The sequence below is a fragment of the Nocardia sp. CA-128927 genome (assembly GCF_050955855.1).
Classification (GTDB): domain Bacteria; phylum Actinomycetota; class Actinomycetes; order Mycobacteriales; family Mycobacteriaceae; genus Nocardia.
In genome coordinates this window covers 6,928,875-6,985,327 of the sequence record NZ_CP192087.1, presented here as the reverse complement: position 1 = coordinate 6,985,327, position 56,453 = coordinate 6,928,875, and the positions used below count along the sequence as shown (strand labels likewise).

At 66.9% G+C, this 56,453-nt stretch carries 53 protein-coding genes (1 of these 53 only partly in view); 31 read left to right on the top strand and 22 right to left on the bottom strand.

What is annotated here, in order from left to right:
* A protein-coding gene (locus ACQPW1_RS32015; protein WP_433655487.1) for a YeiH family protein crosses the window boundary here: on the top strand, nt 1-1,211 show its 3' portion. The gene continues 4 nt to the left of window position 1, outside the view; the window shows 1,211 of its 1,215 coding nt (coding positions 5-1,215); its start codon lies beyond the left edge, outside the window; its stop codon occupies nt 1,209-1,211.
* A 501-nt stretch (nt 1,212-1,712) separates the two neighbouring features.
* Nucleotides 1,713-1,874: a hypothetical protein gene (locus tag ACQPW1_RS32010; RefSeq protein ID WP_433655486.1), complete on the top strand. Its 162-nt coding sequence runs from the start codon at nt 1,713-1,715 to the stop codon at nt 1,872-1,874.
* 7 nt (nt 1,875-1,881) lie between these two features.
* On the opposite strand, the gene ACQPW1_RS32005 is transcribed toward ACQPW1_RS32010, so the two are convergent.
* The gene (locus tag ACQPW1_RS32005; protein ID WP_433655485.1) at nt 1,882-2,793 is read right to left on the bottom strand and encodes a RecB family exonuclease; all 912 of its coding nucleotides are present in this window, start codon (nt 2,791-2,793) and stop codon (nt 1,882-1,884) included.
* A gap of 80 nt (nt 2,794-2,873) precedes the next feature.
* On the opposite strand from ACQPW1_RS32005, the gene ACQPW1_RS32000 reads away from it, so the two are divergent.
* Nucleotides 2,874-3,707, top strand: coding sequence for a tRNA (adenine-N1)-methyltransferase (locus tag ACQPW1_RS32000; RefSeq protein ID WP_433655484.1), 834 nt, complete (start codon nt 2,874-2,876; stop codon nt 3,705-3,707).
* Nucleotides 3,708-3,766: 59 nt separating this feature from the next.
* Here the strand turns inward: ACQPW1_RS32000 and ACQPW1_RS31995 are convergent, their stop codons facing one another.
* Nucleotides 3,767-4,276 (bottom strand): hypothetical protein, encoded by a 510-nt coding sequence (locus tag ACQPW1_RS31995; RefSeq protein ID WP_433655483.1) that lies wholly within the window; start codon nt 4,274-4,276, stop codon nt 3,767-3,769.
* Between the two features lie 179 nt (nt 4,277-4,455).
* Here ACQPW1_RS31995 and arc point away from each other — a divergent pair, with 179 nt between their 5' ends.
* The 7 genes from arc (at nt 4,456) to ACQPW1_RS31960 (ending at nt 13,427) form a co-directional block, all read left to right on the top strand.
* Entirely contained in the window at nt 4,456-6,216 is a 1,761-nt protein-coding gene (gene arc / locus ACQPW1_RS31990) for a proteasome ATPase (protein WP_433655482.1), read from the top strand.
* Between the two features lie 472 nt (nt 6,217-6,688).
* Nucleotides 6,689-7,936 carry a carboxylesterase/lipase family protein gene (locus tag ACQPW1_RS31985; protein WP_433655481.1) on the top strand — a complete coding sequence of 416 codons (1,248 nt, stop codon included), beginning with the start codon at nt 6,689-6,691 and terminating at the stop codon, nt 7,934-7,936.
* An 18-nt stretch (nt 7,937-7,954) separates the two neighbouring features.
* A complete protein-coding gene (locus ACQPW1_RS31980) occupies nt 7,955-8,590 on the top strand; it encodes a TetR/AcrR family transcriptional regulator (RefSeq protein ID WP_433655480.1) in 636 nt (211 codons plus the stop codon).
* On the top strand, nt 8,583-10,100 hold the full coding sequence (locus ACQPW1_RS31975; RefSeq protein WP_433655479.1) for an ArnT family glycosyltransferase: 1,518 nt from the start codon (nt 8,583-8,585) through the stop codon (nt 10,098-10,100). The genes ACQPW1_RS31980 and ACQPW1_RS31975 overlap by 8 nt, the downstream gene beginning before the upstream one ends.
* A gap of 195 nt (nt 10,101-10,295) precedes the next feature.
* Nucleotides 10,296-11,042: a class I SAM-dependent DNA methyltransferase gene (locus ACQPW1_RS31970; RefSeq protein ID WP_433655478.1), complete on the top strand. Its 747-nt coding sequence runs from the start codon at nt 10,296-10,298 to the stop codon at nt 11,040-11,042.
* On the top strand, nt 11,039-11,338 hold the full coding sequence (locus tag ACQPW1_RS31965; RefSeq protein WP_433655477.1) for a VOC family protein: 300 nt from the start codon (nt 11,039-11,041) through the stop codon (nt 11,336-11,338). The genes ACQPW1_RS31970 and ACQPW1_RS31965 overlap by 4 nt, the downstream gene beginning before the upstream one ends.
* Nucleotides 11,339-11,492: 154 nt before the next feature.
* Entirely contained in the window at nt 11,493-13,427 is a 1,935-nt protein-coding gene (locus ACQPW1_RS31960; protein WP_433665382.1) for a CocE/NonD family hydrolase, read from the top strand.
* Nucleotides 13,428-13,480: 53 nt separating this feature from the next.
* Here ACQPW1_RS31960 and ACQPW1_RS31955 read toward each other — a convergent pair whose 3' ends face one another.
* Together ACQPW1_RS31955 and ACQPW1_RS31950 are read right to left on the bottom strand one after the other, a co-directional pair.
* Nucleotides 13,481-14,209, bottom strand: coding sequence for a peptidylprolyl isomerase (locus ACQPW1_RS31955; protein ID WP_433655476.1), 729 nt, complete (start codon nt 14,207-14,209; stop codon nt 13,481-13,483).
* Between the two features lie 248 nt (nt 14,210-14,457).
* Nucleotides 14,458-15,891, bottom strand: a complete 1,434-nt coding sequence (locus tag ACQPW1_RS31950) for a PLP-dependent aminotransferase family protein (RefSeq protein WP_433655475.1) — start codon at nt 15,889-15,891, stop codon at nt 14,458-14,460.
* A gap of 255 nt (nt 15,892-16,146) precedes the next feature.
* Between ACQPW1_RS31950 and ACQPW1_RS31945 the strand changes: the two genes are divergently transcribed.
* From ACQPW1_RS31945 to ACQPW1_RS31910, 8 genes are all read left to right on the top strand, one after another.
* A complete protein-coding gene (locus tag ACQPW1_RS31945; RefSeq protein WP_433655474.1) occupies nt 16,147-16,983 on the top strand; it encodes a nitrilase-related carbon-nitrogen hydrolase in 837 nt (278 codons plus the stop codon).
* Between the two features lie 16 nt (nt 16,984-16,999).
* Nucleotides 17,000-18,421: a dihydropyrimidinase gene (hydA, locus tag ACQPW1_RS31940; protein WP_433655473.1), complete on the top strand. Its 1,422-nt coding sequence runs from the start codon at nt 17,000-17,002 to the stop codon at nt 18,419-18,421.
* A gap of 39 nt (nt 18,422-18,460) precedes the next feature.
* Entirely contained in the window at nt 18,461-19,495 is a 1,035-nt protein-coding gene (locus ACQPW1_RS31935) for a TIGR03842 family LLM class F420-dependent oxidoreductase (RefSeq protein WP_433655472.1), read from the top strand.
* A 175-nt stretch (nt 19,496-19,670) separates the two neighbouring features.
* Nucleotides 19,671-20,552 (top strand): ABC transporter permease, encoded by an 882-nt coding sequence (locus tag ACQPW1_RS31930; RefSeq protein ID WP_433655471.1) that lies wholly within the window; start codon nt 19,671-19,673, stop codon nt 20,550-20,552.
* 243 nt (nt 20,553-20,795) lie between these two features.
* Nucleotides 20,796-21,698 carry an ABC transporter ATP-binding protein gene (locus tag ACQPW1_RS31925; RefSeq protein ID WP_433655470.1) on the top strand — a complete coding sequence of 301 codons (903 nt, stop codon included), beginning with the start codon at nt 20,796-20,798 and terminating at the stop codon, nt 21,696-21,698.
* Nucleotides 21,698-22,483 carry an ABC transporter permease gene (locus tag ACQPW1_RS31920; RefSeq protein WP_433655469.1) on the top strand — a complete coding sequence of 262 codons (786 nt, stop codon included), beginning with the start codon at nt 21,698-21,700 and terminating at the stop codon, nt 22,481-22,483. The genes ACQPW1_RS31925 and ACQPW1_RS31920 overlap by 1 nt, the downstream gene beginning before the upstream one ends.
* Nucleotides 22,480-23,622, top strand: a complete 1,143-nt coding sequence (locus tag ACQPW1_RS31915; RefSeq protein WP_433655468.1) for an ABC transporter substrate-binding protein — start codon at nt 22,480-22,482, stop codon at nt 23,620-23,622. The genes ACQPW1_RS31920 and ACQPW1_RS31915 overlap by 4 nt, the downstream gene beginning before the upstream one ends.
* 1 nt (nt 23,623) lies before the next feature.
* A complete protein-coding gene (locus ACQPW1_RS31910; protein WP_433655467.1) occupies nt 23,624-24,931 on the top strand; it encodes an aspartate aminotransferase family protein in 1,308 nt (435 codons plus the stop codon).
* A 35-nt stretch (nt 24,932-24,966) separates the two neighbouring features.
* Here ACQPW1_RS31910 and ACQPW1_RS31905 read toward each other — a convergent pair whose 3' ends face one another.
* Together ACQPW1_RS31905 and ACQPW1_RS31900 are read right to left on the bottom strand one after the other, a co-directional pair.
* Nucleotides 24,967-25,470 (bottom strand): hypothetical protein, encoded by a 504-nt coding sequence (locus ACQPW1_RS31905; protein WP_433655466.1) that lies wholly within the window; start codon nt 25,468-25,470, stop codon nt 24,967-24,969.
* 65 nt (nt 25,471-25,535) lie between these two features.
* On the bottom strand, nt 25,536-27,020 hold the full coding sequence (locus ACQPW1_RS31900) for a bifunctional phosphatase PAP2/diacylglycerol kinase family protein (RefSeq protein ID WP_433655465.1): 1,485 nt from the start codon (nt 27,018-27,020) through the stop codon (nt 25,536-25,538).
* A gap of 91 nt (nt 27,021-27,111) precedes the next feature.
* Between ACQPW1_RS31900 and ACQPW1_RS31895 the strand changes: the two genes are divergently transcribed.
* Together ACQPW1_RS31895 and ACQPW1_RS31890 are read left to right on the top strand one after the other, a co-directional pair.
* Complete coding sequence (locus ACQPW1_RS31895; RefSeq protein ID WP_433655464.1) at nt 27,112-27,480, top strand: arsenate reductase family protein; 369 nt, start codon at nt 27,112-27,114, stop codon at nt 27,478-27,480.
* Between the two features lie 62 nt (nt 27,481-27,542).
* Nucleotides 27,543-28,223, top strand: a complete 681-nt coding sequence (locus ACQPW1_RS31890) for a TIGR00266 family protein (RefSeq protein ID WP_433655463.1) — start codon at nt 27,543-27,545, stop codon at nt 28,221-28,223.
* 212 nt (nt 28,224-28,435) lie between these two features.
* On the opposite strand, the gene ACQPW1_RS31885 is transcribed toward ACQPW1_RS31890, so the two are convergent.
* A complete protein-coding gene (locus ACQPW1_RS31885; RefSeq protein ID WP_433665381.1) occupies nt 28,436-28,942 on the bottom strand; it encodes an NUDIX hydrolase in 507 nt (168 codons plus the stop codon).
* A 91-nt stretch (nt 28,943-29,033) separates the two neighbouring features.
* Between ACQPW1_RS31885 and ACQPW1_RS31880 the strand changes: the two genes are divergently transcribed.
* Nucleotides 29,034-29,432: a nitroreductase family deazaflavin-dependent oxidoreductase gene (locus tag ACQPW1_RS31880; RefSeq protein ID WP_433655462.1), complete on the top strand. Its 399-nt coding sequence runs from the start codon at nt 29,034-29,036 to the stop codon at nt 29,430-29,432.
* Nucleotides 29,433-29,470: 38 nt separating this feature from the next.
* Here the strand turns inward: ACQPW1_RS31880 and yidC are convergent, their stop codons facing one another.
* The 10 genes from yidC to ACQPW1_RS31830 form a co-directional block, all read right to left on the bottom strand.
* The gene (gene yidC / locus ACQPW1_RS31875; protein ID WP_433655461.1) at nt 29,471-30,511 is read right to left on the bottom strand and encodes a membrane protein insertase YidC; all 1,041 of its coding nucleotides are present in this window, start codon (nt 30,509-30,511) and stop codon (nt 29,471-29,473) included.
* A gap of 96 nt (nt 30,512-30,607) precedes the next feature.
* On the bottom strand, nt 30,608-30,907 hold the full coding sequence (locus ACQPW1_RS31870) for a DUF6412 domain-containing protein (protein WP_433655460.1): 300 nt from the start codon (nt 30,905-30,907) through the stop codon (nt 30,608-30,610).
* Between the two features lie 30 nt (nt 30,908-30,937).
* Nucleotides 30,938-31,726 (bottom strand): helix-turn-helix transcriptional regulator, encoded by a 789-nt coding sequence (locus ACQPW1_RS31865; RefSeq protein WP_433655459.1) that lies wholly within the window; start codon nt 31,724-31,726, stop codon nt 30,938-30,940.
* 199 nt (nt 31,727-31,925) lie between these two features.
* Entirely contained in the window at nt 31,926-33,308 is a 1,383-nt protein-coding gene (locus ACQPW1_RS31860; RefSeq protein ID WP_433655458.1) for a condensation domain-containing protein, read from the bottom strand.
* Complete coding sequence (locus ACQPW1_RS31855; protein WP_433655457.1) at nt 33,305-34,759, bottom strand: condensation domain-containing protein; 1,455 nt, start codon at nt 34,757-34,759, stop codon at nt 33,305-33,307. The genes ACQPW1_RS31860 and ACQPW1_RS31855 overlap by 4 nt, the downstream gene beginning before the upstream one ends.
* Entirely contained in the window at nt 34,753-36,057 is a 1,305-nt protein-coding gene (locus ACQPW1_RS31850; RefSeq protein ID WP_433655456.1) for a condensation domain-containing protein, read from the bottom strand. The genes ACQPW1_RS31855 and ACQPW1_RS31850 overlap by 7 nt, the downstream gene beginning before the upstream one ends.
* Nucleotides 36,058-36,640: 583 nt before the next feature.
* On the bottom strand, nt 36,641-38,689 hold the full coding sequence (locus ACQPW1_RS31845) for a CocE/NonD family hydrolase (RefSeq protein ID WP_433665380.1): 2,049 nt from the start codon (nt 38,687-38,689) through the stop codon (nt 36,641-36,643).
* Nucleotides 38,690-38,970: 281 nt separating this feature from the next.
* Complete coding sequence (locus ACQPW1_RS31840) at nt 38,971-40,143, bottom strand: PucR family transcriptional regulator (protein WP_433655455.1); 1,173 nt, start codon at nt 40,141-40,143, stop codon at nt 38,971-38,973.
* 20 nt (nt 40,144-40,163) lie between these two features.
* Nucleotides 40,164-41,969 carry an AMP-dependent synthetase/ligase gene (locus ACQPW1_RS31835; RefSeq protein WP_433655454.1) on the bottom strand — a complete coding sequence of 602 codons (1,806 nt, stop codon included), beginning with the start codon at nt 41,967-41,969 and terminating at the stop codon, nt 40,164-40,166.
* Nucleotides 41,970-42,206: 237 nt separating this feature from the next.
* Complete coding sequence (locus ACQPW1_RS31830) at nt 42,207-43,655, bottom strand: right-handed parallel beta-helix repeat-containing protein (RefSeq protein WP_433655453.1); 1,449 nt, start codon at nt 43,653-43,655, stop codon at nt 42,207-42,209.
* A 31-nt stretch (nt 43,656-43,686) separates the two neighbouring features.
* Here ACQPW1_RS31830 and ACQPW1_RS31825 point away from each other — a divergent pair, with 31 nt between their 5' ends.
* A complete protein-coding gene (locus ACQPW1_RS31825; protein WP_433655452.1) occupies nt 43,687-43,893 on the top strand; it encodes a hypothetical protein in 207 nt (68 codons plus the stop codon).
* 152 nt (nt 43,894-44,045) lie between these two features.
* Here ACQPW1_RS31825 and ACQPW1_RS31820 read toward each other — a convergent pair whose 3' ends face one another.
* Genes ACQPW1_RS31820 through ACQPW1_RS31810 form a run of 3 tightly spaced genes read right to left on the bottom strand, consistent with a single transcriptional unit; the run spans nt 44,046 to nt 47,021 of the window.
* Nucleotides 44,046-44,327, bottom strand: coding sequence for a DUF427 domain-containing protein (locus ACQPW1_RS31820; protein WP_433655451.1), 282 nt, complete (start codon nt 44,325-44,327; stop codon nt 44,046-44,048).
* Nucleotides 44,328-44,367: 40 nt separating this feature from the next.
* Nucleotides 44,368-46,125, bottom strand: a complete 1,758-nt coding sequence (locus ACQPW1_RS31815) for a DUF4873 domain-containing protein (RefSeq protein WP_433655450.1) — start codon at nt 46,123-46,125, stop codon at nt 44,368-44,370.
* A complete protein-coding gene (locus tag ACQPW1_RS31810; RefSeq protein ID WP_433655449.1) occupies nt 46,122-47,021 on the bottom strand; it encodes an AurF N-oxygenase family protein in 900 nt (299 codons plus the stop codon). The genes ACQPW1_RS31815 and ACQPW1_RS31810 overlap by 4 nt, the downstream gene beginning before the upstream one ends.
* 99 nt (nt 47,022-47,120) lie before the next feature.
* Between ACQPW1_RS31810 and ACQPW1_RS31805 the strand changes: the two genes are divergently transcribed.
* Nucleotides 47,121-47,831 carry a TetR/AcrR family transcriptional regulator gene (locus ACQPW1_RS31805; RefSeq protein ID WP_433655448.1) on the top strand — a complete coding sequence of 237 codons (711 nt, stop codon included), beginning with the start codon at nt 47,121-47,123 and terminating at the stop codon, nt 47,829-47,831.
* 5 nt (nt 47,832-47,836) lie between these two features.
* On the opposite strand, the gene ACQPW1_RS31800 is transcribed toward ACQPW1_RS31805, so the two are convergent.
* Nucleotides 47,837-48,376 carry an NUDIX hydrolase gene (locus ACQPW1_RS31800; protein WP_433655447.1) on the bottom strand — a complete coding sequence of 180 codons (540 nt, stop codon included), beginning with the start codon at nt 48,374-48,376 and terminating at the stop codon, nt 47,837-47,839.
* Between the two features lie 64 nt (nt 48,377-48,440).
* Here ACQPW1_RS31800 and ACQPW1_RS31795 point away from each other — a divergent pair, with 64 nt between their 5' ends.
* Entirely contained in the window at nt 48,441-49,196 is a 756-nt protein-coding gene (locus tag ACQPW1_RS31795; RefSeq protein WP_433655446.1) for a DUF6882 domain-containing protein, read from the top strand.
* Nucleotides 49,197-49,204: 8 nt separating this feature from the next.
* On the opposite strand, the gene ACQPW1_RS31790 is transcribed toward ACQPW1_RS31795, so the two are convergent.
* A complete protein-coding gene (locus ACQPW1_RS31790) occupies nt 49,205-50,419 on the bottom strand; it encodes a DUF418 domain-containing protein (RefSeq protein WP_433655445.1) in 1,215 nt (404 codons plus the stop codon).
* Nucleotides 50,420-50,575: 156 nt separating this feature from the next.
* Between ACQPW1_RS31790 and dop the strand changes: the two genes are divergently transcribed.
* The 7 genes from dop to ACQPW1_RS31755 all read left to right on the top strand — a co-directional run bounded on the left by dop (nt 50,576) and on the right by ACQPW1_RS31755 (nt 56,418).
* Nucleotides 50,576-52,075, top strand: a complete 1,500-nt coding sequence (gene dop, locus ACQPW1_RS31785) for a depupylase/deamidase Dop (protein ID WP_433655444.1) — start codon at nt 50,576-50,578, stop codon at nt 52,073-52,075.
* 160 nt (nt 52,076-52,235) lie between these two features.
* Nucleotides 52,236-52,430 (top strand): ubiquitin-like protein Pup, encoded by a 195-nt coding sequence (locus tag ACQPW1_RS31780; protein ID WP_150404595.1) that lies wholly within the window; start codon nt 52,236-52,238, stop codon nt 52,428-52,430.
* Nucleotides 52,427-53,287, top strand: coding sequence for a proteasome subunit beta (gene prcB / locus ACQPW1_RS31775; RefSeq protein ID WP_357389342.1), 861 nt, complete (start codon nt 52,427-52,429; stop codon nt 53,285-53,287). The genes ACQPW1_RS31780 and prcB overlap by 4 nt, the downstream gene beginning before the upstream one ends.
* 73 nt (nt 53,288-53,360) lie before the next feature.
* Nucleotides 53,361-54,134 (top strand): proteasome subunit alpha, encoded by a 774-nt coding sequence (prcA, locus tag ACQPW1_RS31770; RefSeq protein WP_433655443.1) that lies wholly within the window; start codon nt 53,361-53,363, stop codon nt 54,132-54,134.
* Nucleotides 54,135-54,344: 210 nt separating this feature from the next.
* Nucleotides 54,345-55,703 (top strand): Pup--protein ligase, encoded by a 1,359-nt coding sequence (gene pafA, locus ACQPW1_RS31765; RefSeq protein WP_186818252.1) that lies wholly within the window; start codon nt 54,345-54,347, stop codon nt 55,701-55,703.
* A 42-nt stretch (nt 55,704-55,745) separates the two neighbouring features.
* Nucleotides 55,746-55,985, top strand: a complete 240-nt coding sequence (locus tag ACQPW1_RS31760) for a FitA-like ribbon-helix-helix domain-containing protein (RefSeq protein WP_433655442.1) — start codon at nt 55,746-55,748, stop codon at nt 55,983-55,985.
* 172 nt (nt 55,986-56,157) lie between these two features.
* Entirely contained in the window at nt 56,158-56,418 is a 261-nt protein-coding gene (locus tag ACQPW1_RS31755) for a DUF4440 domain-containing protein (protein WP_433665379.1), read from the top strand.
* Nucleotides 56,419-56,453: the final 35 nt, after the last annotated feature.

The following is a 56,453-nucleotide window of genomic DNA, read 5'->3' as shown; positions in this document are numbered from 1 at the left end:
CGGGTATCGAAGGGCGCGAAGGTAATACGTCGGAAGGCTCGGCTGCCGAGGGGAGCGTCGCTACCGAAACCGGAACGGACGCGGAGTCTTCCGCGCCGGTGAAGTCGGAAACGGCGGCGCTACAGGCTGTCTCGCGGCCTACCGTGGGTGCCGTCGTCGCTGGGATCGCGGTGGTCATCGCGCTCGGAGCGCTGACTCGCTACTTCGATACGCATGTCCCGCAGTGGGCGGCGGACACGCCGTTCAAGCGGGTGGCGAAGTCGATCGAGTTCCCCGTGTACGCCATCGCGATCGGCTTGCTCGGCAACGTCATCCTGTCCAAACTCGCGCTGCGCGACCGGCTTTCGGCCGGGTTCCGCACCGAGTTCTTCATCAAGACCGGCGTGGTGCTGCTCGGCGCCTCGATCAATCTGAAGATCCTGGTGACCGCGGCCGGACCGTCGATCCTGCAGGCGCTGCTGCTGATCACCGTGGTGTTCGGGTTCACCTGGTGGCTGGGCGGGCGGCTCGGGCTCGACGACAAGCTGCGCGCGCTGCTGTCCTCGGCCGTATCCATCTGCGGCGTCAGCGCGGCCATCGCGGCGGCCGGTGCGGTGCAGGCCAAGCGCGAGCAGATCGCCTACGCGGCCTCGTTGGTGATCATCTTCGCGCTGCCGTCGATCTTCGTATTGCCCTGGCTCGCCGATGCTTTCGGACTGTCCGACGCGGTGGCCGGTGCTTGGATCGGCGGCAATATCGACACCACGGCGGCGGTCGCGGCGTCGGGTGCGATCGCGGGGGAGAAGGCGCTCCAGATCGCCACCATCGTGAAGACCACGCAGAACGCGCTGATCGGTCTCGTCGCGATCGCACTGACCGCGTACTTCACCTTGAAGGTGGAACGCACTGCCGGTGCGGTGCGCCCCTCGGCGCGGCAGTTCTGGGAGCGGCTCCCGAAGTTCGTGCTCGGGTTCATCGCCGCGTCCGTCATCGGCACGCTCTACCTGCAGTCCGCGGACAAGAAGTCCGGTGCCGCACACATCCTGATCATCAACGACCTGCGCACCTGGTTCCTGATCTTCGCGTTCGTCTCGATCGGACTGGAGTTCTCGCTACGCGGACTGCGCGAGGCCGGGTGGCGGCCGATCGTGGTCTTCGGCTCGGCGGTGGTAGTCAACCTGGCTGTCGGACTTGGTCTTTCGATCCTACTGTTCCACAACTTCACCCTCTGATCGAACGCCGCCGCGCAGATCCCATCGCCCCGCGCACGAAATCGCCCGCAGTTTCGTGCGCGGCGCGAGAATTCGTGCGCAGCCGAGCAAGCCGCCGCAGCGCATCCCGTGGGCCGAGCGCGTGCTGCCGCGCATGGAATTGCCCGCCGCGCATGGAATTGCCCGCAGTTTCGTGCGCGGCGGGCGGATTCGTGCGCGGCGGAACGGTCGCCGACCCGGAGCGTGCTGCCGCATGACGGCATCCCGTGGGCCGAATGCGTGCTGCCGCGCACGAGTTCGCTCGCTGCGTACGGAATTGCCAACTGTGCCGTGCGCAGCGCGAGGATTCGTGCGCGCGGCTGCGGTGCGGCGCAGGGCGGTTGTCGGCAGCAGCCAAATCCGCGAGTCTTCACGAAAGTTTCATGGTGTGTCCGCAACACTGTGCGGTGTGCTGGGCGATATGTACATAGAGAAGGTGGGGCGCCGCTATGGGCCCCCGCACGGACGTACGGGAGGACGTCGATGACGACCGAGGTCGAGCGAGTCGGTAAATGGCCTCGCATTCGGAACGCACTGGTCTTGGCCGGTGACGTGGTGGGGGTGATGGTGCTGATGGCCGCGGTGGCGCTCGTCGGATCCCGTGGCACGTCACTTGATCTCCTCACCTGGGCGACCGGGCGATAGCGCTCGGTCAGTCCGCGACCGCGTCCGCCAGGGTCTCGTCCGGCGACTCGCCGGTCCCGCCGACCGGCCAGCCGGGGTACGGCGGTGGCGTGCCGCCGAATTCGGGGCACAAGGGTTTGTAGTCGCAGTAGGCGCACAGCCAACTGGTGTTCGGCTGGAAGTCGCCGGTACGGCCCGCCTCCAGGATGGCCTCCCACAGCGCGGACAGCGTGCGTTCGAAGCGGAGCAGTTCCTCCTCGTCGGGGGCATAGGTGAGGATCTGCTCGTCGGCCAGGTAGATCAAGCGCAGCTGGGTGGGCACGATGCCGCGGGTGCGTAGCACGACCAGCGCGTAGAACTTCAGCTGGAACAATGCCCTGGTCTCTTTGGTGGGTCCTGGGGCGCGCCCGGTCTTGTAGTCGACCACTCGTAACTGTCCGGTCGGCGCGACATCGATCCGATCGACGAAGCCGCGCAACAGAACTCCGTCGTCGAGCTCCACCTCGACCCGCGCCTCCCGCGACTCCGGATCGAACCGCGTCGGATCCTCCAGCCGGTAGTACGCCTGCACCAGCGCGCGCACCTCGCCGAGGAAACCGTCGAGCTCGTCGTCGGTGATCAGCTCGGTCACCGCGGGCCACTCGGCCGCCACCCGCGCCCACACGGGCACGATCAGACCCTCCGCCCGCTGCGGCTGCCGCTGCGCCGCGGGCAGCCCGTACAGGTCCTCCAGCACCCCGTGCACCACCGTGCCGCGCAGCGCGTTGCGATTCGGCGTCTCGGGAATCCGATCGATCGCGCGGAACCGGTACTTCAGCGGGCACTGCTTGAAATCCATTGCCCGCGAAGGCGACAGCGCCGGGCGCGACCGACTCGCCGCCGCGCCGGGATCGGACGCTGGTGCGCCGTCGGTAGGGGGCGTGGACACGGGCGAGCTCATACCTGGCAGGCTATCCGGCGGCACCGACACGCCGGTGCCGGACTATTCGGAGCACCTGCTCTTTCAGCGAACGGAGATTCATGACGGCCAGACGGACCGGGCCATTCACCCTCGGTGACCGGGTACAGCTGACCGATGCCAAAGGCCGCCTGTACACGGTGGTCTTGGAGGAGGGCAAGGAGTTCCACACCCATCGCGGCGGGATCAAGCACGACAGCTTGATCGGTGCCGACGAGGGCACCGTAGTGAACTCCACCAACGGCACCCCGTATCTGGCCTTGCGCCCGTTGCTGATCGACTACGTGCTGTCCATGCCGCGCGGCGCGGCCGTGATCTACCCGAAAGACGCCGCGCAGATCGTGCACGAGGGCGATATGTTCCCCGGCGCGCGGGTGTTGGAGGCCGGCGCGGGCTCCGGCGCGCTGACATGTTCACTTTTGCGTGCCGTCGGGCCGCAGGGCGAGGTTGTCTCGTACGAGATTCGCCAGGATCATGCCGATCACGCGATTCGCAACGTCGAAACGTTCTATGGCGAACGTCCGGCTAACTGGTCGCTGACGGTCGGCGACGTGGCCGACTACGCGGGCGAACCGGTGGATCGCGCCGTGCTGGACATGCTCGCGCCGTGGGACGCGCTACCCGCGGTGTCCAAGGCGCTGGTTCCCGGCGGTGTGCTGATCATCTACGTGGCAACGGTGACGCAGCTGTCGAAAGTGGTGGAGGCGCTGCGCGAGCAGGAGTGCTGGACCGAACCGCGCTCCTGGGAATCGATCGTCCGCGGCTGGCACGTGGTCGGCCTCGCGGTGCGCCCCGAACACCGTATGCAGGGCCATACGGCGTTCCTGGTGAGCGCACGCAGGCTCGCCGAGGGCACGGTGACCCCCAAGCCGCAGCGCAGGCCCTCGAAGGGCTGACGCGCCGCCTGGACAACGGCCGAGGGCGTCCGCACACCGCCCTCGGCCGTCCGCACGGATCAGGCAGGAACGCAGGGCGCCTGCGCGAAGCTGAGCAGCAGGCAGCCGCTGGCGTCCGAGAGCTTCCAGGTGCCGTCGACGTTCTCCCAGCTGATGGGCATCGCGGGCGCCGCGCCGTGCGGCGAGTTGATGGTCACCTGCGCGGTTGCGGTCTTGCCCTGTGTTGTGACATCGGCCACTGCGAAGGTCAATGCGTAACCGGCCAGCCCCTTGTTCATCTGATCGATGTTCGCCGTGCGCTTTTCGCCGTCGACGATCAGCTTGGCCTTGTCCGCCGTGGGTACCGCCGGATCGGACAATTTGACCAGCACCGCCTGCAGCGTCTCCGGGCTCGGCGCGCCTGCGGCCGCGGCCGGTGCGGAGCTGGTCGAGGCCACTGCGCTGGAGGAAGAGACCTTGGCATCGGATTTGTTGTCATCAGAGCTACAGCCGACGAGCCCGGCGGTAACGGCGAGGGCGGCGGCAGCGGTAGCAAGAGAAACGCGGAGGGTTCTGGCGGGAAGGAGCATATTCAGCAACCTTTCGGCTCGGTCGGCGAGCTGGCTCACCGAGTGCGGGTTAGGGCAGGCTAACATGGTCATCCGGCGGTCGATCGCAGCCCAGATGTGATCACGACGAAACCATGTCGGAAAGCGAGAACGGTTCGCGCCCGGTAGCGTTGATAGACCGGGACTGGGAGGAGCAGCACATGAGCCCCATCGAGAATTCGGATTCGGCGGCCTGGAGAGAGCTCGAGGCGGTACGCGCCGAAGCGGCTGCACTCCGCAGGCAACTCGCCGATTCGCCGGATCGTGCACGGGAATTGGAAGCCCGCATCGATTCGCTGACGATTCGCAACACGAAGCTGATGGACACCCTCAAGGAGGCGCGCCAGCAGCTCGTCGCCTTGCGTGAGGAAGTCGATCGGCTCGGTCAGCCGCCGAGCGGATACGGAATCCTGATCGGCGTCTACGACGATCAGACGGTCGACGTGTTCACTTCGGGTCGCAAGATGAGATTGACGTGTTCACCGAACATCGAGACCTCGACCCTGGAATACGGTCAGACCGTCCGCCTCAACGAGGCGCTCACGGTCGTCGAGGCCGGAGTGTTCGACGCGATCGGCGAGATCGGCACCCTGCGGGAGATCCTCGATGACGGCCGTCGTGCCCTCGTCGTCGGTCATGCCGACGAAGAGCGCGTGGTCTGGCTGGCGGGTCCGCTGGCCAAGGTCGCCGAGTACGACGACATGGACGACCCGGACTCCCCGATTCGTAAACTGCGTCCTGGTGATTCGCTGCTGGTGGACACCAAGGCCGGGTTCGCGTTCGAGCGCATTCCCAAGGCCGAGGTCGAAGACCTTGTGCTGGAAGAGGTTCCGGACGTCGACTACACCGATATCGGTGGTCTCGGTCGGCAGATCGAGCAGATCCGCGACGCCGTGGAGCTGCCCTTCCTGCACAAGGACCTGTTCCGCGAGTACGCGCTGCGCCCGCCCAAGGGTGTGCTGCTCTACGGTCCGCCCGGTTGCGGTAAGACACTCATCGCCAAGGCGGTGGCCAACTCGCTGGCCAAGAAGATCGCCGAGGCGCGCGGTGAGGATGCCAAGGAAGCCAAGTCGTTCTTCCTGAACATCAAGGGCCCCGAGCTGCTCAACAAGTTCGTGGGTGAGACCGAGCGCCACATTCGGATCATCTTCCAGCGGGCTCGCGAGAAGGCGTCCGAAGGTACGCCGGTGATCGTGTTCTTCGACGAGATGGATTCCATCTTCCGCACCCGTGGTTCGGGCGTGTCCTCCGATGTGGAGACCACGGTCGTGCCGCAGCTGCTGTCGGAGATCGACGGCGTCGAGGGACTCGAGAACGTCATCGTGATCGGTGCCTCCAACCGCGAGGACATGATCGACCCCGCGATCCTGCGGCCCGGCCGCCTGGACGTGAAGATCAAGATCGAGCGGCCGGACGCGGAATCGGCAACGGACATCTTCTCCAAGTACCTCACGGAGACGCTGCCCCTGCATGCCGACGACGTCGCCGAGTTCGGCGGCGACAAGGCCCTGTGCGTGCACGCGATGATCGAACGGGTCGTCGACCGGATGTACGCCGAGAGCGAGGACAACCGCTTCCTGGAGGTCACCTACGCCAACGGTGACAAGGAAGTCCTGTACTTCAAGGACTTCAACTCCGGCGCCATGATCCAGAACATCGTGGACCGCTCCAAGAAGTACGCCATCAAGTCGGTCCTCGACACCGGCAACCCGGGCCTGCGCCTCCAGCATCTCTACGATTCGATCCAGGACGAGTTCTCCGAAAACGAGGACCTGCCCAACACCACGAATCCCGATGACTGGGCCCGCATCTCGGGCAAGAAGGGCGAGCGGATCGTCTACATCCGCACGCTGGTCACCGGCAAGAACGCCAGCGCGAGCAGGGCGATCGACACCGAGTCCAGCACGGGTCAGTACCTGTAGGTTTCAGTACGAAGGGCCGCGCTTCCATTGGGAGCGCGGCTTTTTCGTGTGGCGCGTCCGGGCGAGCGGATCGTCTACATCCGGCTGCGTCTAATTCACCGGCAAGAACGCCAGCGCGAGCAGGGCGATCGACACCGAGTCCAGCACGGGTCAGTACCTGTAGGTTTCAGTACGAAGGGCCGCGCTTCCATTGGGAGCGCGGCTTTTTCGTGTGGCGCGTCCGGGCGAGCGGATCGTCTACATCCGGCTGCGTCTAATTCACCGGCAAGAACGCCAGCGCGAGCAGGGCGATCGACACCGAGTCCAGCACGGGTCAGTACCTGTAGGTTTCAGTACGAAGGGCCGCGCTTCCATTGGGAGCGCGGCTTTTTCGTATCCGAATCCGGCCGGTTCGGGTCGGCGGTCGGCTGATTGCGGCGTGTGATGGCGGAATGGTGGTTCGGCGGGCGGTGGTCGCGGCAGACTCGGACGCATGACTAGTGAGATCAATCAGGCGGTAGTTGTCGAGACCGAGGCCGGTGAGGTGCGCGGGGTTGCCGATGGTGCGGTGACCGTTTTCCGGGGGATTCCGTATGCGCGGGCCGTGCGGTTCGGGGTGCCGGAGGCGGTGGCGCCGTGGCCGGGGGTTCGGGCGGCGAGTGAATTCGGGGTGGCGGCACCGCAATTGGCGTCGCGGTTGGATCGGGCGATGGGGTCGTTCGAGGTGCCGCAGGGGGAGGACTGCCTGTCGTTGAATGTGTGGGCACCGGCGGGGGAGGGACATCCGGTGCTGGTGTTTCTGCACGGCGGCGGGTTCTCCAGCGGGGCGGGCAGGCTCGGGTGGTACGACGGGGCCGAGGTGGCAGCGCTGGGTGACGTTGTCGTGGTGACGGTCAACTATCGGCTCGGGGCGCTCGGGTTTCTGCGGTTGCCGGGGGTGAGCGACGGCAATCTGGGTGTGTTCGATCAGATCGCGGCGCTCACCTGGGTGCGGGACAACATCGCGGCCTTCGGTGGAGATCCGGCGCGGGTGACTGCCGCGGGTCAGTCGGCGGGCGCGATTTCGCTGGTGGCGATGTTGTCGGGGGACCGGGCGGGTGGGTTGTTCCGGCAGGCGATTCTGCAGAGTACGCCGCTCGGGATGCTCCCCGATACGCCGGACGCGGCCGAGCGAACCGGTGCGAAGTTCTTGCAGGAGTTGGGAATTGAGGCGGGGCAGCTCGGCGACGTGCCGGTTGACGCCTTGCTGGCCGCGCAGCTGGCGGTCGCGAAAGGGGCTGCGGGGCAGGTGATACCGCCGTTCCAACTGGTCGGGGACGGGGCGTTGGTCGCCGCCGATCCGGCACGCGCGGTGAGCGAGAGCCGCATGCCGATGCTGATGGGGACGACCAAAGATGAGGCGGCCGCGTTCTTTTCCGACGATTGGGACGCGGTGGCGGCGGTCTCGGAGCAGATCTTCGGTGGGCCGACCTGGCGATTGAGCGAGTCGCTGAACGAGGGCGGCGGCGCGGCCTGGGTGTTCGAGTTCGACTGGTATCCGGCGGGCAGTCCGTTCCGGGCGTGCCACTGCCTCGAACTGCCGTTCGTGCTCGGTAGCGCGGAGGCCTGGCAGCACGCGCCGATGCTGCAAGGCGAGCGTCCGCAGCGGCTGGTCGACGAGATGCGCCGCAGCTGGATCGGGTTCGTCAAGGACGGCGATCCGGGGTGGGAGCGCGGCAGCACCCGGCACTTCACTGGCTGATCGGGCTAATATCTGGCCGTGCGGTCAGAAAATAGTCCGAGCGGCCAGCCGAGGTCGTTTATCGAGGAGGCGCGTCGGCGGCAGATCATCGCGTCGGCGGTCGAGGTGATCTCCGAGGTCGGGTACGGCAAGGCGTCGCTCGCGCGGATCGCCGAGCATGCCGGGATCTCCAAAGGGGTCATCTCGTACCACTTCGCCGGGAAAGACGATCTGATGACGCAACTGGTCGTCCAGCTCTACGTGTCGGGCGCGGAGCTCATCGGACCCGCCGTCGCGGCCGCGGTCGGGCCGCGAAACATGTTGCTGGCCTACATCGAATCGAATCTCGCCTTCATCGCCGCGAACAAGAACTACATCGCGGCGCTGATGGATGTGGTGATGAATCTGCGCGACGCGGACGGTCGGCCGAAGTTCGCCTCGGCCGACGGGGAGCGGGAGATCATCGTGCCGCTGATCGACATCATGCAGGAAGGTCAGCAGGCCGGAGACTTCGGCGAGTTCGACGCGGTGATGATGGCGAAGTCCATCCGCGACGCGATCGACGGCGCCGCCGGGCGCGCCATCCGGGAGCCGGACTTCGATATGGACGGGTTTACGGCACACACGTGCCGGTTGTTCGATTTGGCTACGCGAAAGCTGGGGGAAGATGACTGACATTGCGACAACCCAAGTGCGGCAGCTGGATACGACCGAGGAGCAGCCGCCGTTCGCGCTCGCCGGAGTGGGCGCCATCGCGATCGTGTCGGCGATCGCGCTGCTGGCTTCGGCGGGCCGCTACGGATTCTTCGGCGACGAGCTGTATTTCATCTCCGCGGGGCGCAGGCTCGCGGTCAGCTACGCCGACCAGGGTCCGCTGCTGCCCGCGATCGCCCGGTTGATGGACGTGATCGCGCCGGAATCCATGGTGGCGCAGCGCATTCCGGCCATGCTGGTGACTGTCGCCGCGGTGCTGATCAGCGCGCAGATCGCCAGGGAGTTCGGTGGATCACGCAATGCGCAGCTGCTGACCGCAACCGCCTATGCGACTTCGCCATTCCTGCTGGTGCAGGGAACTCAGTTGGCCACCAACACCGTTGACACCGCGCTGTGGGTGCTGATCAGCTGGCTGCTCGTTCGCTGGGTACGCACCCGGCACGACTCGCTGCTGCTGTGGGCGTCGCTGGCCACCGCCGTGGATATGCAGGTCAAATGGTTGATCCCGTTCTTCTGGATCGCCATCGCGATCGGCGTGGCGTGCTATGGCCCGCGCGACCTGTTCCGACGCCCCGCACTGTGGTTGGGTGCCGGGCTCGTCGTTCTCCTGACGTTGCCGAGCTTGATCTGGCAGGCCAACCACGACTGGCCGCAGCTGCGGCTCGGCGCGGTGGTCGCCGAAGAACAGGCCACCGTCGGTGGCCGCTACACCTGGCTACCGCTGGCCATCGCCTCCGCCGGACTGCTCGGCGGCCTGCTGCTGATCTACGGAATCGTGGTCCTCTTCCGCTGGGAACCGTTGCACCAGTACCGATTCCTCGCCCTACTTCCGCTCTTGCTCGCTGTCGCCTTCATCGCCACCGACGGCAGGGCGTACTACGCGGCCGGATGCTACGCCGTGATCATGGCCGCAGGCGCGGTTCGCTGGACCGAGAAAACCGGCCGCGTGCGCACCATCGTCACCATCACCATGATCGTCATATCCGTTGTGCTGGCATCATTTACGATGCCGTGGCGGCCAGAATCCAGTATCAAGCCCGCGACGAGCGAGGCCGATGCGGGCCTGTCGATCGGCGTGTACGGCAGATTCGGCTGGCCCGAACTCGCCGCGGCTACGGTCACCGCCTACCGATCGCTCCCCGAAGCCGACCGCGCCAACGTCGCCATCATCACCGACTCCTATTGGCAGGCAAGCGCACTCGACATCTACGGCGCCGACGACCTCCCCGCCATCTACAGCCCCAACCGCGGCTACGGCTACTTCGGCACCCCGCCCGACTCCGCAACCACCATCCTCTGGGTAGGCAACAACGAACCCGACGTCAGCCCGCTCTTCGCCGCCATCACCCCCATCGGCCACGCCGACACCCCACTCGGCTTCCCCGGCTCCACCCGCGACGTCACCATCTGGCGCTGCGACCAACCCCGCGCCCCCTGGTCCGAAACCTGGCCCGGCCTGCTGAAGCTGTGAGCGTGCATCAGCGAGTGGAGTGGTGAGTTCGGGCTCGTAGGGTTGGATAGTGTGGCTGTGTAACCAAACCTTAAGGGGATAACGTTCGGTAACGCTGTCACCGCCCTGGACGATTTCGCCGCTGGAATCCGCCGTGTGCGTGGCTGAGGCGGAAATCGGTGGCGGTGGGGCGTGGCTTTTTGACATCCTCCGAGGATGGTCGATAGGGCGTTCAGCGAGACACAGCTAGCGGCGGTGTATGACCGCTTCAATCCGTGGGAAACGCGTGGGGACTTCACGTTCTACCTGCCGTTGATCATGGCTGCGGAATCCGTCCTCGATGTCGGGTGCGGGACGGGTGAACTGCTGCGCAGGGCTCGGGACGAGGGGCATACCGGTCGCTTGTGCGGGCTCGATCCGGCGGTGGGGATGCTCGAAGTGGCAAGGGCGCGTGGTGATATCGAGTGGGTGCACGGCGACGCGAGTGCAGTGCGCGGCTGGGATCGGCAGTTCGACCTGGTGGTGATGACCGGTCACGCCTTCCAAGTACTCGTCACCGACGACGAACTGCGGTCCACGCTGGCGGTGATCGCCGCGACGCTGACCGACAACGGCAGCTTCGCCTTCGAAACCCGTAATCCCCTTGTGCGGGAATGGAAGACGTGGAATCAGCGATACTCCGACTTGGTCTCGGACGAGTCGGGTGCGGTGGTGTGCTGCGTATGTGAGGTCACCGAACCCGTCGAAGGCGACCTGGTGTCGTTCACCCACACCTTCACCAGCGACCAGTGGGACCAACCGGAGGTCAGCCACAGCACCCTGCGATTCCTCGACGCGACCGTCCTGGCCACCTACTTGTCCGAAGCAGGATTGGCCATCACAGAGCAGTACGGGGACTGGGACCGCACCCCGCTGACAGCAACCAGCCCAGAGATCATCACCGTCACCCGCCGAGGTGCATGAACCCCACGACCCGTCGGTGTCCGATTCATTCAAGACCAACGCCGCCGCACGGGTTGACTGAGCCCTACACAGTGGCAAGTCGATTCCAAATCGAAGGCTCCCCAATGAGCCTCGGCTTCTTCGTAGACACCCGAGAAGCCGTCGACCATATCCTCGACCAAGCCGAAACAGCTGGCGGCACCATCATCCGCCCACCCCTCGAACGCCCCTGGGGCATCTACGCCGGCTACTTCGCCGACCCCGACAACCCACCTCTGGAAGCCGTCTACTTCCTGAACGGCCAGCCCCCCAACTGATTTCGCAGAGGCGTCGGCTGTACTCATTCATAGGACGTTGCTACTAGATCTTGGTAGCATTTCCTCGACAGAGGCGTTCGCACTGCTGGGTGACACGCGTCGAGTGTCCGTTTGCGCCTCTCCTGGGAGGTGTGTCAGCTTGTCTGCTCACGGAATGGGCGTTGGTCGCCTGCTTACCGCGGTGTTGTGTGTGGGGGTGTTGGTCGGCGGGTGTACCTCGAGTTCCGATACCGATCATGCGGCGAGTACGTCGGCGGCGGTGCCGGGGGCGGCGGCAGCCTGGCCGCCGAACGAGGGGCGGGGGAAGTGTGCGGTCGATAAGCAGACCGATGTTCCTGCGGCTATGCGGGATGGGACGGTGTTGCGGGCGGATGTGTATCGGCCCAAGACCAGTGATCCGGTTCCGGTCATCCTGATGCGGACGCAGTACGGGAAAACCGCTGCGCAGATCCAACCTTCGCGTTATCAGACGCCGGACTGGTTTGCCTCGCAGTGCTATCTCGTTGTGATTCAAGACATTCGGGGGCTCGGAAAGTCGGACGGGGTGTTCACCGAGTTCGACAACGACATGCGCGACGGGTACGACAGTGTCGAGTGGGCGGCCCAATTGCCTGGCACGAACGGCAAAGTGGGCATGTACGGGTCGTCCTACATCGGTGCGACGCAGTGGCTCGCGGCGGTGGAGACCCCGCCGCATCTGGCCGCCATCGTTCCGGCCAACACCGCATCGGACTACTACGACGGTTGGACGTATGAGGGCGGGCAGTTCCGGCTCGGCTTCGTCGAACCGTGGGCGATGGGCACGATCGGGGTGGAATCGGCCGAGCAGCGGCACGACACCGCGGCGATGGGGCAGATTCAGGCGGCCATGCAGAACACCACGCAGTGGATGAATTTCCGCCCGTACAAAGACTTTCCGCCGCTGCAGCCGGGTAATCCGGCGGTCGCGCCGTGGTACTTCGACTGGATCCGCAACTCGACCTACAACGACTCCTGGAAGAACCGGAGCATCCGCGAGCGCTACCAGAACGTGAAGGTACCGGTGCTCGGCGTGGAGGGCTGGTACGACGCCTTCCTGGCCGGTGGCGTGGAGAACTTCACCGGCATGGTCGACAAGGGCGGGACGCCGGAAGCTCGGCAGAATCAGCGATTGGTCATCGGCCCGTGGGACCACCTCGGCTGGGGCAGGCCGACGTCGAACATCGCGCCCCGTCTCGACCAGCTCGGACCGGTGGGCAACAGCCCGATCAACGAGCTGATGCTGGCCTGGTACGACCACTTCCTCAAGGGCGTGGACAACGGCGTCGCGGGCACCCCGCGAGTCGACTACTACGTGATGGGCGCAAACAAGTGGAAGTCGGCTCCGAGCTGGCCGCTGCCGCAAACCCAGTGGGAGACTTACTATTTCAACGGCGGCGGCGCGATCGGTCTCGCGGGCCGCGCGGGCAAGCTGGTCGAGCAGGCGCCGACCGCCCCCGCTGATCCCGACCGCTATCTCTATGACCCGACCGATCCGGCACCGAGCATCGGCGGACACTCCTGCTGCGGCGTCGGCACGGGACCACAGGGACCGTTCGATCAGGCCGCGGTGGAGCAGCGCTCGGACGTGCTCACCTACGACACCGAACCACTCAGCGCCGACACCGAACTCACCGGTCCGATCACGGTGAAACTCTGGGCCTCTTCGACCGCACCCGATACCGACTTCGTCGCGCGCCTGGAAGTGCTTGCGCCAGAAGGGTCCTCGGTCAACCTCAACAACGGCATCATCCGCGCCGCTTTCCGCGACTCGCTCACGAACCCCACGCCGATCGTGCCCGGCCAGCCCTACCAGTTCACCATCAAGATCTGGCCGACCAGCTACCAATTCAAGGCAGGCGACCGCATCCGCATCGCCGTATCCAGCAGCGACTACCCGCAATACGCGCCGAACCCGAACACCGGCGAACCCTTCGGCGAGAGCACCCGCACCGAGCAGGCAACCCAAACCATCTACAAGGACCCCGAACACCCGTCCTCGGTGACCCTGCCCATCATCCCGTCCGGCAACAACGGCTCGACCACGTTCGACCTCACCCCGCACAAGTAGATCGATACAACAATGGCGGCGTCGAGGACGCCGCCATTGTCTCGGAGGGGGTGCTAGTTCTTGAAGGTCTCGACCTTGTTGAGCACTACGTCGTCACGCGGGGCGCCATCGGGACTACCGTCCCGGGTGCCCGCGGCGGCAACGGATTCGAGGACATCGAGGCCGCCGGTGATCCGCCCGAACGGGGTGTAGCTCGGGGGCAGCGGGCTGTCCTTGTAGACCAGGAAGAACTGGCTGCCGTTGGTGTTCGGACCGGCGTTCGCCATCGCGACGGTGCCCGCCGGGTAGGTGGCGCCTGCGAGGTTCTCGTCCGGGAACTGGTAGCCGGGGCCGCCGGTGCCGGTCGCCGTGGGATCACCGCACTGCAGGACGAAGATGCCGCTGGTGGTGATCCGGTGGCACTTGGTGTGGTTGAAGTACTGCTCGTTGGACAGGAACGCGAACGAGTTGACCGTCAGCGGCGCCTTCGGCTCGAGGGCGATGTCGATTGCGCCGCAAGTGGTGTCGAGCTTCGCGGTGTAGGTGGCACCGGGCTCGGTGGCCGGACCGGGAGCCGGGTAGTTGTTGCGGGCGGTCACCGCGCCTTCTGCGGGCGCGCCGCACTGCGCGGGCTGCTGGGTGCGCACGCTCCAGGTGTTCGCCGAGACACCGCCGGACGCGAACGCCGCGAGCGCCGCCGCGACCGCCGCGACACCGACCACGCGTAGCACCCCGCGCGGCACGCCGAACCGCCGCCCACGCTTGCTGTTGCCGAATTGCCGCCCCTGCACTTCGCTGCTCACCGCTAGGAATCTCCTTCATTCGGATTGCGCACCGGCCGATACCGTGCCGAATCATGCCATCTCGCCGCCGTCACCGTGCCGGGACGGTAGGGATCATTGCGGATTCCACATACTGGAAGGTCCGCTTAGATGCTTCGCATAACTCACGGGTTCCCCGCGCACCCGATAGATGTCTGTGGGCTATGGATTTCGACGGAACAGCGTTGCCGCCTCGAGGACAGATGTCTGTGGGCTATGCGACGGCGCATTCAGGCGCGGCGGATCCGGCGGTAGGTGGGGGCGGCGACGGTGGCGGCGGCGAGTTCGGTGGCGAGCCAATCGAGGTCGTTGTCGGCGAGGGGGGAGATGGTGATGCGGAGGTGATCGGTGGGTGGGGGGTCGCCGACGATGAAGGGGCCGCCGGGCGCGGCTTTGATGCCCGCGGCGGCGAGGGAGATCATCGCGGCGTTCTCGTCGGCGACCGGGAGCCAGAGGTTGATGCCGTCGCCGCGGGCGACGGTGACGCCGCGGCGGGTCAGCGCGCGCCGGAGTTCGGCTGAGCGCCTGCGGTATTCGGCGCGGGCGGTGGTGACGGCGTGCACGGCGGTTTCGTCGTCGAGCATGCTCAGCAGCACGCGCTGGAGGAGTCGGCTGGTCCAGCCCGCGCCGAGCATGCGGCGTTCGATGACCGGGTCGAGGAGTTCGGCGGGACCGCCCACGACGGCGAGGCGCAGGTCGGCGCCGTGCGATTTGGAGTAGGAGCGGATGTGCACGGTGCGCCGGGGGAGTCGGCTGCCGAGGGAACGCAGTGGGGCGGCGGCGATTCCGGCGGAGTGATCGTCCTCGATGACGAGAGTGCCGGTGTCCTGGAGGATTCCGGACAGTTCGCGGATGCGGCGGGCGGTGATGGAGACGCCGGTGGGGTTCTGACCGCGCGGTTGCAGGATGAGCGCGGTGGCCCCGTGTTCGGTGACGGCACGCGCGAGTTCGTCTGGCAGCAAGCCGGATTCGTCCATCCGGACGGGGATGGCGCGGGCGCCGAGACCAGCTAGCAGGTCGAGAAACGGTGGGAAACAGGGATCTTCGACCGCAACCGCGTCACCGAGCCGGACGTGCGCGGCCAGGAGTCGGTCGACGGCATCCAGTGCGCCGTCGAGGACGGCGAGCCGTTCCGCCCGAAACGGCCAGTCGGCACGGACTTTGGTGGCCAGCTCCGGCAGCACCGCCTCGCCGAGGTAGTCGGCGGCGAGGTCGCTGGCCCCGTCTCTGGTGAGATCGCGCAGCGCGGCGCCGAGATCGGGCAGCAGCTCGGGATCGGGCGTCCCACGGGAGAGATCGACCCGGAAGGCGCTGTAGGACGGCGGATGTAGCCGTTGATAGCGGCCGACAGCGGTGACGGGCCTGGTGGCGACGGGTGCGCCGACGAAGGTGCCCGCCCGTCCGCGCGCGACGATCGCTCCTGCGGCAGCGAGCGCCCGCCACGCCTGGTTCACGGTCGCGGGCGAGACCTTCAACTCGCGGGCGACTTCCCGAACAGTGGGCAGCCTGGACCCGGGCGTCAACGCCCCCGAACGAATCTGTCTACTGACCGCTGCGGCGATCCCTGCGGGTGTCCGGTCGTCGAGGTCCGCGATGAACCGACCCGATCCGTTCGCGGTGGCCGTCTCGTCCGCAGTGGTGGCGGCCGTCGGCTCAATCGTCACAGCCACACCCCCATCGCCAGCGGGAGGTCGAGAGCAGCAGGGCGGCACCCGGCAAGTCTGGGGATCGACCTCTGGCGGCGCCGCGCGCAGGCGTGATACGCATGGGCGCTGTGCCTCCGATTCGCTCGCTCACACCGTCATTCTGCGTCGGGTGTGGCGCCGGAACTACGACCAGAATCAAGGTTTACGGCTACGAAACTGTTTCCGCAATCTTGTAACACAACCGAATTGGTTCGGCGTGAAGTATAACAAAGCATGGGAATCGTTCGAGCGGCGCTCGTCCAGACGAACTGGACCGGCGACAAAGAGTCCATGATCAAAGCGCACGAGGATTACGCACGCGAGGCGGCCGCGCAGGGCGCGAAGGTGATCTGCTTCCAGGAGCTGTTCTACGGCCCGTACTTCTGCCAGTTACAGGACGCGAAGTTCTACGAGTACGCGGAGTCGGTGCCCGGCCCCACGACGGAGCGATTCGCCGCGCTGGCAAGGGAATTGGGCATGGTGATGGTCCTGCCGGTGTACGAGCAGGAGCAGCCGGGCCTGCTGTACAACACCGCGGCGGTGATCGACGCCGACGGCAGCTACCTCGGCAAGTACCGTAAGCACCACATTCCGCACGTCAACGGCTTCTGGGAGAAGTTCTACTTCCGACCGGGCAATCTCGGCTGGCCGGTGTTCGATACCGCGGTCGGCAAGGTCGGCGTCTATATCTGTTACGACCGGCATTTCCCGGAGGGCTGGCGCGCGCTGGGCCTGGCGGGCGCGGAGATCGTGTTCAACCCGTCCGCGACCTCACGTGGCCTATCCGGTTATCTGTGGAAGCTGGAGCAGCCCGCCTCGGCGGTGGCCAACGAGTACTACATCGGGGCGATCAACCGGGTCGGCATCGAAGAGTACGGCGACGACGACTTCTACGGCACCAGCTACTTCGTCGACCCTGAGGGCAAGTTCGTCGGCGAGGTCGCCTCGGACACCGACCCCGAACTGGTGATCCGCGACCTGGACCTGGACCTGATCAAGACGGTGCGCGACCGGTGGGCCTTCTATCGCGACCGCCGACCGGACGCCTATGGTCCGCTGGTGGCTCCGTAAGGCCGGCGGCGATCACATGACACTGACATTCATCCATGGCGGCACGGTGGTCTCGGCCACCGGATCGCAACTGCTCGATGTGCTGGTGGACGGCGAAACCATTGTCGCCGTACTACAACCCGGCTCGACCGCCCTCGGCGCGGACCTGGCGACCACCGCCGAGGTGGTCATCGATGCGACCGGCAAATACGTGATTCCCGGTGGCGTGGACGGACATACGCACATGCAGATGCCGTTCGGCGGCACCGAGGCGTCCGACACCTTCGAGACCGGCACCCGCGCCGCGGCGTGGGGTGGCACCACGACGATCGTCGATTTCGTGGTCCAGACACCGGGGGAGCGGCTCCAGGACACACTCGGCGCCTGGCATCAGAAGGCGGCGGGCAAGTGCGCCGTCGACTACGGCTTCCATCAGATCATCGGTGAGGTCAACGACGAATCCCTCAAGGGCATGAGCGAATTGGTGTCCGAGGGCGTCACCAGTTTCAAGCTGTTCATGGCCTACCCGGGTGTCTTCTACTCCACCGACGGTCAAATCCTGCGCGCCATGCAGTCGGCGGGCGATCTGGGCGCGTTGCTGATGATGCACGCGGAGAACGGGATCGCCATCGACGTGCTCGTCGAGCAGTCCATCGCGCGCGGCGACACCGCCCCCTACTTCCACGGCACCAGCCGCCCGTGGCAGATGGAGGAGGAGGCCACCCATCGCGCAATCATGTTGGCGCAGTTGACCGGTGCACCGCTGTATGTGGTGCACGTGTCGGCGAAGCAGGCGCTGGAACAGATTGCCACCGCACGCGGCAACGGCCAGAATGTCTTCGGCGAAACCTGCCCGCAGTACCTGTACCTCTCGCTCGAAGAACAGTTGGGCGCACCGGGTTTCGAGGGCGCCAAGTGGGTGTGCTCGACGCCGCTGCGATCGAGGGCCGAGGGACACCAGGACGAGCTGTGGCGCTACCTGCGCACCGGCGACGTGACGACGGTCAGCACCGACCACTGCCCGTTCTGCATGAAGGACCAGAAGGAAATGGGCATCGGCGATTTCAGCAAGATCCCGAACGGGATCGGCGGCGTCGAGCACCGGATGGACCTGATGTTCCAGGGCGTCAAGAGCGGTCAGATCTCGCTCGAACGCTGGGTCGAGGTCTGCTGCACCACGCCCGCCCGGATGTTCGGCATGTACCCGCGCAAGGGCGTGATCAGTCCGGGCGCGGACGGCGACATCGTGATCTACGACCCCAACGGGCACACCAGCATCGGCCTCGGCAAGACCCACCACATGAACATGGACTACTCGGCCTACGAGGGCTTCGAGATCGACGGCCACGTCGACACCGTCCTCTCGCGCGGCCGCGTGGTCATCGACAACGGCGAGTACCTCGGCAGCGCCGGGCACGGCCGGTTCGTCAAACGTGAACTGTCGCAGAACCTGATCTGACAGCCCAGCTGTCTCCGACCTCGAAACGGAGAGTGCCGCATGGACATCGGTGTGGTGCTGCAATGCACACCCCCCGCCTCCCGGGTGGTCGAACTGGCCAGACAGGCCGAGACCCACGGGTTCTCACACGTCTGGACGTTCGACTCGCACCTGCTGTGGCAGGAGCCGTACGTCATCTACAGCCAGATCCTCGCCGCCACCAGGAAGGTCGTGGTCGGCCCGATGGTGACCAACCCGGCCACCCGGGACTGGACGGTGACGGCGTCGACCTTCGCCACGCTGAACGACATGTTCGGCAACCGCACCGTGTGCGGCATCGGGCGCGGCGACTCGGCGGTCCGCACCCTCGGTGGCAAGCCGACCAATCTGGCCACCCTGCGTGAATCCATCGAGGTGATCAGGGAACTCGGCAACGGCCGCAGTGCCCGGGTCGGTGACACGATCGTGCGGTTCCCGTGGGCCGCCGCATCCCGGCTCGAGGTCTGGATGGCCGGATACGGTCCGCGCGCACTGGATCTCACCGGCGAGGTCGCCGACGGGTTCATCTTGCAACTGGCCGACCCGGACATCACCGCGTGGACCATCGCGAGGGTGCGGGCCGCGGCCGAGCGTGCGGGGCGGGATCCCGGCTCGGTGAAGATCTGTGTTGCCGCGCCGGCTTACGTGACTGACGGGTCGGATGCCGCGCTGGCCCACGCCCGCGAACAGTGCCGCTGGTTCGGTGGCATGGTCGGCAACCACGTCGCCGACATCGTGGCGAAATACGGTGCGGGCAGCGATGTTCCGGCCGCGCTCACGGAGTACATCGCGGGCAGGCAAGGTTACGACTACAACCAGCACGGTCGCGCGGGCAACACGCATGCCGACTTCGTGCCCGACACCATCGTGGACCGCTTCTGCCTGCTCGGGACGCCCGATGATCAACTGGCTCGGCTGCGTGAGCTGGAGAAGCTCGGGGTGGACCAGTTCGCGGTCTACCTGCAACACGACGCGAAGACCGCGACGCTCGAGGCGTACGGCGAGTCCGTGCTGCCCCGGCTGGCGCACCCGGTCACCGCGACGGAAGGCGCCTGATGACGGCATCCGCTGCTGCGTCCGCGCTGGTCGCGGACCGTCACCAGCACCGAGCCGACTGTCAACCGCCCACGGCGCGCATGGATTGTGCGGCTGCGCACGGAATTGCTGGCAATTTCGTGCGCAGGTGGCGAGAAGGTGCGCGGCAGATGCGCCCGGTGTACCTGGAGGGTAGGTGAGGGGGCGGGCGGCCCGCGTGGGTTATGCGGTCGCCGTTCTGGTGCTGGTGCTCGCGCTCTGGGAGTTGGTGAAACTCGTTGTCCCGGAACGTGGTGTGAGCATCGGCGACCAGCGGATCCTGCCGCGCACCGGTGACGGAGCGCTGCCGCACGTGTGGTCGGTTCTGACCGTGCTCGGCGAGCGGGACAACGCGGGCACGGTGGGTGAAACCTTGCTCAGGACAGCGGGATTCACCTTCGGTCTGGCTATGCTCGCGCTCGTCATCGGCACCGTAGTCGGGGTGGCACTGGCGATCCTCATGCAGCGCTTCGCTTGGGTCGAACGCGGGCTACTGCCCTACATCATTGTGTCGCAGACGGTTCCGCTGATCGCCTTGGCTCCGCTGGTGGCCGGGTGGGGTGGCAAGATCGTGATCGCGGGTGAGCCGTGGCGGCCGTGGATGAGCATCGCGGTGATCGCGTCGTATCTCGCATTCTTCCCGGTGGCCGTCGGCATGCTGCGCGGATTGCAGGCACCGTCGAAGGCGTCGGTCGAACTGCTGCACAGCTATTCGGCCAGCTGGTGGGAAACCCTGGTGCACTTGCGTTTCCCGTCGGCCGTCCCACACTTGCTGCCCGCTTTGCGATTGGCCGCCGCCGCCTCGGTGATCGGCGCGGTCGTCGCCGAGATCTCCACCGGCACAGCGGGCGGCATCGGCCGCCAGATCATCGTCTTCGCCCAGCAGGCCACCGGCGACGCGTCTCGGCTGTACGCGGCTGTCTTGGCCGCCGCTCTGCTGGGTGTCGCGATCACGGCGGTTGTCGGTCTCGCGGAATTCGCCTTGCGTCGCTACAGCCGCCCTGTCGGTTCTGCTCGTTCCCCGAGAGGTGACCGGTGATCGCGCGTCGGCCGGTCGCAGCTCGGGCCCACGGTGCAACTGGTGTGCTCGCCTTGTCTCGGCGCGAGACCGCCGCAGGCAGCGCCGATCCCGAACGCACGCTGCGTCGCTATCGACGACCGTCTCGCTCGGCGTGCTCATCGACAGAAGTCCGATGACCACGTGTACCGGGACCGTCGAATCCGGCCCAGCGCATCGCTATGACCGTCCACCCGGCCGGGTGGGCCTTCCAGGAGGTATCCGTTGACCGCCAAAGCACAACCGGCCGTCGCCACCACGGCGACACCAGCGCCGGACTCGGCGGGTGCCGTCGATCTCGCCGAGCAGGCCGCAGAGCGCATCGCCGCAGTCGAACTCGCGAACGTGGGCAAGATCTACTCAGCGGGTTCGGTCACCGCATTGTCGGAGGTCTCGCTGACCGTCGCCGCGGGCGAATTCGTCTCGCTGATCGGCCCTTCCGGCTGCGGCAAGTCGACGCTGCTGCGCATCATCGCCGACCTGGAGCAGCCGACCGGCGGCACCGTCACGGTGCACGGGAAGACCGCGCGGCGGGCGCGGATCGATCAGGATTACGGCATCGCCTTCCAACAGTCCGGGCTGCTGGATTGGCGCACCGTGCAGGCGAACGTTGAACTGCCGCTCGAACTGCACAAGGTCTCGAAGAGCGAACGGCGCACGCGCAGTGCGGAATTGCTCGAGATGGCCGGGCTGACCGACTTCGCCAAGCGCTACCCCGCCGAACTGTCCGGCGGCATGCAGCAGCGCGTCGCGATCGTGCGGGCGTTGGCGCCGAAACCCTCACTGTTGCTGATGGACGAACCGTTCGGCGCGCTCGACGAGATGACCCGCGAGCGGATGCAGGGTGAGCTGCTGCGGATCGCGGGGGAGACCGAGGCCGCCGTGGTCTTCGTGACGCACTCGATTCCGGAGGCGGTGTTCCTGTCCGACCGGGTGGTGGTCATGTCGCCGCGACCGGGGCGGATCACCGAGATCGTGCCGACCGGCGGCTGGGGCAGGCGCGACGCGGCCGAGGCGGGCGACGATGTGCGTTCCAGCCCAGCGTTTTTCGAGGCGGTGGCCGCCGTGCGCGAGGCACTGCGCGGTGGCCACGGCGACACCGGCGCGGTCGCCGGGCGGGAGGTCTGATGTCCTGGAAAACGGCGCTGCCGTGGCGAACGGTGTTGCCGCCGTTACTGTTCGGCATCGGCGGGCTCGCCCTGTGGCAGGTGCTGACCGTCGTCGCCGGGGTCCCATCGTTCCTGCTACCCGCGCCCACCGCGATCGCGAGCGAATTCACCGAGAACTTCGGCCGCATCGCCGACGCGGCGACCGCGACCGGGACCAATGCGTTCATCGGCCTGCTGGTCGGCGCCGTACTCGGTATCGTCGCGGCGATGCTGGCAGTCCGGTTCCATCTAGTCGAGGGACTGCTGACGCCGCTGTCCGCCGCCGCGGCCGCCGTGCCGATCGTTGCCCTTGCGCCCCTGCTGAATTCGATGTACTCGACCACCACGGACACCCCGCGCCGAATGGTTGTCACCATCGTCGTGTTCTTCCCGATGTTCGTCAGCACGGCCCGGGGGCTGCGTCAGGTCCCGCAGGTCCACACCGACCTGATGACGTCCTACGCGGCGGGCGGCTGGCAGATCACCCGCACCGTCCGGCTGCCCGCGGCGCTGCCGTACCTGTTCACCGGCCTGCGCATCGCCGCACCGGGCGCGGTGATCGCGGCCATCATCGCCGAGTACTTCGGCGGGCTGCAGAACGGCCTCGGCAGCCGCATCACCTCCGCCGCCGCCAATACCGCCTACCCCAGGGCGTGGGCCTACGTGGCGGGCGCCGTGCTCGTCGGCCTGCTCTTCCTGGCCGCCGTCCTACTCCTCGAACAACTCACCCGTAGACCCCGCACCACCCTCTGGAGATCTAGATGACGAAGTCCCACAAGCGATTCCGTACCTGTTTGGCACTCGCCGCGCTGGTCGCGGCCGCGCTGACCGGTTGTAGCACCACCGGCAGTTCCTCCGGCACCACGGCGGACGGGCTCACCAAGGTGCGGCTGCAACTGCAATGGTTCAAACAGGGACAGTTCGCGGGCTACCTGGCCGCGGTCGACCAGGGTTTCTACAAGGAGCAGGGGTTATCCGTCGAAATCCTCGACGGCGGAACGGATATCGTCCCACAGACGGTGCTCGCGCAGGGGCAGGCCGACTACGCCATCGCCTGGGTGCCGAAGGCGCTGGCCTCCCGCGAGGCGGGCGCGGGCATCACCGACGTCGCGCAGATCTTCCAGCGTTCGGGCACCAAGCAGGTGTCGTTCAAGTCGGAGAACATCGCCGGCGCGGCCGCGCTGCGCGGCAAGACGGTCGGAAACTGGGGCTACGGCAACGAATTCGAGTTGTTCGCCGGGTTGACCAAGGCGGGGATCGACCCGGCCAAAGACGTCAAACTGGTGCAGCAGCAGTTCGACATGAACGCCTTCCTGGCCAAGGACATCGCCGCCGCGCAGGCCATGTCCTACAACGAGTACGCCCAGCTGCTGGAGACGAAGAACCCGGCCACCGGAAAGCTCTACACCGCAGACGATTTCGCCACCATCGACTGGAACAGCGAGGGCGTCGCGATGTTGCAGGATGCCATCTGGGCCAACACCGAGAAGCTGAAGGACACCAAATACCAAGAGCAGACGGTGAAGTTCATCGCCGCCTCGCTGAAGGGCTGGATCTTCTGCCGCGACAACGTGGACAAGTGCCGCGACATCACCGTCGCCGCGGGCAGCACGCTCGGCGCGTCCCACCAGAAGTGGCAGATCAACGAGGTGAACAAGCTGATCTGGCCGTCGCCCGCGGGGATCGGCATCGTGGACAGCAACGCCTGGACGCGCACCGTGCAGATCGCCAAGGACACCAAGAACCAAGAGGGCGCAACGGTTCTCAAGAAGGACCCCGACGCGAGCGCCTACTCGAGCGACTACGTCATCAAGGCACTGGAACTGCTGATGTCCGGTGGTATCGACGTGACCGGTGCGGGATTCGCGCCGCAGCAGGTCACCCTGACCGAAGGGGGTAAGTGATTTGGGCGATCACGTCTTCTATCCGTGGGCCGCACAGGCCGAGCTGAACCCGGCCGCCATCGTCGGCTCGTCGGGCTCCTACTTCTGGGACGACAACGGCAACCGCTATCTGGACTTCTCCTCGCAACTGGTGAATGTCAATATCGGCCACCAACATCCGGACATGATCGCCGCGATCATCGCCCAGGCCCAGCTGCTCACCACCATCTCGCCGACCGTCGGCAACGAGGCGCGCAGCGAGCTGGCCCGGCTGATCGTCGAACGCGCCCCCGGCGACCTGAACCGGATCCTGTTCACCACCGGCGGCGCGGAAGCGGTGGAACACGCGGTGCGACTGGCCCGTAGCTTCACCGGCCGCACCAAGATGCTCGCCGCGTACCGCTCCTATCACGGCGGCACCGGCGTGGCGATCGGGCTGAGCGGGGAACCGCGCCGCTGGGGCGCCGAGCCGACCAATGTCGACGTGGTGCGGTTTTTCGGTCCGTACCCGTACCGATCGCCTTGGGGCACAAGCACTCCCGAGGAGGAGACGGCGGCCGCGCTGACCCACCTGCGGCAGGTAATCGAGCTGGAAGGCCCGCAGAACATCGCGGGTCTGATCCTGGAGACGGTCGTCGGCACCAACGGCGTGCTGATCCCGCCGCCGGGCTACCTCGCCGGCGTGCGGGCGCTCTGCGACGAATTCGGCATCGTCTACATCGCCGACGAGGTGATGGTCGGCTTCGGCCGGGTCGGCGAGTGGTTCGCCGTGCAGGCGTTCGATGTCGCGCCGGATCTCATCGCCTTCGCCAAGGGTGTGAACTCGGGGTACGTCCCGCTCGGCGGTGTGCTCATCGCCGAACGCATCGCGCAACGCTACGACCACACCGTCTATCCCGGCGGTCTCACCTACGCCGGGCACCCCCTGGCGTGTGCGGCGGGTGTCGCCTCGATCGGCATCTTCGAGCGTGACGGCATCCTCGAGCACGTGCGTTCGGTGGGCGCGGATTTACTCGGAAAAGGCTTGCACGAGTTGGCATCCCGGCATCCGAGCGTCGGCGAGGTGCGCGGGCTGGGCTTCTTCTGGGCGCTCGATCTGGTGCGTGACCCGCAGACGCGGGAGCCGTTGGTACCGTTCGCCGCGGCGGGTGCGGCGGCCGAGCCGATGGCGAAGGTGACCGCCGCCGCGAAGGCCCGTGGGCTGTGGCCGTTCAACGCGGGCAACCGTTTTCAGATCGCGCCGCCGCTCACCACGTCGGCGGACGAGCTGCGGGTCGGGCTGGAAATCGTCGACGAGGTGCTGGCGGTCGCCGACGAGTACGTGACCTGACCCGCCGAGGCCCGCGAGCGTAGATCTCGCGGGCCTCAGTGCGGCGTCAACGCGATGACGACACCACCCTGCTGCCATGTCTGATACAGGTCGGCCTTGTTCGGCGAACCGTCGGCGCCGAAACCGATCCCGTTGAACTTCGCGTTGGTCCGGTTGTCCCTGGCGATGATCTCGTACAGCCGCATGACGTCCTGCTCGCCGGTGTGCACCACCGGATCGAACGACCGCGGCTTCCCGCCCATCGACGCCTCGACCGGCCCGCCCGCCTGGAGGTTCTTGACCCACGGTCGCAGGGCCGTGCCGATCAGCAGGGTGCCGTTGTTGTCGGTGTAGGCCACCGGCACGTCGTAAACCGTGCCCGACTTGCGCCCGACGATGTGCAGCGTCATGAGGCGCTTGCCGATGAAACCGGAAATCACCGGAATCCGAAGCAGCGTTCGGACGACCTGGTTCATCGTGCCCTGATACGACCGCAGCGGCTCCGGGCCGGTGGTAGACGGGGTCCCGTACGGGTTTTCGGCCGGTGATTGCTCAGTCATGGCCCCAGTATCGGCCGTCGACAGGGGTCGTCATCGCGAAACGCCGTGCACGAACGGGTGATCGGTTACCCCGCGTCGTCGGGCAGCGGTTCCCGGAAGACGGCCAAAGCGGCTGGCTGACTGGCGAAGTCCAATCGCTTGGCCTTGTGGTTGACTTCGCCGTCGGTGGCCAGCGATACCGGGGCGCCGTCGACTCGAACGTCCAGGTGCCCGACGCGCTGATGCACGTAGGTATCCGAAAGATCCAATGTCCCCGTGAAGGTCGCGAAGATCAGGCGGAGGCGCGAAAAGCGAAGGTCGGCACGGAGATAGCGGACGTCGAGGGTGCCGTCGTGCAGCCTGGGACGTGACATCGGGATCTGGTCAGCGGGGTGGTACGCGCCGTTGCCGAGGAAAAGCATCCAGAGGGAGCTGCGCTTGCCGTCGATCGTGGCGTGCAGGGGTTGCGCGCGAAACAGCACGCACAGCATGGCGAATCCGGCCGCGGGCCACTTGCCTACGCGCCGTTCCCAGCGTTCCCGCAGGCGGACGAAGTCGGGGTAGCCGCCGAGGCTGGCGGTGTTGACGAAGGTGCGTTCCTCGCCGTCGTCCAGGCGCACGCGGGCGGTGTCGATGAGTACGAGCTGACCCGATTCGAGCGCGGCGAGGGTCGTCGTGGGATTCTCCACCCCGATGTCGCGCGCGAAGTGGTTGAGCGTGCCGCCCGCGAAGACGGCCAACGGAAGGTTGTGCCGCACAGCGGCTTCCGCCACGGTCGACACCGTCCCGTCGCCGCCGAGCACGCCGAGGGCGGCGATATCGTCGCGCTGCACCCGGGCATCGATTTCGGCCTCGAGGTCGATGTCGCCCTGAAGTTCGAGGATCTGCGCCGCGGACAATCGCTGGCGCAGCAGATCCGCCAACTCGCCGCCGTCGTCGGTGCCCGAGGACGGGTTGACCACGAACAGCATCCCGCGTCCCGCGGGGAGCGGTTCGGTCCGCTTCGCCGGACCCAGCGTGGCGGGTTCGTCGTCACGCACCGCCCACCACCGCCGGGTTGCCAGCGCGACACCGGAACCTAACGCGGCACCGACCACCACATCGGAGGGCCAGTGCACCCCGATATGCACCCGCGAGTAGGCAACGGCCACCGCGAGAGGCGCGATCACCGCGGCTGTCCCCGGCGCCTCCAGCGCCACCGCCGTCGTGAACGCCGCCGCAGAGGCCGCATGGCCCGACGGGAACGAGGAGGACACCGGCGGTTTCACCAACCGCCGCAGCAGCGGCACCGCCTCTACCGGCGGCCTTCGCCGTGGGAACAAGGGCTTGGCGACACCGTTTGCCAGACCGCTCGCCAGGCTCACCGCCGCGAGACCGCGCACCGCACCGCGCCGCTGGGCCCGGCCGCCCGCCACGAAGAGCACGGCGGCGATCGCCATCCAGAGGCGACTGTGGTTGGCGCTCATGCTGAGTGAACGCAGGAACTGGTCGGCAGGCGTCGGTCGCAAGCGCGCGGTGCGCTGCACGAGGCTGCGATCCAGGGCGTTGATCCGGCTAAGTCGTTTACGCATCGAGTCGAGCTTATCCAGCTGAACGGGGATCAAACGGTGTCGCCGCGCCTAGGTCGGCCCTGGCGCACGAACCGCTCGGTACCCTGCTTGCATGACATCTGGGCAGACGGAGATCTGGCACAACCCGCAGTGCTCGAAGAGCCGCAATGCCACGAAGTTCCTGGACGAGGCAGGCGTCGAGTACTCGGTGCGGCGCTACCTCGAGTCCCCGCCGACCGCCGACGAACTGCGGGCCGTGCTGCAGCGGCTCGGCGCCGAACCGTGGGACATCACCCGCACCGGCGAGCAGATCGCCAAGGATCTCGGGATGTCGAAATGGGGTCGCACCGACGCCGATCGGGACCGGTGGATCGCGGCGCTCGCCGAGCATCCGCGGCTGATCCAACGGCCCATCGTGTTGACCACGGACGGCGGCGCGGTGGTCGCCCGTGACGATGCCGCGTTGCGGTCGCTGGAGTAAGCCGTCAAAGCCCCGATAGGGGTGTCCCTACCGCCGCGAATCAGCCGGTAGGGTCGCAGAATATGAAGGTACAACTGCGCCACAACCCCGCCTCGACCATCGCGCGGTGCTTCCTCGCGGGCGGCGAACCGATGCGGGTCGAGAGCGGCGCCATGGTCGCGCACTCTGCGGGAGTCACGTTGGCGGCCAAGGCCGAAGGCGGCATCCTGGCCGGACTGAAGCGCTCGGTGCTCGCCGGTGAATCGTTCTTCGTCTCCACGTTCACCGCGCCGGAGCAGGGCGGCTGGGTGGATGTGGCGCCCGCGCTGCCCGGCGACATGCTGAATCTGCAGATCACCCAGGATCGCCCGTACTTCATCAGCCGCGGCGGCTGGATCGCGAATTCCCATGGCGTGCAGGTGGAAAGCAAGTGGGGCGGGTTCGCGAACCTGTTCGGCGGCGAGGGCGGTTTCGGGCTGCGCGCGCACGGTGAGGGCGAGATCGTCGTCGGGGTGTTCGGCGCGATCGACGTCATCGATCTGCAGCCGGGCGAGCCGATCACCATCGACACCGGACACGTGGTGGCCTACGACCTCGCGATGAACTTCACCATCCGCCGGGCGGTGGTCGGCCGGTCCATCCAATCCCTGAAGTCCGGTGAGGGTTTCGTCTTCGACTTCGTCGGGCCAGGCCGGGTGCTGCTGCAGACCCGCAACCCCGGCGCTTTCGCCGCGTGGGCCAGTTCGGTAGCCTCCTCCGGGTAAACCCGGTGCGGCGACCATCGGTGTTCACTCGGTGTTCATGCATCGACCATCTCGGTCGTCGAAGCTCCGGGGCTCATCGATAAGCCAACAAACGGAGATCTAATGGAATTGCTCGATGTTTTCACCAACGTTTTCACCAGCCTGCTGTCGCTCGGCAGTGGCAGCGCGGCCTGATCGCGTCGCTATAGGACGAGCGCCCGAGAGTAGAGCGCTCAGGTGAGTAGATCGTCGACGAGTACCCGGGTGTCCGGTACGAACGGCCAGCCCGGGTCAGCCAGGTGGGCGCGCAGTTCCGCGTCGGTCCACCACCAGCCGTCGGCGATCTCCTCCGGCTGATGACGGATCGGTCCGTCGTAGCGCAGTTCGTAGGCGAACACGTGGCAGCGCATGGGTTTTCCCTGCCACTCGCCGTCCCAGGCCGCCTTGGCCGCAGGTCGTAGCGTTTCGGTGCCGGTGAGTGTGATGCCGAGTTCCTCCGCCAGTTCCCGGACAGCCGTCTCTTCCGGGGATTCCCCCGGGTCGACCACACCGCCCGCCAGGCAGTCGTGCATGCCCGCGAAGACCATCTTGGTATCGGTGCGGCGATGCACGTAGATCCGCTCGCCGTCGCCGGAACGAACCAGCACACCGGCACTGGCATGCCACATTCCGTCGCGGTAGACCGCGGCCCGATCGGCGGCGCCGACCACCCCGCCCGCCGCGTCGTAGACGGCGATCATCTCGGACTGCTGCTGCACTCGTTCCGGCTGCGCTGACACCGCTCGAGAGTAACCTTAGGCCCGCACGCCGACTCGAGAGAGGACCGCGCCGATGGTGCTTCCCCGCGCACTGGCGAAATTCAACCGGTATGCCACCAACCCCGCCGCAGGTCTGTTCGCCGGGCGTGCGCCCGGGTTCGCCATCCTGGAGCACAAGGGCCGAAAGTCCGGTCGCGAGTATCGAACTCCGGTCTCGGTGTTCCAGCGCGACGGCAGCTACCGCATCGCGCTGACCTACGGTCGCAACGTCGACTGGGCCAAAAACATCAGTGCCGCAGGCAGTTTCACGTTGCATACGCGTGGCCGGGCCATCGAGTTGACCGATCCGGCGGTGCTGCACGACCCGTCGGCGCAGTGGGCACCGGCGGTAGTCCGCCCGTGGCTGAAGGCCCTCTCGGCCGAGTACTACGTCGAAGCCCGACCCGCACCTGAGACACTCGACGAGATCTGATCGGGGTGGGCGCGAAATGGCGCGCCCACCACCGGATTTCAGCGGCGACGGCTGGGCTTGGCGCCGACCTTCGGGGTGGACTGGGCGCGGATGGGTTTGGCGTCAGGCGTGGGAGTTGACTGTGCCCGGACGGGTTTAGCGCCGGGCTTGGGGGTCGACTGCGCGCGGTTCGGCTTGGCACCAACCTTCGGAGCTGACTGTGCCCGGACGGGTTTGGCACCGGGTTTGGGAGCCAACTGGGCGCGGGCGGTGGCCGTCCGCTCTGCCTCGGCGGCGGCTTCGGCGTCGAGGCGGTGGTAGACGAAGTGTTGCTGGGCCAGCGTCCAGGCGTTGTTGGTGACGAAGTAGAGCAGGATCGCCACCGGGACCAGTGCGCCGCCGATCAGGGTGAACGCGGGGAAGGCCCACAGGGTGAGTGGGCGCATCAGGGGGATCTGGGTTGTGGTGTCCTGGCGGGACATCGACGCGCGTGCGGTGAAATGCGTTGCGATGGCGGCGATCAGCATCAGCGGGACGGCGATCACGGCCACCGTTGCCAGGATGTCGCCCGAGCCCGCGAGGATGGCCGACAGCGGGGCGCCGAAGACCTTCGCCTGCAGGAACGACTGGACGTCGGTAGCGCTGAAGACGTAGTTGGGCGTCGCGGCGTTCTGCGCCGCCGACATCGGGGTCGCGATGGCCTGGAACGGCAGGTGGCCGACCGCTGCGGTGCGGTCGAACGAGCGCAGCACATGGAACAGGCCGATGAAGACGAATACCTGACCGATCATCGGAATCAGTGTCGCGAAGCTATTGATGCCGTTGTCTTTATACAGTTTCTGTAGTTCGGTCGCCTGCTGCCGACGATCGCTTTTGTATTTTTGTTTCAGCCTGGAAACATTCGGTTGCAATTTTTTGACAATTGCTTGAGTGCGGGCCTGTTTGAGAAATGGTGTAAAAAGGACGGCGCGGAGAGTTAGTACGAGGAATATCACCGAAAGCACCCAGGCAAGACCGCTGGCGGGTCCGAAGGCGGCGGCGAAGACGTAGTGCCAGAGCCAGAGAATGGCGGACACGGGGTAATAGACGAAGTCGAGCATGGACAGCACCTGACTGTGGGCGTGCGGGTGCGCACGAGAACGGAAGGGGTCGACGACAACGCCGACGACACCCCGCAGCAGGTGCGGAGGTGATCGTCAGGCGGTCGCGAACCCTGGCGCTCGTGGGCGCGGACGCCCGGGGGTGTCAGGATTGCTCTGGCGCAGGAAGGAGCCACGTCGGCGGCGTTGCGCGGACGGCGGCGGACCGGAACCGACCTGGGGGACCGGCAGCGCGACGGCCGGGCGCAGCGTGGTGAGCGCGACGAACAGCGACGCCGCCACCATGCCGACCATGGCTACCGACCCCGGCTCACCCGCCGGTATCGCGAACAGCACGAGCGCGGGCAGCACGAATGCGACAACCGCATACGCCATCAGCTGAGCCCGCGAGATCATGCTCCGAGCATACTGCCCGGCACCGTCAACTCAGAGGCTGATGTCCCAGTCGACGTCGCGGCTCATCATCGACGGCGGCAGCCCGAAGGTGCGCCGGCAGGTCCGGGTGAGGTGCGAGCTGTCCGCGAACCCGGCCGACGCCGACGCGGTCGTGACGTCGTCACCGGCCATCACGCCGTCCATCGCGATGTAGAGCCGCAGCCAGAGGATGTACCGGCGCAACGGGATGCCGACCTGTTCGGTGAACAGGTGGGTCAGCCGGGTCGCCGAAATGCCCAGTTGCCGCGCCACATCCGAGCCGCGCACCGACCCGTCCTTGACCATGTCGGGGAGCAATTGCAACGCCGCGGTCACCACGCCGTGCCGGTCGTCCGGGCCGGCTGCCGCGTTGTCGCGCAGCAGATCGGCGAGCACGTCGGCCACGTGGTCGGCCAGGTTGCCGTGCTCCGGATCGACCTTCAGCGCGTGCACCCACCCGTGCAGGTGTGCCCGCCGGTCGGCGGCCGCACCCGCGACGGTTTCCGGATCGAGGTAGATCGCGATGCCGTGCCTGGAGCCGCCGCAGACCCGATGTGGCGCGTCGGTGGGCACGATGATGTGCGTGCCCTGCTGACGCACCCCGCTGCCGTCCACGACCATGACGGGGGTACATGCGGCCATGATCTGCACGGCGTGATGGGCGTGTAATTCCGTCTGTCGGATCTCGCCTTCGAAGGCCAGCACGCCCGGCCGCAGCAGGGCGGTGCCCTGCCACTGTGCCGCGGCGGTGGCTTCGGCGTCCGATGACGTCGAGAAGTCGTTTCTTACCAGAGCCTTCATCGTCGGATGCTCCCGGCTTTCACGAGGAATTCCTCGCTGGATCCTGTGCTGAGACTATCGGGTTCGACTACCCGGCAGTCGTACTTTGTCGATCGTCGGGGCCCGAACAAGGCCGCCGTCGCGCGACTCGTCGCCCTCGGAGTCGAGGGCACCGAGTCGACCTGTCGAGCGGGCTGGACGCTGGGCGAGTACCGGGCCCTCATACCCGGACCGAGACCGCTGCGGACAAGGTCCCGGCGACCTTGTCGAGGAACTCACCGATCAGCGGTCCCGCGGTGGGTGTCGCGGGGAAACGGGTGCGCAAGGCGAGCCCGTCATCGGTGCGGGTGAACCACAGCTGGACGTCGTCCAACGGTGCGCTGCGACTGAGCTGCGCCGGATTTCGCGGCACCGTGCGGGTGGTGTCGCTGCGCGAACCGCCCGGTAGTCGCCGGTAGTCGGTGTAGGAGACGCTGAACAGGTCCTGCCTGGTCCGGCGCAGGTCACTGCCCATCGCGGCGAGTACGCGGTTGGCCGGGACCCGCGCCAACCGCTGCCCAGTACGGACCGCCTCGTCGGCGGCCTGCGCGGTGGCGCAGAAGTCGTGCGCCACCGGTACGTGCGCGGGCGCGTTGGACACCAGCCAGCCGAAGGTGTTGTGGTGCCGCGGCTCTCGCCGGGTGTGCACCGGGAACACCAGGTCGGTCCCGGCGCGACCGCCGAGCTCGGCCGCGGCCATCGCGACCGCGGCCAGCAGTGCGGCGAACATCGAATACCCGTCGGCCCGCGACTTGCGATGCAGCGCATCGGCGGCCATCGCGCCGAGCAGCAAGCGCACATCGCTGCCGAACGGCGCCACCGACCCGGCCGGGAGACCGAGGTCGAGCGGGAAGTGCGGCAGATCGTTGCCCGCGGCGTGCAGGAAATCGCGCCACGAGCGGATCAACGGCCCGGTGGCCGCGGCCGGAATGGCGGCCTCGCGGGTCGAGTAGGACAGGAAGCTGCCCGGCTCGGGCAGTCGGTCGGCGGCCGCGACGGCACCGTCGTTGCCGTCCTCGCAGGCGGCCCGGTACAGCTCGTCCAGTTCCGCCACCGCGATGGTGATCGACCAGGCGTCGCACACCGCGTGATCGAATCCGCAGACGATGGTGGAGGTTTCCGGCCTGCTGATCGCGCCGAGGAAGTACGGCGCGAAACTGAACGGCGAGCAGGCCTGATCGAGCCGCGCGCCGAGCACGGTGCGCAGCTCATCGGTGGAAGCGGTCTCGACCGCCTGCTGGGGGATGAGCTTGATATCGGTGTCCACCACCACGTGCACCGACGGCGGCTTGCCGTCGGACGGCGGTTCGAAGCTGCAGTGCAGCGCGTCGTGGCGCGGCAACCACACCGAAAAAGCCGTCTGCAGTGCGGATTCGTCGATCGGGCCCGCTACGTCGAAGTTCGCGGCGAGCCAGATCGTCGGCCCGGTCGAGGACAGGTGGATCGCTTGGTTGGCGGAGGGCGGTGTCGCGTCCGGCGTCGGACCGGGCTCGGCGAGCGCGGTCCATTCGAGCAGGGTGCCCGGTGGTGCATTCAGTTGGTCGAGAAAAAGCAACTGCATCATGACCTCGCGAGAGCTGGTGCGGTGACCGCGAAATCACCGGTGTCGGCGATGGCGCGCAAGGTGGTTCTGATCTGCCCCAGATAGTCGGCGGCCGACTTGTGCGCGACCGGCGTGTCCGGGTACATCATCGTGACGTGCAGCCGCTCCAGCTCTCTGTTGAACCAGATCGGCGAGGTCTGCCCGATCTTGCTGCGTGAGCCGAGACCGTTGATCCCGGAGACGCCGGGCATCGCGGCCGCCAGTGCCGGACCGGACACCGCGCGCATGTCCAGGTAGGACACCCACGGCCAGTCCGTCGTGACCGGCAGCGGCGTTCCGGTGAGCGCGGCCGCCCGGTCGAGCGCGGCATGGATCGGGACGTTCGCCAGCGGCTTGGTCCAGTCCAGTGCGACACCGGCTCGACCGATCAGATCGGTGAACCGACGCGCCCCCTCGAGATCGAACGCGATCGGCATCAGGTTGATGAACCAACCCTGCGCGAGTTGATACTGCGGCTCGCTTCGGGTGCCGACCACATTCATGCCCAGATAGCTGGTCCGGCCCGCGAATTCGAGCTCGGCCAGGGCGACCGCGGCATACAGCCCCGCGGAGAACGAACCGCCCGCGTTCTTGCACGCCGCGGCGAACGCGTCGATTTCGGCCGCGTCGAGCATGTCGACCTTGGTGCCGAAGCTGTCGGCCACCGCACCGGGCGCGAGGCCCAGCTCGATCGGCAGCGCGCGGACCCCATGCGCCTTCTCGGCGAGCAGACCGGCCAGCTGCTCCAACTCCGGCGGCCGTGCGGCGACGGCGGCGCGCTCGGTCCGCGCGAACTCGACGTAGCTGCCGACCGGCGGCAGCACCGGCTCCTGGCCGGTGCTGAATGCCGTGTAGAGCGCGTGGAATTCGTAGGTGGAGGTGAGCACCGACATGCCGTCGGTGAACGCGTGGTCGGCGCTGTAGACGACGGTGAAGCCGTCCGCACCGTGGTCGATCGCGCAGCAGACGATTGCGGGCCAGCGCGTCGGGTTGGCGTTGGCCTTGAACTTCGCGACCAGGGTGTCGCGGAGCTCGCCGCTGTCGGTGAAGGTGTCGAGGGTATGGGTTTCCAGGTCGACCGCCGCCGGGTCGAGCAGGTATCTGGTCAGCGCGAACCCGCCGTCGGACTCGTCGATCCGGAACCACGAGCGCAAGGTCTCGTGGCGCTGCAGGAAGGCGATGTAGGTCCGGCGCAGTGCTTCGGCGTCGAGCGGGCGCGCGACCGAGAAGCAGAACGAGAGCTCGGAGGCGAGCGGGTCGTTGGTCTGCCTGCGCGCCGACCAGCGGCGGATATGCGATTCCTGCAGGTAGGTCGCGGGAATGTCGGAGGGCGCGGTGGTTTCGGTGGCAGCTTGGCTCGCCGCGGTGGTGGTGAACTCGAGTAGCACGCCGGGTTTCGGCTGCCAATGCTCGGTGAGGGTCATCTCTACCATGACAGCGGCGCTCCTTCGATCGGACGGATTCGGGCATCTCCATAGCGGGTGAACTCGGCAAGCAGGTCGCGCATCCGCAGTACGTGCCGGTGGATGTCACGGGTCGCTTTGGTGGTGCCCGGATAGCGCATGTTGAGCGTCACGCCGTGTTGCGTGCGGACGAACCAGAAGAAGAACTCGTCGGCCGAGACGTTGCGGCTACGCAGCCAGCGGGTGTTGGTGTCGACCCAGGTCGGGGCGGACTGTGCGCCGCGCACGTCCATATACGACACCATGAAGGAGATGCGCGGCCTGGTGCCGAGCAACTCGCAGACCCGCCCGAACGGCACCGTCGCCGCACCGCGCGTGCGGCGCAGCTCCTCGCCCGCGGGCCGGATGAGCTCGGCGAGATTGCGGGCCGGACCGCAATCCAGTTGGAACGGCGCGAGCCCGACGAACCAGCCGAGCGTGTCGGCCCACTGCTGTTCGGTGCGCGTGTGCAGCGGGATCACCGTGCGGAAATCCCGCCCGGCGCCGAGCTCGGTGGTGGTCACCGCGAACGCGGCCAGCAGGGCCGCGAACAGCCCCTGACCTTGTTCTCTGGCGACCACCGAGGCCGCGTCCGCCGCGTCGGCGTCGAGCACCTCGACCGACAGGTTGCGCTGTGGCGCCCGCCGCGTCGAGGCCTCCGCCGGACCGGTGAACTCGATCGGCGCCGCGGCGACTTTGCTGAGCGTGCCGCAGGGCAGGCTGTTCTCGGTGTTCTCCGGGAAGAACGTCTGCCAGGTTTGCACCGCCGGGTTCTCGGCGGTGGCCGCGGTCGCCCGGACCCGCTCGTCATGGCAGAAGTCGACGTAGCTGCCGGTATCGCACAGCTCCGCGGACTTGCCCGCCCGCACCGCGTTGTAGAGCGCGTGCAGCTCACCGCCGGTGGAGACGGTCGAGTAGCCGTCCATGATCGAGTGGTCGGCGGCGAACACGACGGTGAAGCTGTCGCGGTTCGCGATGGTCACGGCGACGTAGGAGGGCCAGCGCAGCGGCGAGGTTCCGTCGTCGAGTAGCCCGTGTACCAGGCGATATGTCGCCATTGTCGAGGTCGGCGTGCCCGCGTCGACCGGTTGTACCCGGATCTCACCGGGCGGCAAGGTGTACCTGGCCGGCTGGCCGCCCTCGATGGCGACATGCGAGCGCAGACCCTCGTGCCGGTCGATCCAGGCATCGAAGGCGGTACGCCAGGCTTGCGGGTCGAGCGGTCCGTCGATCCGGTAGGCGTGCCCTAGCCAGTAGTGGCGACGATCCCGTATTCGACTGTGTTCCACCGCATCTCGAAGATGATGCTCGTGATTATAGGAAACGGCACGAGTATCTCGCGGCCAGTCGGCCCAGTGTGCAGTGGCTGTCGGGAGCCACTCGATCACACGGCCGCTAGGCAACGGATAATCGGCCAGTTCGATGAATTCCATGACACACCTTCAGCTGCCCATCGGCGATTCCCTTGCGCGGTAGGGAATTGCCGATCCGAATAGTGACAAGAATTTCGGCCTGCATCCGAGAACTTTGTCCGAACGGCTCCGGGACGTCATCGTCGGACCGGAACGAGACAAACTGTAGAAGAAATTCTGGGTGAATGTGACGGTGAGCCTGATCACCGATATTTGCCCCGGAATCGCGGACAACGGCGTTGCGGGCGGCGCAATCGCCGAGTGCAACGCCGCTGCCAGCGGGGATGTGAAACGCTTAATGTTCAGGTAGCTGAGAGATTGCCGGACAATGTGTCTCAATGCACCTGGAATTCATCCCAGGTTTGCACGATCTTTACAGGTACCGTCGCTGAAGCGGGGCTAGACGTGACCTGGGGCACACCAGGTTCGCACGATTCCGGCCCGAGTGTTCAGTCCTGTCTCAGCCGCCGAACGCGGACGCCGGTGCCAGCGGCACGACCAGGCTCGACGGCCGGGCCGCATCCCGATGAATCTGCTGGGACGAACCGAGCAAACGCGGCAAATCGGTCGGAATCGGCATGGTCGACGGGAAGGTGCCGCTGGTGATCCGCAGTCGCAGCGCGTGTCCCGGCTCCAGTCGGTAGAAGGTCGGGCGGATCTTGACCTCCAGCTTGGTCACCTCGCCGGGCGTCAGCAGCTGCTCGGCGTCCTTACGGATCACGTGCTCCGGCGCGTAAATGGTGCCATCCGTTGCGCGCCAAGTCTTTTCGTCGTTCAACGTGCGTTGGCTGGCCAGCTGCGAGCCGCCGGTGATGTTGACCGCCGAACCGTCCGGCGCGACATCGTCGAGCCACACCTGGAAGGCCGCGTCATTACTGGTCGAGGACGCGTACAGGGTGACGCTGCTCGGCCCGGCCAGCACGGTCGGCTCGGCGACCGGTTCCATCGTGTAGCGGCGACCGGCGACCGGTTCCTGCACCCACTCCGTGCACGGGTTGTAGGCATTGAACAGGCGGAACAGGAAGTCGAACAGGCCAGCGCTGTACTGGCCGAGGCTCTGCCGGTTACAGATGGTGTCGATGCCGGTGTAGTCCAAGCGATCCGACGCGTCCGCGACCGCGGGCGGCTGCGCGACCAGGCGATCACCGTCGAAGTATCGCTGCTGAATTCCGGCCTGCTCGAACGGGTATCGGGCGGTGGCGACCGCCATGTTGTTCGGGTCGATGACGTGCAGCGGAGTGTTGGTCTTGTCGATGCCGTTCGGAATGTCCTTGAGCCAGCGGTCGAACCAGGCCAGCGTGATCATGTCGGTGTCCATCCGGGAGCCGGGCCCGAAGCCGAGACCGACGTGGTACCACGGGCCCATCAGCAGCTGGAACCGGCCGTCGGTGGCCTGACCCGGCGCCATCGGCGCGAACTGGTCCTTGCCCGCGGCCAGGTTCTGCAGCTGGGAGTAGTTGCGCCACGGGCCTTCCTGATACAGATCCCAGAGGCCGCCGACCTGGTACATCGCGATGTCGTTCGCGACGACCTTGTTCAGGTCGGTCTCGAACCGGCGGTCCTGCCACCACTGACCGTCGTAGGCCAGCGGGCCGCCGCCGTACGCCTCGAGCAGCAACTTGATCGTGCTGTCCGAGGAGACGACCGCCTGCAGATGATCGACCAGGGTCTCGAGGAACATCTGCGGGGAGACCACCGCGGTGATGAACGGACCCATCAGGCTCAGGTACGGCACCAGCACCGAGATGGCGGTGAGCAGGATCGGGCTCATCATGCCGTCGTGGCCGAGCACCTCGTTGAAGATGTTGTTCGGCATGGCCATCGGCACGATCGCCTTCAGCGGCGAACCGGGCGACACGGATTCGGCCGTGCGCAACGCGGACAGCGCGGGGAACGAGTACCCGTACATGCCGACCTTGCCGTTGGCGCCGGGCAGTTTCGCGGCCCAGTCGACCAGTTGGGCGCCGTCCAGGCCGTCCTGCTGGGACGCGGGGTTCCACGCGCCGGTCGAGCCGCCGGTGCCGCGCACGTCGGCGATCACCTCGATGTAGCCGCGCCGCACCAGCATGTCCTGAGCGCTGGTGGCCTGGTTGATGATTCGGCGCGCGTCCTTCAGCTGGTCCGGCAGCGGGATGTGCAGCGTGTCGATCACGCTGGTCACCGCCGCGGCGAGGGCGCTGGACACCGCGCCGTAGGTGGTGAAGTTGACGACGACGGGGAACTCACCTGCGGCGCGCTGGCCGGTGGCCGGGTCGGTCGGGTAGCGCACCTCGGTCTGCAGCTGGGTGCCGTCGGCGAGCGGAACGATGTGTCCCAGTTCGTAGGCGATGCCGTACTGCTCAGGCGTCGGCTGATAGTCGGCGGGCAGGCCGAAGTTCGCCGGCGCGTTCGGCACCGGGCCCGCGGTGGGCACCGCGTTTGCCGCGGGGGCGAACTGCAGGATCAAGCCGACGGCGGTGACGGCGGCGGCGACCGGCACGGCGCGGCGGAAGGCTCGCGCCCGGAACATAATTCTCAACTACCTGAACCTTTGCTGGCTATGGTCGAAGCCGGGCGGCGAGCTACCCGTCCGCCGGCCGATACCGCGGTTCGAGTGCCGAAAACTGGGCCCGCCTGATCCCGGATTGTGTCCGGATGTTCGGCGGTCACGCCTGACCTCATCGTCGCTACACAGCACAACGCATAAGCGGGGTGCCGCAACACTGGCAATACACAAGAGGATTCGACGAGATTTTGTAACAGTGCCTAAAAGTTGTTTTGCCGCAGCCGATTACGGAGCACAGCGGCGGATTACGGGGCGAACGAGGCGGATTCGAGTCGCCTGGCCAGCCGCGCGGCGGACAGAGTCATCGCGTCGGCCGGACGATGCGGGTCGAGTCCGGTCAGCTCGTGCACCCGGGAAAGCCGGTAGGTCACCGTATTTCGGTGCACATTGAGCTGCCGCGCCGTGGCCAGCTGATTGAAACCGCTGTCCACGAACACCTCCAGGGTCTCGGCCAGCATCGGCTGCGCGTCCAGCGGTGCGAGCACCGACGCCAGACCCGGCCGGGCCGCATCGCTCACCGCGACCGTGTACTCGAACTGCAAATCCTGTCTGCGGCACAGGATGTCGCGCCGGGTGAGGCACCGGCCCAATTCGGCGAGCACCCGCGCCTCGGCGTACATCGTCGGGATCGCGTCCTTGCTGCGGGCCGCGCCGACGCCCACCCAGTACGGCGGCGGCTCGGTCGGCTCCTGCGCGGGCAGCCGCGAGGTGAGCCCGGACAGCGTGGCCGATCCGTCGTCGCCGGACTGCAGCGGGATCAGCGCGGTCCAGCCGCCCGCGTCCAGCCGCAGGAACACCCCGGGGATGGCCTCGACCCGATGCCGCAGCGCCGACGCGGGCCCGCCGCGGGTGCCGCACAGGCGGAACACCGCGACGAGGAAGGCGTCGGCCACCGGGATCACCGGATCGTTCGCCCATTCCACCGGGTCGCGGCCGGTGAGCAGCGCGTCGGCGATGCCGCGCCTGCGTTCCAGCAGCTCCCAGCGTGGGTCGTGCACGCGCTGGGTGGCCGCGGTGGCGATCCGCGACGCGACCAGCGTGACGTACTTCAGCAGCATGAGCGACGCGTCGAAGAGTAGTTCGCGCTCGGCCGGGCTGGCCGAGGCGCGCAGCCGCTCCCAGATGAACGCCGCGCCGAACCGGTAGCGCTCCAACACCTCCGGCAGCGGAGTGCCGTCGCGCAACCGGTCCATGGCCAGCTCGACGAGCTCCCTGGTGTCCTCCTCCGTCGGCTCCTCGCCGCGGCGCAGGTACTCGAAGAACAGGTCCACATTGAGCTTGGTGCCTCGGGCGAAGTCGGTCTCCACCAGTGACTGCGGCAGCCGCTGGTACGGCGGCAGCGCGGCGTAGAACGCTTCGAGCATCGACGCGGTCCGCCGATGGAGATCGTCGAACACCCGAGTCCGCGATGGCATCATGCTGGTTCTTCTTCCCGGACTTAGGTCGAGTACAGGGCTTCGATGGTATCTGTGTAGCCGCTCGAGATGGGCTTGCGCTTGAGTTTGCCAGTTGCGGTCAGGTAGTCGCTGCCGTTCTCCCAGACCTCCGGGAGCACGATGTACTTCCTGATCTGTTCGACCCTGGACAGTTTGCTGTTCGCGGCGGCGATGCCCTGTTCGATCGCGGTCAAGATCTCCGGATCCTTGGACAGCTCCGCGACGGTGGTCCCGGCCAGGTTGTGCCGCTGCGCGTAGGCGGCGGCCAGATCGGGATCGAGGATCAGCAGTGCGGTGTTGAACGGCCGCTGCTCGCCGATGACGACCACGGTGCCGATCAGCGAGCAGTTGTCGGTGACCGTGTTCTCGATGTTGGCGGGCGACATGTTCTTGCCCGACGCGTTGATGATCAGTTCTTTCTTGCGGTCGACGATCGACAGGTAGCCGTCGCTGTCGATGGTGCCGATATCGCCGGAGTGCAGCCAGCCGTCGCTATCGATCGTCTCCGCGGTCTTGGCCGGGTCGTCCCGGTAGCCGCGCATCACCATCTTGCCGCGGATCAGCACCTCGCCGTCGTCGGCGAGCTTGACCTCGGCACCCGGCAGCGGGGTGCCGACTGTGCCGATCTTGACCCGCTCGGGCGGGTTGAGCGTGGCGCCCGCGGTGCATTCGCTCATGCCGTAGCCCTCGCACAGCGGGATGCCGAGCCCGAGGAAGAACTCGTGCACCTCCGGCGGGATGGCGTTCGAGCCGGTGACCGCGATGCGGACCTGGTCGAGGCCGAGGCCGTCGCGGATCGAGGCGAGCACCAGGCGATCGGCCAGCGCGTACTGGAGCCGGTCGACCGCGCCGAGGGTGCGGGCGTCGGAGGTGGCGCGGGCCTTCTTGCGGCCGACGCCGATCGCCCAGTCGATCAGGCGGCGCTTGACCGGCGACTCGGTGGCGAACCGTTCCTCCAGTGCGCCTTTGACTTTCACCCACACCCGGGGCACGCCGAGGAACACGCTCGGGTGCACCTCCGCCAAAGCCGTTGCGACCTGCTTGAAGTCGGCGACGGTGGTGATCTGGCAGCCCTCGAGCAAGGTCAGATAGTGCGCGAACCAGCGGTTGGCGGCGTGCGCGTCGGGCAGGTAGGAGATCACCCGGTCGTCCGGTCCGCCACCGCCGAATTGGTCTAGGACGCGGGCGTTTTCGATGAAGTTGGTGTGCGTGAGCTCGACGCCCTTCGGCGGGCCGGTGGTGCCCGAGGTGTAGACGATGGTGAGCAGGTCGTCGGGCTGCACCTTGCGCCAGGTGGCGTCGAAATCGAAGCTGCCCGCGGTGGCCCGCTCGACATCGGTGAGCGCGATGGTGCCCTCGGGCGCCTCGTCCACGCAGATCACGTGCTCGACGTGGATGCCCTGCGCGGCGGCCTTGGCGACCGCCTCCAGGATCTTCGGGGCGAACTGACGCTCGCAGACGACGGCCTTGTTGCGCGCATTGCTGAACTGATAGACGAGCAGGTCGACCGGGTTGGTGTTGTACACCGAGAACGGTGTCGCGCCGGCGTGCAGGATGGCGGTGTCGCAGAGGTGGAACTCGGGGCGGTTGGTCAGCATGATCGCGACCGTGTCGCCCGGTTCGACGCCGAGGGCGGCGAGGCCGGTCGCGATGGCCTGCACTCGTTCGCCGTATTCGCGCCAGGTGATCGAGATGGCACCGCCGAGTGTGCGCAGCGCGACCGCGTCCGGGTACTTCGCGACGTTTGACTGGAACGCCGCACATAGCGTGTCCGGGCGGGCGGCCGCCGGGACTGTCGATGAAACCAAGAACCTAACCTCTGCTAGCGAAGGGCTGAGGCCGTGCCGGTCGTCTGGGGACGGGGCTGACCTCATCGTCATCTATCAGCAGAACGCATGAGCGAGTGTGTGCGCTAGCGACAAACGCGCAGAGTGTGGCGTGCGACATTGTGCACTTGACCAAATTGAGGTCTCTGGCGTCACTCGAGCACCGTCGAAGATCGAACTGAACCGGGTGGCCGGGCCCGGTCGGCCGGTCGGCGGGTTTCAGCCACAGGTCGGCCAGGATCCCGGATGGTCTACCGGCAGGCCCGGCACGGTCAGTTCGGCCCCGGTGGTCGGCGCGAAGCAGTTGTTTCCGGCGCTGCCTAGGCGGCCGCCACCGAAGTCGATGACCGAACCCGCGCCTAGATTGCTGTCGCTCTGCCCGAGGGTGACCTTGCCCGCGAAACGGGATCGTTCGATCTTCCCGGCGAGCTCGGCCAGGTCGCCGACGGTGCGGACGTGCAAGTCGGCGACGGCGCTGTCCGCGACGGTGGTGTCGGCGATATCGAAGCGCATGGTCGCCTTGGCGGGGGCGGGCCCGGCGGGGGAGTAGGCGTACACGCCGATGCCGTCGGCGCTGCATCGGCTGAGCTGGGCATTGCGCAGGGTCAGCGCCGTGGTGTTGTCGCGGCCGAAGCTGGCGGAGAACAGGCAGCTGCCGAGGTTGCCGGGGACCAGCGGGTTGAGTGCGGCGGCGGGGAAGCTGGCACCGGCGGCGGTGAGGCCGTCGATGGTCATCACGTGCCGGGCACCCTCGGCGCTGAGGTTCAGGTTCTGCACGATATCGCCTGGGACATCGATGAATTCGCTGTTGGTCAGCGTGACCTCGCTGTCCGGGGTGCCGTTGCTGGTGACGAATTCGATGCCGTTGGCGGAGAAGTGGCCGCCGCCGTGGCGATAGCTGTTGCGGTCGATGGTGATTCGCATGCGGGCGCGGTCGGCGGCGTTGACGAAGATGCCCTCGCTGTCGGCGGCGGCGTTGAGCGGATCGTTCGCGGGGAGCGCGATGCCGCGCTGGGTGTTGCCGCGCAGGGTGGCGGTGAGCGCGGAGGTTCCGGTGCTCTGCATACCCAGGGCGAGGACGGAGAGTTTCGCGATGCCCTCGTTGATGTTCTCGGTCAGGTTGTCGGTGATGGTGGCGGTGACCTGTGCGGTGCCGGTGGTGCGGACGTCGATGCCGTCGCCACATGCGGTGTCGTGCACGGTGTTTCGCTCGATGGTGAGCGTGCTTGCCCCGGCGTCGGAGTCGATCATGATGCCCGCCCAGCCGTTGTTCAGTGCGACGACGTTCGGGGCGACCGGGAGCGACATGCCGAACGGGACGCCGACCATCGGCGGGAAGGGTTGCACCAGGAAGCCGTCGTGGCAGGCGCGGTTGGTGGCGGCGACCGTGTTGCCCGCGAGGACCGTCGTGCCGACATTGCGGCCGTAGATGCCGCCGCGCTGGGCGCTGGTGACGGTGAGGTCGCGGACCTCGGTGTCAGGTGCCAGGCGGATCGCGTCACCATCGTTGGCGGCGGTCGTATTGGCCACGGCCGCAATGCTTCCGGGGCTTTGGCGGCCGATCAGATGCTGGCCCTGTTTGAGGGCGATGCCACCATCCAGCGGCGGTGTGCCAACGGGCGCGGCCAGGACGACGATCGTGTCACCGTCACCCGACGCTTGCTGCACGGCTGGTAAGGAGTTGAAAGGCGTTGCTTCCGTGCCGTTTCCGCCTGCCGCGGCCGTCGCGCTCACGAACCAGGTCTGTCCCGGGTCGGCGTTCGCGTGCATCGGTGCCGTGGCCAAGGTGAGTGCGCAGCAGAGCACGCTGGCCGCGGCGAATCGCGGTGACGACAATGTCATGGGGGCCTTCCGGATCGATCTCGACGGTGCCGCGCACCGCCGTGTGATCCAGCCCACCGCATAATCCAACCGCTGGGTATCGGCAGAATGCCGAACCTGCCGCCGATTCTTTGTGCGAACGACAGATCCGCATCCAGCCGCACACCTGCTGATTTCCCGCACAGCGAATCGCCGTTATGACACGCGTGCGGATGTCAGAAGGTGTGCGGCTGCCGGTCAGGCGACGTCCACGCCCCGCCAGAAGGCCACGTAGTCCTTGATCTGCGCCGCCTCCGGCTTCGGGTCCGGGTAGTACCAGGCGGCGTCGGTGTTGGTCTCGCCGTCGACCACGACGGTGTAGTAGCTGGCGGTGCCCTTCCAGGGGCAGAACGTGTTGGTCTGCGAGGGCTGGAAGAACTCGGTGTGCACGGAATCGGGTGGGAAGTAGTGGTTGCCTTCGACGATGACCGTGTCGTCGCTGCTCGCGAGGACGCGGCCCTGCCAGGTTGCCGTTGCCATGACTTCGATTCTGCCGGAGTCGGTCATCGGGCCCCACTGATTAACGGACCTCGGCGGGCTCCAGGGGGTAGGGCGGGTCGCCGAGGCCGACGATGCGCAGGTTGCCCCAGGGGTCGCGCTCTTGGAGGCGGCCCGCGGTGGGGAAGCGGCCGGGGAGGGTCAGGAAGACCTCGGCGCGGCCGGGATCGGGCAGGTCGGCGCCGGTGATCCGGCCGTACCAGTGGTAGCTGCCGTCGATGGGGTCGGCGTGGCCGCCGAGGGTGACGGTCACCGCGAGCAGCGAGCCGGGGGAGTCGAGCGTGGCCGGGCCCGAATACTCGTGTGCCGGTTCACGATCGGCGGCAACGGTGAGGTCGTAGTGGCCGGGATCCAGGTGCCGCATGGTGCGCCAGTAGGAGACGCTGGAGCCGGGCCAGGCGGCGCGATTGACGCCGTGCTCGTCCAGGTACCAGCTGTCGCAGCCGCCCGCATTCCACACGGTGCCTGCCAGTTTCTGCTGGGTGCGGCGGTTGAACTCGTGCTGGGTCGCCGCGCGCACCTCCATTCTGGTGCTGGCGGTCTTGCGCAGCAGTTCGACGCACTGGCGGATGTAGCGGGCCTGCGCCTCGATCATGAAGACGATCGACTGGTGTCCGCCACCGGAATTCGGGCCGACGATGAGGAACATGTTGGGGAAGCCGTGCACGGCGACGCCGAGGAAACCCTCCACGCCGTTGCGCCAAGCATCCTGCAGGGCAAGGCCGTCGGCGCCGACGATGTGCTGATCGGCGAACCGGTCGGAGATCTTGAAACCGGTGCCGTAGACGATCGCGTCGAAGTTCTCCTCGGCGCTGTCGACGGTCGCGATGCCGGACTCGGTGAGGCGCGCGATGGGCGTGGTCACCAGCTCGACGTTGTCGCGCTGCAATGCCGGATAGAAGTTGTTGGACACCAGGATTCGCTTACAGCCGAGCCGGTAGTCCGGGGTCAGCCGATCGCGCAGGTCCGGGTCGTGCACCTGGCGGCGCAGATGGCCGCGGGCGACCGTCTCCACCCGGCGCATCAGCTCCGGGTTCATGAACGCGGGGATCATCGCCTCGTAGCCCCAGTACACGGCCCAGCGGTAAAGCCGTTGCGCGCCAGGCAGATACTGGAACATCCCGTGCTCCACCCGAGACAGCGGGCGGTCCGGTTTCGGCACGATCCAGTGCGGCGTGCGCTGATACACCGTCACCTGCGCGGCCTCTTTGGCGATCTGCGGCACGAATTGCACCGCGCTGGCACCGGTTCCGATGACCGCGATCCGCTTGCCGCGGACGTCGAAGTCGTGGTCCCACTGCGCCGAGTGGAAGCTCTTGCCGCGGAACGTGTCCCGGCCGGGGAACTCCGGCACCGAGGGTTCGTGCAGCGGACCGGGCGCCATCACGACGATGCGTGGCCGGAACTGCCGTCCGTCCGCGAGGCCGATGTCCCAGCGGTCGGTCGCGTCGTCGAAGTCGAGGGTCACCACGTCGGAGTTCAGCCGGATGTGCCTGCGCAGGTCGTACTTGTCCGCCGTGCGGCGCAGGTAGTCCAGGATCTCCGGCTGACGGGCGAACATTCGCGTCCACCGCTTGTTCGGCTCGAACGAGTACGAGTACATCAGCGACATCACGTCGCAGCCCGCGCCGGGATAGGTGTTCTCCCGCCAGGTGCCGCCGATCTCGTCGGCCTTCTCCAGTACGACGAAATCGTCGATGCCCGCCTTGCGCAGCTCGATCGCCATGCCGAGACCGCCGAAACCGGCACCGACAATGACGATTTCAGGGTCGTTGCTCATGCGAGCAGCCCCCGCCGCCGCCAGATCCACTCGCCGACCGGCCCGATCAGGCCCTGCTTCTGCAGGAACACACCGAGATTCGCGGCACCGATGCCGAGCGCCTTCTTCGCGTCCGGGTTGTTGGTCGCGATCCGCCGGGCGGCGCGCCCGTCCAGACCGGCGCGGGTGTACATGTGCCGATTGGTCAGCAGGTAGACGAACAACGGCGCCGCGACCGCGACACAGAGCTTGGTGTAGGCGAGTTCGGCGCGCGACATGGTCGGCACCATCCGGGCCAGCGCGTCGCGGGCGAAACCGATGTGCCGCGCCTCCTCGGTGACGTGGATGCGCATCGCGCGAGAAACCAAGGGCTGCAACTCCGGATCGTCCAGGGTGCGCCGCTGGATCGCGTCGAAGATCTCCTCGCCGACCAGCGCGCCGACCCAGGTCATGGAGCCGCGCAAGAAGATCGGCAGCACGCCGATCGCCAGCCGACCGGCGCGGCGCGGCCAGTACGGGCGCGCCTCGATGCGGTCGATCAGCTTGCCGAACATCATCATGTGCCTGCACTCGTCGCCCATTTCGACGAGCGTGTAATGCGAATGCCGGGTGGTCGGGTCGTCGGCGAGCAACTCGCGCAACAACAGTCGGTTCAGCAGGTTCTCGAACCAGATGCCGACCGACAGCACGTTGGCCAGTTCCTGGCGGGACAGTTCGCGCTGCTGCTGCGGGGTCAGCGACTCCCACAGCTCGGTGCCATACAGCGAAACGACCTCCGCTGGGAGGAAGAGTTTGTCAGGATCGAGTGGCGCGTCCCAGTCCATATCGACCACCGGGTCGTAGGACTTCTTGACCGATCCGGTCAGTAGGCGCTGCGCGAAGGACTCTTGCGGGATCAGTGTGGCCTCGTTGCCCATGACTGCTCTCCAACATGTCGACTATCCGGTACAAGCTGTCACATTTAGATTAGTGAGACGAGCTGTCGCAGTCAACCGTCGTGCGGGTATCGTGATTCTGTGACCACGACCAGCGGAAACCCCGAGCCCCCCGTCACGGACGGTCGCGCCACCCGCTGGAACGGGCACAAGGCCCAGCGCCGCGCCGACGTGATCGACGCCGCCATCACCGTCATCGAGGAGCACGGCGTCGAGGTGTCGGTGCAGCAGATCGCCGACCGGCTCAAGCTGCCGCGCCCGGTGGTCTACCGCCATTTCGACGGCCGCAGCGACCTGGACGAGCAGATCCGCCGCCAGATCCTGGAATCGCTACTCGCGCAGGTCATGCCGATGCTGGACCCGGACGGCACGGTGCGCGATGCCGTCCGCGGCGCCGTCGGCACTTACGTTCGCTGGGTCGAACGCCACCCGAACCTGCACCGCTTCATCGGTGGCGCGGCGCCGCAGGGTGATTCGTCGCTGGCCGGTGCGCGCGACCGGATCGGCGGCCGGCTGGCCGACCTGTTCGCCATCTGGCTGTCCCGCTTCGGCATCGACCCGGGCCGGGCCCGCCCGATGGCCTTCGGCATCATCGGCTTCGTCGACGGCGTGGTGAACAGCTGGCGCGCCGACCCGGCGACCACCCTGTCCTCGGATCAGGTGGAAGGCATTCTCACCGAATCGGTGCTGGCGCTGTTCGAAGGCAACGCGCGCAGTCTCGGTGTTCCGCTGGAACGCGACGTGGTCGTCGGCGATCTGCTTGCCCGGCCGGAAGCGTTGCGCGTCAAGTAGTCCCGTCAGTCCCTGAGGTCCGGGCGATGCAATTCGACTGCCAGGGCGATCAATTCGGCCATATGGTCGCCGTCGGTGCGGGCCAGCTGTAGGGCTTCGGCGAGCGGAACTGCGCGGACTTCGAGGATTTGCTCGGCATCGTCCGGGTTGGTCGGCGCCGAGTCCAGGACCACGTCTGCGGCGCACCAGAGCCAGGCCTTGTGCGGATGCGGCTGCCAATCGCGAAAGGGGGCAGCCAGATTGCTGGTGGCGTAGTGCGCGCCGAGCCAGCGGACCGGGCCGGTAGGGTGGGCGCCTGCTTCTTCGCGGAGTTCGCGGCGGAGGCACTCGTCGATGGATTCGTTCCGCTCGCGGGTGCCGCCGGGAAGCAACCAGATATCGCGATCGTCGCGGCACAGCACGATATGGTCGCCGACGAAGCAGACGACATGGATGTTGGTGACCAGTTCGTCGGGTGGGGCTTCGGTGGCGAACCGGACGTCCATATCACCCCACGCCCAGTGGGTCGGGGTGTGCAGCAACGGATAACGGTCGGCCAAGGTCACCTCATGAAACTAGTGGCAGCGGACGATACATACGAGGGGGAATGTGTTGACTACGCTCATGCCGGTGTCCGAACCTGTGCCCTTGACGAGGCTGCTCGACGACGCGGGGTTACTGTCGCTCGAGCACCGGCTACACGTCGAAGAACTGCTGGGTTCGCACCGGTGGCAGGCCGATATGGAGGAGGGTCGGCTCGAATTCATCGGTGCGGAGCAGACATTCGTGTGTACGAAGTTTCACCTGCTCGGCACGGCCGATAGCGAGTCGTGGCTGTGGGCCTGGGCGAATCCGTGGGGTTTTCCCAAGTCGTTGATCGCGGTGGCGCGGATGGTGCGCGAGTTCGGCTTCCGATACGGCGTCGCCGAATTGTGTGCCGCCGAAATGCCGGTCGCGCTGGGGCGGGCGAAACCGGAGCCGCACCAGGTGGCGGAGCTGCTGGCGGACGCCGCGAAAGTGATTTCCGGGCATTGGAGTTCGTACTGCGGCGTCACCGACGGCACCTGCGTGGCGTTTCTCGTCGAGCACCCGGCCTTCGAACTACCGCCGCCGAGCGCGTCCGTCCTGGCGCGTGTACTCGCCCATGGCATAAACGCATTGCCGCTGATCGACCATCGGCGCGCCACCCAGAGTTACCTGAGTAGAAGGGGTTTGGTCACCGCGTTCCTCGAGGACCAGCGGTTGCTCGAATTCAATGGCTCCGGCGTGGCGGGAACCATCGAATTCGATGACGACGGCTGTGTCGCCAATCTCGATGTCGGGGTGGTCATGGACCGAATCGAGTTGCCGACCGCGACGAAAGCGCAGTCGGCCAACTCACTTTGACGATTGGCTCAGGCCCTTCCGGCCAGCGCCTGGTAGCTGCGATGCCACGCCCATTCGACCGGCCCGCGTTCGAACCTACGCAACCAGAAGTGGGCTCCGGTCACGATGATCAGCGCCACCAGCAGATAGATGCCGACGGTGAAGGGCACCCGCGCATCGGGGGAGACCCGGGCGGCGAGGCCGAAACCCCATCCGTAGCAAAGGATCGACGCCACCAGGTTCTGCAGGACGTAGCAGCTGAGCGCGGTCCGCCCGACCTCGGTGAGCCTGCGGCCGACGAACCCGACCCGCGGTCGGCGCAGGTAGAAGTCCGCGACCAGGGCCAGGATGCCCAGCGCGACAACGGGTGCGGTGCCGTACCGGGTGAAGACGAAGTAGTCACTGTTGCCCGCGATACCGGCGATCAGGTCGATCGGCGCCGCGACGCCGAAACCGGCGATCATCAGCCACTTCCGAATCGGCGCGCCCTCGGGCCGGAAGACACCGGCCCGGAACAGCTTGGCCCCGACCAGGAACAACGCCACCGACATGGGGAACACGAACAGCGTCTCGAAGCGGAACTCGCCGGCGTGCTGCAGCCGGTACACCACCAGGTCCCAGAACGACCCGTCCGCATAGGGATTCGGATCCAGCGGTTTGTGCGGGGCGGCATCCGCGCGTGGCGCGAGCGCCATGGCCAGCCCGATGACGGTGAGGATCGCGAGGTGGATACCCGCCTGGACGATCAGCCAGCGACGTTGCGCGCGTTCACTTGTCGTGAGGATGAACGCGACGATCAGCCCGGTGACCGCGTACCCCATCAACACGTCGAACTCGGCGACGAACACGAAGTTCAGCAGTCCGTCCAGCAGCAACAGCCCGGCCCGGATCGGATACTTGCCCGGCCAGCGTCGCCCGCCACGCTGCGCGGAGGACTGCTGAATAGCGAGCCCGATGCCGAACATGATGGTGAGCAGCCCGAGGAACTTGCCCTGCGCCAGCTGCTGCAATACCCGCTCGGCCCACATCCAGCCGGTCGCGGGCTGCGTCAACTCATCGAAGTAGCCCGCGAGCCCTTCCTGGTGGGTCATGATCCAGATGTTGGTGCCGAGCGTGCCGAGGATCGCGATACCGCGCAGCACATCCAGCGCGACCAATCGCGAGCGCCCGGCCGTGGCTGGAGCGTCCGCCGCACGATGCCGCGCTGCGGTGCCGACGTGCGGATCGGCGAGAGATTCGGTCATGCGCCGACTATCGCGCCGACCGGCCGCCGGGCGGGTCCTCCGGAAGTACCACCCCCGGTATGAGATTGAAGTCCACCAGCGGCAATCGGGTCGCCGGACGGCCCGGCGCAGGCAGCGGACGGACTTCGCCGGACGCGGCCCGTTAGGCTCGACCCCATGCAGCGCATCATCGGAATCGAGGTCGAGTACGGCATTTCGACCCCAACCGAGCCGTCGGCCAACCCGATCCTCACCTCAACGCAGGCCGTGCTCGCCTACGCCGCCGCCGAGGGTGTGCCGCGCGCGAAACGCACCCGCTGGGACTACGAGGTGGAGTCGCCGCTGCGCGACGCGCGCGGCTTCGACCTGAGCCGGATGAACGGCCCGGCGCCGGTGATCGACGCCGACGAGGTCGGTGCGGCGAACATGATCCTCACCAACGGCGCTCGGCTCTATGTCGACCACGCCCACCCCGAGTACTCCGCGCCCGAGGTGACCGATCCACTGGACGCGGTCATTTGGGACAAAGCGGGCGAGCGGGTGATGGAGGCCGCCGCGCGGCACGCGTCGAGCGTGCCCGGCGCCCCGCGGCTGCAGCTGTACAAGAACAACGTCGACGGCAAGGGCGCCTCCTACGGCACCCACGAGAACTATCTGATGAGCCGCGACACCCCGTTCAACCAGATCATCCTCGGCCTCACCCCGTTCTTCGTGTCGCGCCAGGTGATCACCGGCTCCGGCCGGGTCGGCATCGGGCAGTCCGGTGACCACGCCGGATTCCAGCTGTCCCAGCGCGCCGACTACATCGAGGTCGAGGTCGGCCTGGAGACCACCCTCAAGCGCGGCATCATCAACACCCGCGACGAGCCGCACGCCGACGCGGACAAGTACCGCAGGCTGCACGTCATCATCGGCGACGCCAACCTGGCCGAGATGTCCACCTACCTCAAGGTCGGCACCACCGCGCTGGTGCTCGACCTGATCGAGGCGGGCGAGGACCTGTCCGAATTCCAGCTGGCTCGCCCGGTCACCGCCGTGCACACGATCAGCCACGACCCGACGCTGCGCGCCACCGTCGCGCTCACCGACGGCCGCGAGCTGACCGGCCTTGCGCTGCAGCGGATGTACCTGGACCGAGTGATCAAGTTCATGGATCGCACCGGCAACGACGACAAGCGCGTGCAGGACATCATCGAGAACTGGGCCATGGTGCTCGACCTGCTCGAGCGCGATCCGATGGAATGCGCGAGCCTGCTCGACTGGCCGGCCAAGTTGCGCCTGCTCGAGGGCATGCGCCAGCGCGAGGGTTTGGGCTGGGCGGCGCCGAAGCTGCACCTGATGGATCTGCAGTACTCCGACGTGCGCCTGGACAAGGGCCTTTACAACCGCCTGGTGGCCCGTGGGTCGATGAAACGGCTCGTCACCGAGCAGCAGGTGATGGACGCGATGACCAACCCGCCCACCGACACTCGCGCCTACTTCCGCGGTGAATGCCTGCGGCGATTCGGCGCCGACATCGCGGCGGCGAGCTGGGATTCGGTGATCTTCGACCTCGGCGGCGATTCGCTGGTCCGGATCCCGACCCTGGAGCCGCGTCGCGGGACAAAGGCGCACGTAGGCAAGCTGCTGGACGGCGTGACCTCTGCTGCCGATCTTGTGGAACAGCTCACAACCTGATCACAAGACCGCTACCGACTCGGCCCATATCGGCACGGAATACGACATGGTGTCGGTTCGGCTGGGTAGTGTTGAAGAACGAGCACGGACATTGCTCATGACCGGGGCCGTGCTCAGAATTGAGCTCCGGTCATGATGAGGACAGAGGAGGTCGGCTGCCATGGCACAAGAGCAGACCAAGCGCGCCGGGGGCGGCGACGAGGATGACGGTCCGGAGGGTGCGGACGCCGCCGGTCAGGAGCGCCGCGAAAAGCTGGCGGAGGACACCGACGACCTGCTCGACGAGATCGATGATGTGCTCGAGGAGAACGCCGAAGACTTCGTCCGTGCGTACGTTCAGAAAGGCGGCCAGTGACAGTAGGTGACCCCTCGCGTCTCCACCTGGGGTACGCCCTCTCGTCCTTCTCCGAATACCTCCGCATGCACGCTCCGGAAATGTTGCCCGGCAACAAGTTCGGACCGATCGATGGCGCGGCTCTGAGCGCCACCAGTGCGAAGGACATCGCGCCGCATGGCACCACCATCGTCGCGATCAGCTACCGCGGTGGCGTGCTCATCGCCGGTGACCGGCGGGCCACCCAGGGAAACCTGTTGGCCAGCAGGGACATCGAGAAGGTCTACATCACCGACAGCTTCTCCGCGGCAGGCATCGCCGGCACCGCGGGCATGGCCGTCGAGATGGTGCGGATCTTCGCGGTGGAGCTGGAGCACTACGAGAAGCTCGAGGGCGTATCCCTGACCTTCGACGGCAAGTCCAACAAGCTGTCGAAGATGGTGCGCGAGAACTTGCCCGCCGCCCTGCAGGGGCTGGCGGTGGTTCCGATGTTGGTCGGTTACGACGTCAATGCCACCGATCCGGACAAGGTCGGTCGCATCGTGTCGTACGACGTGGTGGGTGGACGCAGCGAGGAGCGGTTCGGCTACGCCGCGGTGGGATCGGGTTCGGTCTTCGCCAAGGGGTCGCTGAAGAAGCTGTACGCCAAGGGAATTGATCAGGAGCGCGCGCTGCGCATCGCCGTCGAGGCGCTGTTCGACGCGGCCGACGACGACACCGCGACGGGCGGTCCCGATCTGATGCGCGGGATCTACCCGACGGCGATCGTCATCGACGAGGAAGGTGCGGTCGAGGTGACCGAGGACCGCCTCGAGGTGATCGCGCGTGGCATCGTCGCCGATCGTGAGGCCGCTGAAGAGGGGAGTGCCCGCGCATGACCGAGTCAGGGCACGGAGGAGGCAGCCTGCGTAACCACGGAGTGCCCCGCGGGCATGCGAAGAGAGGCACAGCATGACACTGCCTTATTACGCGTCCGCTGAGCAGATCATGCGGGACAAGACCGAGCTCGCCCGCAAGGGCATCGGTCGCGGCCGCAGCGTCGTGGTCCTGGTGTACGACAAGGGTGTGCTGTTCGTCGCGGAGAACCCGTCCGCGACGCTGCACAAGGTGAGTGAGCTCTACGACCGGGTCGGTTTCGCCGCGGTCGGCAAGTACAACGAGTTCGAGAATCTGCGCCGCAGCGGAATCCTGCAGGCCGACATTCGCGGTTATCAGTACGACCGCCGCGACGTGACCGGCCGGGCATTGGCCAACGCCTACGCGCAGGTACTCGGGTCGATCTTCACCGATCAGCTCAAGCCCTACGAGGTGGAGATCTGTGTGGCGGAGGTGGGTTATCCGGAGCAGCAGCCGACGGCGGTGCTGTATCGGATCACCTTCGACGGGTCGATCGTGGACGAGCGTGAATACGTGGTGATGGGCGGCACGACCGAGCCGATCCTCACCGCGTTGAAGGCGTCCTACAAGCCGGGCCTCGATCTGGCCGGCGCGATCAAGGTCGCGGTCGAGGCGCTGCAGGCGGGCGTCCCGGAGGGCACCGAGAAGGAAAAGCGGGTGCTCGACGTGAATTCGCTCGAGGTCGCCGCGCTGGAGCAGGCACGGCCGCGGCGGGCCTTCCGCCGGGTCACCAACTCCGCGTTGGAGCAGTTGCTGAGCCCCGCCAAGAAGGGCAAGGCCAAGTCGGTCGAACCGGCACCGGCGGCGGAGACTCCCGAAAAGGAGTAACCACCGACGTGAGTTCAGGGCCCGTGCATGGGTGTGCCGCAGTCGCGGCCGCCGGTGCACGAGCCCTGAACTTTGTCCATCGCAGGCCCAGATCGAGGGTGAGAATTCCCACTCGGTTCCGCGAACCGGACCGAATCGTTGTGAAGACGTATGCGTTCGTGTTGTCCGCAGCCCCACGCGAGCGCATGACATGGCTGTAATGTCGATAGTGTGCAGCGACGAATCATGGGGATCGAGACCGAGTTCGGTGTGACATGCACCTTCCACGGTCACCGTCGGCTGTCCCCCGACGAGGTAGCCCGGTACCTTTTCCGCCGGGTGGTGTCCTGGGGCCGCAGCTCGAACGTGTTCCTCCGCAACGGTGCTCGGCTCTACCTCGATGTCGGGTCCCACCCGGAGTACGCGACTGCCGAGTGCGACAGCCTGCACCAACTGGTGACCCACGACCGAGCGGGCGAGCGGGTTCTCGAAGAGTTGCTGATCGACGCCGAGCAGCGGCTCGCCGAAGAAGGCATCGGCGGCGACATCTACCTGTTCAAGAACAACACCGATTCCGCGGGCAACTCCTACGGCTGCCACGAGAACTTCCTCGTGGTGCGCGCGGGGGAGTTCTCCAGGATCTCCGACGTGCTGTTGCCGTTCCTGGTGACCCGTCAGCTGATCTGCGGCGCGGGCAAGATCCTGCAGACGCCGAAGGCGGCCACGTTCTGCCTGTCCCAGCGTGCGGAGCACATCTGGGAGGGTGTGTCGTCCGCGACCACGCGTTCGCGGCCGATCATCAACACGCGCGACGAGCCGCACGCGGACGCGGAGAAGTACCGCCGCCTGCACGTCATCGTCGGCGACTCGAACATGGCCGAGCCGACCACCATGCTCAAGGTCGGCACCGCCGCGCTGGTGCTGGAGATGATCGAGGCGGGCGTCTCGTTCCGGGACTTCGCCCTGGACAACCCGATTCGTGCGATTCGCGAGGTAAGTCACGATCTCACCGGTCGTCGTCCGGTCCGGCTCGCCGGTGGTCGCCAGGCCAGTGCCCTGGACATCCAGCGCGAGTACTACGCCCGCGCGGTCGAGCACCTGCGCAACCGCGACCGGGACCCGCAGATCGACCAGGTCGTCGACCTGTGGGGTCGCACCCTGGACGCCGTCGAGGCGCAGGACTTCGCCAAGGTCGACACCGAGATCGACTGGGTGATCAAGCGCAAGCTGTTCCAGCGCTACCAGGATCGCTACAGCATGGAGCTGTCCGACCCGAAGATCGCCCAGCTCGACCTCGCCTACCACGACATCAAGCGCGGCCGCGGCGTCTTCGACCTGCTGCAGCGCAAGGGTCTGGCCAAGCGGATCACCGAGGACGAAGCCGTGGACGCCGCGGTCGACACCCCGCCGCAGACCACCAGGGCCAAACTCCGCGGCGACTTCATCACCGCCGCCCAGGAAGCCGGCCGCGACTTCACCGTCGACTGGGTCCACCTCAAGCTGAACGACCAAGCCCAGCGCACAGTCCTCTGCAAGGACCCGTTCCGCTCGGTAGACGAACGCGTGGATCGCCTCATCGCCTCGATGTAAAAGCGTTGGTCAGGCGCCGATTGGGCGTCATAGATTAGCGCTATGGTGACCGTCCAGATTCTGGACGTGCCGGACGAAGACGTGGAAGTGCTGCGTCAGTGCGCTGCCATCGCGGGTCTGTCGCTGGACGCATACCTGCGACAGCACTTTATCGAGCTCGCTCGGCGGCTCACCAAGGCTGAAGCGATGGCGCGGATCCGCGAGGCGCTGGAACGCGATCCGTGGCCGGGCGCCGATGCTGGCAGCACGCTGGAGGCGCTGAGGGAAGTTCGCGGCGAGTAAGCACCTGCCGGGCTTGTTCGAGTGTCGGATGTGGCAACTATCCCTACCGTGGACTTATGGCAGACACAGAACTTCTGAACGAGCTGCTTGAGGTCGAGCGTAAGGGCTGGGACTCGCTGTGTGACGGCACCGGGGCGGATTTCTACGGTTCTCTGATGACGGTGATGCGGTGATGGTGCTGGCGCACGGGGTGGTGATGGATCGCGTCGAAGTTGTTGCCGCCCTCGGGGATTCACCGCCTTGGCGGACTTACGAGATTCTCGACCCGCGGGTGGTCGACGCCGATGTAGACAGCAAGATTCTTGTCTACATCGGCGTCGCCTACGGCGAAGGCGAGGCGCCTGCATTCCGCGGGATCATGTCGAGCGTCTACCTGCGCGCAGGCGGCGAATGGAAGATGGCGCTCTACCAGCAGACGCCGATTCCGGACTAGCCGCACACCTTTTGACATCCGCACGCGTGTCAGTG

Excerpts from the sequence above, each read along its gene's own strand:
- ACQPW1_RS32010 (WP_433655486.1), top strand. The coding sequence starts at position 1,713 with ATGACGACCGAGGTCGAGCGAGTCGGTAAATGGCCTCGCATTCGGAAC.
- ACQPW1_RS32005 (WP_433655485.1), bottom strand. The coding sequence starts at position 2,793 with ATGAGCTCGCCCGTGTCCACGCCCCCTACCGACGGCGCACCAGCGTCC.
- ACQPW1_RS32000 (WP_433655484.1), top strand. The coding sequence starts at position 2,874 with ATGACGGCCAGACGGACCGGGCCATTCACCCTCGGTGACCGGGTACAG.
- ACQPW1_RS31995 (WP_433655483.1), bottom strand. The coding sequence starts at position 4,276 with ATGCTCCTTCCCGCCAGAACCCTCCGCGTTTCTCTTGCTACCGCTGCC.
- arc (WP_433655482.1), top strand. The coding sequence starts at position 4,456 with ATGAGCCCCATCGAGAATTCGGATTCGGCGGCCTGGAGAGAGCTCGAG.
- ACQPW1_RS31985 (WP_433655481.1), top strand. The coding sequence starts at position 6,689 with ATGACTAGTGAGATCAATCAGGCGGTAGTTGTCGAGACCGAGGCCGGT.
- ACQPW1_RS31975 (WP_433655479.1), top strand. The coding sequence starts at position 8,583 with ATGACTGACATTGCGACAACCCAAGTGCGGCAGCTGGATACGACCGAG.
- ACQPW1_RS31970 (WP_433655478.1), top strand. The coding sequence starts at position 10,296 with ATGGTCGATAGGGCGTTCAGCGAGACACAGCTAGCGGCGGTGTATGAC.
- ACQPW1_RS31965 (WP_433655477.1), top strand. The coding sequence starts at position 11,039 with ATGAACCCCACGACCCGTCGGTGTCCGATTCATTCAAGACCAACGCCG.
- ACQPW1_RS31960 (WP_433665382.1), top strand. The coding sequence starts at position 11,493 with ATGGGCGTTGGTCGCCTGCTTACCGCGGTGTTGTGTGTGGGGGTGTTG.
- ACQPW1_RS31945 (WP_433655474.1), top strand. The coding sequence starts at position 16,147 with ATGGGAATCGTTCGAGCGGCGCTCGTCCAGACGAACTGGACCGGCGAC.
- hydA (WP_433655473.1), top strand. The coding sequence starts at position 17,000 with ATGACACTGACATTCATCCATGGCGGCACGGTGGTCTCGGCCACCGGA.
- ACQPW1_RS31935 (WP_433655472.1), top strand. The coding sequence starts at position 18,461 with ATGGACATCGGTGTGGTGCTGCAATGCACACCCCCCGCCTCCCGGGTG.
- ACQPW1_RS31920 (WP_433655469.1), top strand. The coding sequence starts at position 21,698 with ATGTCCTGGAAAACGGCGCTGCCGTGGCGAACGGTGTTGCCGCCGTTA.
- ACQPW1_RS31915 (WP_433655468.1), top strand. The coding sequence starts at position 22,480 with ATGACGAAGTCCCACAAGCGATTCCGTACCTGTTTGGCACTCGCCGCG.
- ACQPW1_RS31905 (WP_433655466.1), bottom strand. The coding sequence starts at position 25,470 with ATGACTGAGCAATCACCGGCCGAAAACCCGTACGGGACCCCGTCTACC.
- ACQPW1_RS31900 (WP_433655465.1), bottom strand. The coding sequence starts at position 27,020 with ATGCGTAAACGACTTAGCCGGATCAACGCCCTGGATCGCAGCCTCGTG.
- ACQPW1_RS31895 (WP_433655464.1), top strand. The coding sequence starts at position 27,112 with ATGACATCTGGGCAGACGGAGATCTGGCACAACCCGCAGTGCTCGAAG.
- ACQPW1_RS31890 (WP_433655463.1), top strand. The coding sequence starts at position 27,543 with ATGAAGGTACAACTGCGCCACAACCCCGCCTCGACCATCGCGCGGTGC.
- ACQPW1_RS31885 (WP_433665381.1), bottom strand. The coding sequence starts at position 28,942 with ATGATCGCCGTCTACGACGCGGCGGGCGGGGTGGTCGGCGCCGCCGAT.
- ACQPW1_RS31880 (WP_433655462.1), top strand. The coding sequence starts at position 29,034 with ATGGTGCTTCCCCGCGCACTGGCGAAATTCAACCGGTATGCCACCAAC.
- yidC (WP_433655461.1), bottom strand. The coding sequence starts at position 30,511 with ATGCTCGACTTCGTCTATTACCCCGTGTCCGCCATTCTCTGGCTCTGG.
- ACQPW1_RS31870 (WP_433655460.1), bottom strand. The coding sequence starts at position 30,907 with ATGATCTCGCGGGCTCAGCTGATGGCGTATGCGGTTGTCGCATTCGTG.
- ACQPW1_RS31865 (WP_433655459.1), bottom strand. The coding sequence starts at position 31,726 with ATGAAGGCTCTGGTAAGAAACGACTTCTCGACGTCATCGGACGCCGAA.
- ACQPW1_RS31860 (WP_433655458.1), bottom strand. The coding sequence starts at position 33,308 with ATGATGCAGTTGCTTTTTCTCGACCAACTGAATGCACCACCGGGCACC.
- ACQPW1_RS31855 (WP_433655457.1), bottom strand. The coding sequence starts at position 34,759 with ATGGTAGAGATGACCCTCACCGAGCATTGGCAGCCGAAACCCGGCGTG.
- ACQPW1_RS31845 (WP_433665380.1), bottom strand. The coding sequence starts at position 38,689 with ATGTTCCGGGCGCGAGCCTTCCGCCGCGCCGTGCCGGTCGCCGCCGCC.
- ACQPW1_RS31840 (WP_433655455.1), bottom strand. The coding sequence starts at position 40,143 with ATGATGCCATCGCGGACTCGGGTGTTCGACGATCTCCATCGGCGGACC.
- ACQPW1_RS31820 (WP_433655451.1), bottom strand. The coding sequence starts at position 44,327 with ATGGCAACGGCAACCTGGCAGGGCCGCGTCCTCGCGAGCAGCGACGAC.
- ACQPW1_RS31815 (WP_433655450.1), bottom strand. The coding sequence starts at position 46,125 with ATGAGCAACGACCCTGAAATCGTCATTGTCGGTGCCGGTTTCGGCGGT.
- ACQPW1_RS31810 (WP_433655449.1), bottom strand. The coding sequence starts at position 47,021 with ATGGGCAACGAGGCCACACTGATCCCGCAAGAGTCCTTCGCGCAGCGC.
- ACQPW1_RS31790 (WP_433655445.1), bottom strand. The coding sequence starts at position 50,419 with ATGACCGAATCTCTCGCCGATCCGCACGTCGGCACCGCAGCGCGGCAT.
- dop (WP_433655444.1), top strand. The coding sequence starts at position 50,576 with ATGCAGCGCATCATCGGAATCGAGGTCGAGTACGGCATTTCGACCCCA.
- ACQPW1_RS31780 (WP_150404595.1), top strand. The coding sequence starts at position 52,236 with ATGGCACAAGAGCAGACCAAGCGCGCCGGGGGCGGCGACGAGGATGAC.
- prcA (WP_433655443.1), top strand. The coding sequence starts at position 53,361 with ATGACACTGCCTTATTACGCGTCCGCTGAGCAGATCATGCGGGACAAG.
- ACQPW1_RS31760 (WP_433655442.1), top strand. The coding sequence starts at position 55,746 with ATGGTGACCGTCCAGATTCTGGACGTGCCGGACGAAGACGTGGAAGTG.
- ACQPW1_RS31755 (WP_433665379.1), top strand. The coding sequence starts at position 56,158 with ATGGTGCTGGCGCACGGGGTGGTGATGGATCGCGTCGAAGTTGTTGCC.